The following is a 41,169-nucleotide window of genomic DNA, read 5'->3' on the forward strand; positions in this document are numbered from 1 at the left end:
ATGGTAGAATTCCCTTGTTGGCATTCCAACGATTCATCTCCAAGAATGGCTTGATTCCAACGATTAGCACCGTAAACAGTATCCAATCGGTACCCAATCAGTACCCGAACGGATAGTATACATATAGTATACATTCGCAAAAATCAGGAGGTCCGATGGGCAGGAGCTCGACAGGCGTATACCGTCCTCGCTCGTACACCACAGCATCAGGTGAGACCAGGTACCGGGCCATGGTCCCGATAGGCTACTACCCGTCCGGGGCACCAAAGCGCAAGACTGTCACCGCGGCCAGCTACCGCGCCTGCCTGCAGAAGCTCACCGACCTGCTCAAGGACATCCAGCAGCACGGAACTCCCAAGGAGCTCTCCTCGACTTTCGGCGGCTACGCCGAAACCTGGCTTGAAAACAAGAAGAAGGAAGTTCGCCCAAAGACCTACACGATGTACAAGACCATCGTGGACGTGCACCTGCATGAGTACGCCGGCTACCCCATAGCCAAGATCAAGCCCAGCATCATCCGCAGCCTCATCAACAACGCGCAATCCTACGATAAGCACGGTAATCCGAGCGGCCAGGCAGGGCTCAGCCTGCAGAAGCAGATCCACACCTGCCTCAACCAGATCATGCAAAGCGCGCTCGCGGACGGGCTGATAGACAGTAATCCCGTGCTCACCGTGCCAGTCCCCCACCGGGTCGGTGCCGAAAAGGAGCGGAAGGCTTTCAGCGTACCCGAGATGAAGGCCATGCTGCAGGCGGCCAGCGACCCCGAACTGATGGCCCCCGCAATCGGCGTCCGCATGTGGTTCCGCCTGCTCACCGGCATGCGACAGGGCGAAATACTCGGTGCCGAATGGGCCTCATACAATCCTCGGAAATCCACCTACACCGTCGACTGGAAACTCCAGGAAGTTCCCAAGGAGCACGGATGCGGCACCCCACACGACGGCATCTACCCATGCGGCAGGAAGAAAGCCGGCCTATGCCCGGAAGCCACATGGCGCATCCCCGCCAACTACGACCTGCGTCCACTCACCGGACTATGCGCTCTCACACGGCCGAAAAGCCAGTCAGGCCGCGTCATCCCCATCATCCCCCCGCTCAAAGCCCTCCTCGCCCGCTACCGCAAAGCCGCAGGCAAGCAGGCTGGCAACGACCTGATCTTCCGCCACGAGGACGGAAGCCCCATCAAAGGCAAGGAAGACACAAAGGACTTCGACCATCTCATGAGACTGGCCGGCATCAATCCAGCCGAACACACAGGCCACGAGACCAGACACAGCGTCGTCACCCTCCTAGCAGCCCAAGGAGTCGACTTCCAACTCATCCGCGAGATCGTCGGTCACTCCTCCGATGATATGGTCGAGCATTACCGTCACGCGGACGACAGCGAGCGCCTGCGGGCGATGGAGACCCTGGATGAGAGCCTTGGCCTGGAGCAGATCAGTTTCAATCAGTCCAAATCTTTACTCCCTAGCTGATCTCTTACACCATTTAATTGGGTCTGGAGAGCCATCACGTCAGCTATAAATCGTTCCATGCACTCTCTGGTAATAGGAGTCTGCTCGTTAGGGTGCGCATCTCCCTGGGTCGTTTTAGTTTCGAGTGCCTGTTCGTGGTTATATGTGACAGTGAACGCATGAACGATGCGATTCCGCCTTTTGCGCAGACCGTTAAAGTCGTCTTTGATATGAGTCCCCAATATGCCGTCGATAGACTTTTCTATCCTGCTGAGGAGCTGTATGGGCGATTTGTCGGTCAAGTCATACCAAGTTTCTTTCGATGTTTTGTCGTACAATATAATCTCGACGATAAAACCAGTCAGACCGTCAAAAACATATAGGCATGCTCCCAGCAAATACGTATAGTCGTCTTTGGGAAGGATGCTAGCGGCGTTGTCGTCGATATTAACTTCCGCATTTATACGTTTATACATATAAGTAAGATTAGTCGATCTACCTGCTCCGGTATCTGCGCTCGATCTCCCTGACGGTTCGCTCTGTGGCTCCGTACCTGATGGCGGTCAGGTCTGCTCTGATCTGCTGGTGTGTGGCTGTCAGGCGCTCGCGGTCTTGTCGGCTGAGGCCGGCTTGCTGCTCCTGGTCGATGACCTGGTCGAGTCGCTTGTGCAGGAGGATGGTCAGCCGCTCCCGCTCTGAGTCGGAGGCGGGTGTGTATGAGGGGTGGTTGTCGGGGATCTGGGAGACATCATCAGGGGTATAGGCCATAGCTGCATGCTAGGCCGTATTGGTCTGCGATATGAGTAAGGCCGGGAGGTTGCCCCCCGGCCTTACCGTGAATCAAGTCCATAGAAAAGTCATAGACCATTTCAATCCCACTCCCCTGACAGGGAGACATTGCCGACTGTTGCGCCGACATGGCCTACTGTACTACTCTCGCGGCCCTGGAGCGACACGCCTGGACTCATCCCTCTTGCATTACATCGCTAGCGCTGTAATATAGGTATCAGCAAGGGATACACAAACAGGGAGGACAAGATGGCACTCTACGGCATCACCTACAGGTGCGGACATGAGGACACAGTGCAGATCTGCGGCACCAACGTGCACGGTGAGCGCGAAAAGAAGGCTGCCTGGTACGGGACGATCGACTGCCCCGCATGCCGGACGGCGAAGGCCCGCCAGGGGCACGATGGCCTGCCTGCGTTGGAGGGCAGCGACAAGCAGGTCGCCTGGGCCGACGACATCCGCGAGGAGGTCCTGGACGAGGCCCGGGAGGACCGCGACGGCTGGGCCGGGCACGGGGCCGCCAAGGAACAGCTCGCCGCCGCAGACCGCATCATCGACTGGCTCAAAGAGCAGACATCGGCATCATGGTGGATCGACCACCAGTACGCCATCGACGCGGTCAAGGCCGCCCAGCAGGCGCTGGCAAAGCAGGAGGCCTGATATGACGATGATCCCCATCACACAGTATGCGGCCATGCACGGCAAGGCCGAGGTGACCGCCAGGCAGATGGCCCGCAGGGGCGGCCTGCGCACCGCCCGCAAGCAGGGGCGCGACTGGATGGTCGACTCCGAGGAGCCCTACCCGGACCGGCGTCGGCGCATGCGCGAGGCCCTCACCCGGGAGGGGATGGAGGGCCTGGACGCGCAGGAGCGCCGGCACGAGCTCAAGATCGCGCAGGCCAAGCAGTACAGCAGGGTCGGCGAATTCCACAGCACCTTCGCCGCCAACTGGGACCGCATCCCCGCTGAACTGGCCGACCAGCTCACTCCCGAGCAACTGGGATGGATAGTCGATCTGCTGGCCGACGCCTACACGGACGGGCAGCGACACCCCGACTACGAGTGGCTCCAGGCCGACGGCGACTGACGGCTCGCCCTTGGCGCGACACGCCCGGATACCCCACCTTGCATTACAGCTCTAGAGATGTATTATAGGTATTAGCAAGGGGCACAGGAGGACAAGATGGACGAGATGACCTACATGCAGATCAGCTGCTACGCGACCCCCAACGACACGGACCGCAAGCATGTGGACGAGATCGCCCAGTCCATCCTCCGGCACGGATGGGACGGGGCCCCCATTCTGGTCGACAGTGTCCAGGGCGTCTGCCTGACCGGCAGCCACCGGATGGCCGCCCTGCAGCATCTCGCCGACGACACCGACATGGACGTCGACGACATGACCGTGGCCCTCGACGTGCACGACATCCTCGAGGACTGGTATGACAGCCAGGATCCGGACACCGTCGACGAGCTCCCCCTCGACAACCTGCGCGCCATCTTCGCCGGCACCGAGGTCGAGGAGTACAAGGACCAGCTACCCGAGTGGTGACCGGCACGGCAGGTTGGAGAGGAGCACGATGAGCAGACGGCGCAACAAGCCGCGGCTGACCCCCGCATGGCTGCCCTGGATCCGCACCAGGCTGGCCGGCAGGCTGCGGGATCGGCTCTCCAGGACGTCCCGGCTCCTGCAGGCCACCCCCTATCAGCGGATGCTGGCCGAGGCGTGGAACGAGGCCGACAGCCTGGCGGCCGCGCCCCTGTGGTGGGTGAGCCGGGACATGACCACGCTGGCGGTGGACACCGCCCAGGCGGGAGGCCTGCCCGACACGGACCCGCCCTCACCGGCCGGGTTCATCTGCTTCGACGGCGGCCTGGGCCTGGAGCTGCCGGACGGGATGCCGCCCATCGCCGCCGTGCACTGGATCATCGACGGCAGCAGGCCCGGCCCCGAGGGGCGCTCATGGCTGATCCGCCCCCTCCTGTACACCGCCGACCATGACGCCTGCGCTAAGGAGGGAGACCTGCCCCTCGCCCCCATCGACGCAACCCCGACGGCAGGGCTGCCCGAGGCCCTGGGCGACATCCTCCTGGCCGTCTGGGCGCTCAGCCAGGAGCCGCGCATCTGCCAGGCCAAGCCGGCACAGCCGTCCCCCCAGGACCGGCTGCCCGCCAGCCAGGAGCCGGAAATCAGAAAAGTCAAGATGCTGGTCCTGCGCGAGAACCTCCACCGGCCGGGACGGCCGGCCGAACCCGGCGACGAGCAGCGGGCATGGACGCACCGGTGGATCGTCAGGGGGTTCTGGCGCAACCAAGCATACGGGCCCGACCATGCGCTGCGCCGCCGGCAATGGATCCCCCCATACGTCAAGGGCCCGGCCGACAAGCCGCTGATCGCCAAGGAGACGGTACGCATATGGCGCAGATGAACCTGGACCAGGTGATCGCCCAATACCTGGCCCCCCTGTCCCCGACCACCAGGGCCACCTACAAGAGCACCATCAACTCCTGGCTGCGCTGGTGCGACCTCAACCAGATCGACCCGCTCAAAGCCACCGCCAGCCACATCGAGGTGTACGGCCGGTACCTGCGCGCCCAGCTGGGCCGCTCCGTCCACTACCAGTCCACCAGCCTGTCCGTGATCAGCAACCTGTACAAGCAGGCCCACCACGCCGGGCTGGTCCCCGAGGACCCCGGACCGTACGTGCGCCGGCCCAAAGTGCCCAACCACTCCACCGGCACCATCCTGGAACGCGACCAGGCCCGCGATCTCCTGCACGCCGCCATCCAGGACCCGGACCCGCGCCTGAACGCCCTCACCAGGCTCCTCCTGCTCAACGGCTGCCGGCTCAGCGAGGCCCTCAACCTGGACATCCCCGACCACCATCCGGGCTGGCACCCCTGGATCCGGGTGCGCCGCAAAGGCGGATGGGAGCAGCGCATCGGCATCACCCAGGCCACCAGCCAGGCCATCACCCGCATCACCGGCAGACGGACACAGGGCCCCGTGTTCCTTCGCGGCAGCCAGCGCCTGCCCAGGGGGGCCGCGCGCCGCCTGATCGCCAAACTCGCCAAACGGATCGGACTGGACGGCATCACCCCCCACAGCCTGCGCCGCACCTTCGCCACCCTCAGCCGCGAGGCGGGCGTGCCCGACCACGACATCATCGCCGCCGCAGGATGGGTCGACGACACCATGCTCAACTACTACGACATGCACCACCACGCCATCCAAGGCAAGGCCACCAGCACGCTCAGCCGATACCTCGAATAAAACGCCGTGCCGTCCGCATTATTCGGGGGAGTCGGACGGCACGGCAAGGCCCAGCCTACACAGCATCGGCAGTGCAGGATGGCCTGACTGAAAAAATGTGGATAAGTCAGCTTATATAACATCCGGGCGTATATTTTTCCACCACAGCCCCAATGCCACTTTTATATCCACAGCACACCAAATTCCGGCTTTTGAATGCAAAAACCGCCCCCGCTCCGGTCATCCGAAGCGAGGGCGATTGTGTTATGGACGGGCCGCTACTTGCTGAGCAATGCTTTGGCCTGGCTGCCTGCGATGCATCCTGCGATGAGCACTCCCAGCGCGTAGATCGTAGTCACGATGGCGTCCGTATGGGGCAGACCCCAGACGGGGCCGACGCTGTGAACGAAGGCCCCCAGCAGAGGCAGGAACGCGAGCCCCACCCATTTGAGGATCTGGTAGAGCCAGTCGGGCAGCCAATAGGGCCTGCCCTCATCCTCGGGGATCGTATCGGTCATAAATATCACCTCCTTAGTAGTGGAGTGTTTCGCCGGCGTAGATCAGGCTGGGGTTGCCGGACCGGTAGCCGTGAATCTGGCTTTGCGCGATGCCGAGCCTGGCGGCGATCCCGGAGAGCGTGTCACCCCGCTGCACGGTCACGGTCCGGCCCCCGCCTCCCCCATGGTCGGTGGCGAGACGCTGGCCCGGGTAGATCACGTAGGGCGCTCTGATGCCGTTGAGCCGGGCTATCACAGGCCAGGAGCCGCCGAAGACCATGCTCAGGCAGTCGCCAGGACGCACCACATAGATGCCGCTCCCGTTACCCCCGCCCGAGTTGCCGCGGAGCCGCTCGTTGACCACAGCCATGACCTCGTCATATCTGCTGCCCAGGAGGGCGTGCCTTTGCGGGTCGTTGCCGTACTCGCCACGGATCACCGCTGTGGCGATGCTGGACGCATCACCGACGGGCGCGCCCTCCTTGGGAGTGGGTGACGGGGCGACCGGGTTAGGCTGCGTGCCGACCGGCGCGTTGGCATACTTGGCCCAGGTTACGGAGTCGCCGTAAAACCAGTTGACATCCACGGCCGTCCCTACGCCGGGCACATGCCCCGAGGAGGAGTACTGCCAGGCGGCAGCGAAATGCCAGGGTGCCACCGAGTAGGGCGGGGCCCCAGGATCACGCAGGCGCTCGCCGACATAGCCTCTCGGGTAGCCGGCCACCCAGAGCCCGTAGTCGGCCCCGGCCACGGCATTCCAGTCGCCTGCCTGGATGTTGGAGGCCTGCATGTAGATGATCGGCTTGGTCCCCCAGTAGGAGGCGACCCGGTCGAGCCACCGCTTGGCCCAGTCCGTATGCGAGTTGTATGGGGCTGGCGGCTCCCAGTCGAGGAAGGGGATCACGCCCGCATGCACGAGCCCGCGAGCGTTGGCCTGGGCGTTGAAGTGGTCGGCTTCGGCTTCGGGGCTGTTGCCGTAGTCCGGTCTGGCGTAGGCGTAGGCACCCAGCCGCAGGCCGGCAGCCCGGTTGGCGGCGAGCTGGCAGTCGGCGGCGGGATTGACGTAGCCGGTGCCCTCCGTGATCTTGGTGATGGAAAAGCTGGCTCCCGAGTCTCGGGCCGCCTGCGCGTTGTAGCACCCCTGATAGGATGCGTTGTCGAAGCCGGCGTCAGCGTAGGCGGCACCTGGGGTGAGCATGGCCAGGACGGCGAGCGCCCCCACCATGATCCGCGCGTATCTGGGTTTGGCGCGGGCGTGCCGCGCATGGGACCATCGCATGCATATCCTCCTTAAGGTAGGCATGAAAAAGCCGCCCGGATGGGCGGCGGGACAGGTGATGGAGGTCAGTCGACGGTGGGCAGGGCCTTCAGTTCCTCGTAGAGTTTCGTGCCCGTGCCGTTGCCACCCAAGGAGTGGTAGGCGCGGTAGACGCGGTCGGCCTCCTCCATGACCGCCACCGGGATATAGCCGAGTGGCACGTATTTGGCGTGGATCTCCAGGAGCTCGGCCCGCAGGAGGGTGCGCAGGCCCGTCTCCATGGCCTGGTCCCTGGCCTCCTCCTTGCGGTGGCTTTTCAGCAGCCACCCGCATAGGCCGCCCACGCCGGTCAGGAGCATGGGCACCACGCTCTCCAGGAGGAGCATCAGCAGGTCGGTCATGAGGCCGCCCAGCACATCTGGCCGCTGAAGAAGTTCGCGCTCGTGTCCCTGGTGCCGATGCTGATGGTGCCCTGCGGCTGGCTTTCATTAGGGCCGAAAACATGGAAGCGTCCGACCGCGTAGCTGGTGCCGTAGGCGAGCACGTCCAGGCTGTGGTCGGGCATGATCGATGAGGCCATGCGCACCACCGGGATCGTCTGATTGGCGGGGATAAGGCCTTGCCTGATCTGCACGTTCAGCTCAAGGAAGATGACGCCGCCCCGCTTGTACAGGCGGGTCGCGTGATTGTAGTCCGTCCAGTTGCTCCACCAGCCCAGGTAGTAGGCCGGGTCATAGTCCCGGTAGTCGGCAGGCAGGCCCTGCACCGTGATCCTCGGCCCTTCCACATCCAGGAGCCTGCCGGCTGACAGGCTCACATGCGAGGCCGACGCCAGAGCATGATTGCCCCGCGTGTCCACGCTCGCCTGGAATTCCGGCTGCTGCGGGCTGGTGCCCATCATCAGACGGCTGGACGATCCCGTATGGTCACCCCAGATCAGCCAGTACGGGTGCGTCGGATCATCACCGATGCCCTGCAGGCCGCCAGTATTGGATCCTTGGATCAGGGTCTGGCTCAGCTGGATGCGGTCGCCTTCCAGGGCGGTTTGGAAGCCGCCCACCGCCTGCACGCCGTCGCCGGAGGCGCGGAAAAGATACTTGCCGTCCTTGCCCTTGGCCCAGAAGCCCGACTGGTCGAAGCCGACCAGGCCGTCGGGAGTGGTGAACAGCTTGGACTTGACGATGGCGGCCGTCAGACTCCCCACGTCGATCTCGTCCGCCTTGATCTTGCGTACCAGGAGCTTTTCCAGCAGGGCCTCGGATGCGGTGACCTTGCTGGCGGTGATCGCCCCATCGGCTAGGCAGATGGTGCCCACGCTGCCCGCCACCAGCACCTGCTGCGCCAGCAGCACGTAATCCGTGAAAGCCTTGCCGTTCCACACCTGAATGCCCGTGACGTTGCTGTTCTTGTCCAGCTGCATCCACAGGTCGCCCAGGGCCAGCCCGTCATGTGCGGGCTCGGATGCTGAGGCGATGATCCGGTTCTTCCCGTCGGCCGTGGTCTGCGCCTGCCGGGCCTGGTCCTTGGCGTCCTGGCTGTCGGTCACATCCCGGACGGTCAGGCCGGTGATCCACCAGCCTTTCGCCTGGTCCCCGTACCCAGCGATGTTGAGCCACACGCTCAGACTGCGGTCAGTGTCGGTCCACTGGTCTGGCGTGTCCACGACGGCCTCCCGCCACACCCAGGATGACGCCTCCTCCTGCGTGACCGTGACCGCCTCATCCCAGTGAGTATTTGGGTTGACGTACCGCCAGCCGATGCGCAGATCCTCCCGGTTTTTCCCGTCGCAGATGGCCCAGAAGCCGAAACGATACTTGCGTCCACGATCCAACGGAAAGCGCCAGGAGCTGAAGTAGTCCCGCTGCGTCAAGGCTCCGTAGGTGGCGTAAGGCAGGGGCGGCTTGGCGGGGGCACCGCTCGTGCCCATGGCAAGGCCGAAGCCGTCCAGATCCCCCCAGGCCGGGTCGAAGGCCGGATTTCGGACGAGTTCCACGCCCCGCGACAGGGCCGCGTCGGCCTTGCTGCTAGCGGCCGCGCTCATGCTGACAGCCGTGCTTGCGCTGCTCGAGGCCTGCTTGGCTGTATCAGCTGCGCTGGTGGCCGTGTCCATGGCCTTGCCGACACTGCCGGACAGGCCGTCGGCGATGGTCTTGGCCTGGCTGGCCGTGTCAGTGGCACTGGCTGCGGCCTTGCCCGCGTCGGCGGCCGCCTGGCTGGCGCTGGCTGCGGTCTGCTTGACCCCGGCGATCTGGTTGATGGCCTGCTGGGCCTTGTCCTGCGCGTCTTTGATCTCGTCGGCACCGACGACGCTCTTGACCGTCACGCTCATAGGAGCAGTCGTCTCGGACCCGTTGGGGGCCGGGCTGCCGTCCTCAGCATGCGCATCATCCCACGCCCTGACGGTCACCTGGTGCACGCTGTCCGCCTCATACGGGCCCAGGGTCGCCGTGCCCCTGACACGCAGCTGACCAGCCTCCACGCCGTCCACCAGGATCTGCACGTGGTCGAAATCGGCGGGCACGCCGCCCTTAAGGGTGCCGTCCCATGCGACCAGGATCATGCCGGCAGCCGAGTCCACGCCGATGCCGGTGGGCATGCCAGGCGCAGTCGTGTCCCCCACCCAGGGGGCGATGCCGGAGGAGCCGGCATCGGGTCCGATAATAGTCTTGGTGCCATTGTCGTTATGCCAGGTGGCACTGCCGGACTTGCGGGTCTGCTGCTTTTTGGCCTTTGACAGTGCCAGCTGCGCGAGACCTGCAGCTGTATCCTCTCTGCTCCTGGGTGTGATGTCAGGGTGGAAAGCCATCAGTACTCCTTAGCTATCACTGGAACGGCGCATCAAGCACATCGAATTTGACGCTCGCTTTGCTGGTCTGGTCGCCGCTCATCTCCATGAGCCTCAGCTCGTAGCGGCCATCTGGGAGCGTGGGGAAGCCCGCCACATCCAGGTCGACACGCTCCCCCGGCCAGAACGACCCGCACGGATGGAGGGGAATGCCACGGGCATCAGTGTCGTTGAAGTCGATGCTGCCGGTGATCTGCATGAGCCTGCCGGCTGTAGCCACCCCTGCCAGATGCTCCTTGAGCAGGGGCAAGTTGTCGGTGTCCGTGTCCCCATAGACCGCCTCCCGGAGGATGGGCGGGTCCTGCATGTGGGTGATCTCATCCATCTGCTCCCAGTAGGCAGTGATGGTGCTCTCATCCTGACCGGCACCCGTCGCATACCAGCGCTGGTAGCCGTCCTGATAGTCGACGGTCAGCCCCTCCAGGCTGCCGGCCCCCGCGTAGGAGGAAAGGAGGATCGGCGGATGCTCCATGTCCAGGTACACGTCAGCATCGCTGCCGGCCAGAAAACGCACCCGCGCATGGCTGGGGTCGCCCCAATATGGCCGGAAGGCCACGTCGGGCCCGCCTTTGCTGTTGGCTATGTTGGTGATCAGCTGGGAGACGGCCAGGTTCTGCACGTTCCAGGCCTGATAGTTGGTGCGCTGGTGGATGCCCTTCTCGCCCAGGTAGGTCCAGTCGATCGGCAAGGCTCCGCCCTGCTTGGCATCGGTGGCGATCCGGCCGAGCTCGCTGCATATGCCTCTGAAGCTGAGAGCGTCGAAGCTGATCGTGTCGGTGCTGGTCCCGTCCTTGAAGGCCCCGTCCCTGACTGCGTATCGGGATTGGAGGATGGCCATGGGGCTCTCCAGACTAAAGGTGGTGTCCAGGAGCGTGTCCTCCCGGCTGCCGATCTTGCCCCACATGATGGGCGTGCCCATGTCCTCCGGGTCTTGCAAGTCTCGCACCCAGCAGGTGAGAATGCCACGCCGGCGAGAGTCCAGGAGGCTGTCACGGCCGGATGGCGTGTGAGCGTCCAGAGCAGACCAGGGGATGGTCAGGCTGCTCTCATCAGCCTTGCCGGTGCCTTTGTCGGTGGTCTGGAAGCCGAAATCTGAGATGCTCAAGTCCCAGGAAAAGGATGGGATATCGATGGGGGCGACCAGGTGGCCGTCCCGCACGTCGATGATCCAATGCCGCCAGCTCACCGGGCCACCCCCGCGTCCATGACCTCCAGGCTCCGCAGGCCTTGCCACTGCCAACGGGCCCGGTCGATGGCCGGCTTTGCATCAATCCGCACCTGATGCGCCTTGCCGCCCGACAGGACGATCCGCCAGCGGACCGCCTGCTTGGACCAGGGCTGGAAAACGGCGCACTCGTCCATCCCGTCGCTGACCCGCACATCATCCACATACAGGTCGCACCGGTAGGAGCCCACCCCCGGGGCCGTGGTGCTCGCCCGCCACGTCCACACCACGTCGGCCAGACGGTCCGTGGGCAGGTAGGAGGTCGTCAGACTCAGCTGCCGCTGCCACAAGCCACTGCCGTCAGTGCCACGCGACCAGTCCATGGGACCGGACACCAGGGACTGCACGTAGCCCAGACGGCCCAGGCTGGCCCCCACCGGGATCGCATAGTCCGTCGGCCCGCAGGACACGGCCGCAGCCGTGCTCGTCGCCCCAGCCGGCATGCGCATCAGGCCCAGCACCAGGCCCCCGGCCTCCACCTGCGGGGCCACAGGCGACGCGGACGGCGTGCCCTGCTTGACTTTCACATGCACAAGATTGTCAGGCGAGCCGGTGTGGCTGATGATGTAGACGGCATCGATCCTCGGATAGGTCGCATCGCCCGCATCCACGGCATTCTCCGTGCATGGGCTACCGGCACCGTCCCAGTATGCGATGCTCATACCGTCTGCCTCGCCCATGGAGCATACGGCTGCACCAGTGGACACCCCATAATGCAGATCCTGCCGTCCACTCACGTCCAGACCAGTGATGACCCCCGTGTTGGCCCACTGGCTGGCGATGATCCGACGATGTGTCAGCGCATCGCATCCTTGCCCCGACTGGTCTGGGGCCACTCCTAAAGCCGTGCTCATCATCGCTCCTTACATATATGTGTCATGGACGCTGATGGTCGCCCAGCCATCTCCGGGGGTCATCAGCTGCACCGACAGGGACCCGCCGGCAGGAACCAGCGGAAAGCCGCGCCGGGTGAGCAGGCGGCTCGCATCCACGCCACCCATTGATGCCGTCTGCGTCCGGCAGTCCAGGACCAGGGGAACCATGCCCACGCTGCCCGACCACTGCAAAGCCCTGCCATCCGAGCCCACCAGGAGCACCCCGTCAGGCATCGGACCAGTCACCGTGACCACCGGATACGCCATGGCGGAACCCTTGTTGCGCAGCAGGGCCACGCTCTGCGGCGAGCCCGCAGTCGCGCCATACGACAGCGGATATACAAGACCCAAGCCCTTGTCCCCGTAAAAGAGGCCTCCGGATGTGGAGGACACCGGGTACACCTGCAAGTCCGTAGACAGCCAGGAGAGCCGCTCGGGTCGGGGGCAGACTACGTTCATGGTGCCGACCATGCGGCCCTCATGCCACGCGGCATCACCGGACACGGTCACATAGCCGGTCGCATACGTGTCATCTGTCCCGTCCACCACGCGCAGGCGGACCAGATGGCCGGCGGCGGACAGAAGCAGGTTGAGGGAGGCGATCACCGCATCGTGCTGCTCGGCCAGCGCCACCCAGTGGATGGTTACGGTCCTGGCCGAGTAGAGGATATCCGAGGGTGCTATGTCGTGCGCCCCGTTGCCTGATGCACGCTCGGTGAGCGTGACCTTGGCCTCCGGGGTGCTGCGCCAGCCTTCCACACCCTCCGTGGTGATGCCGAGACCGTCAGGGCGCTCCTGCCGTTTGCTGCCGGCCAGCAGGACCGTCCTGTCCCCGTAGTGGATCTCCGCGTAAGCGGGCATGTAGCTCATGACTCTCCCATCGCCGACTGCATGAGCGCATGGGCGGCTGTCCTGCCGTCGATGGTGCCCTGCACGTAGGGGTCCTTGACCCCGTAGTTGTTGATGATCACCTGCATGGGCGGCATCTTCTCAGCCCGGGACTCCTTACGGTCTCCGTCCTTGGCGAAGAGGGCGCGCTGCTGGTCGCCGGTGAGCACCAGCTCAGGGTCTTGGGACTGGTTGCTGACGATGGTCACCCCGGGTGCCAGGTAGCCGCCCTTGTCGTACAGGCTGGGGACGATGCCGCCCTCCGCGTACCCGCCTGCCCGGTTCAAAGCCGCCAGGCTCCCGTACCGGTGCAGCGCATAGTTCAGGCCCGCATAAATGTTGGCCAGCGGGTCGGTGATGGGACGCCCGGCGAAAGGCCCAGCGTAGGCGGCGAAGGTCGGCGGGATCACCTGCATGAGCCCTTGGGAGGGGATGCCGGCTTTCGCATTGCTGTCCCAGTTGTTGATGGCGGCTGGGTTGCCGCCGCTCTCCTGGTTCATTCTGCGGAGCACCGTGTCGGTCCAGCTGTCAGGCTGGCCCAGCATGTGCAGGGCCTGGATCACCAGTCCACGCCAGCGTTGCACACCCGATCCGCCGGACCCTGCGCTGGACATGCTGGAGATCAGGCTCTTGGCCTTGTCGACCAGACCATGCATGACCTTGACCGGCAGCTGGGCGATCAGCCTCCCCCAGTCGCCAGCGCCGATGCCTGCCAAGAGCTTCTTGACCGGGTCCACGATCAGCCGGGTAATCGTCCCGCCAGGATCGCTGAGGAAATCGCCGATGCTCTTGGCCGCGTTGGACAGCCAGTGCTCCGCATTCTGGACGATGCCGCCTAGGTCGAAGCGAGGCACGACACCGCCCACAGAGAAGCCCATGTCAGCACGCACAGCCGCAGGGCCGGCCTGGCGGGCCAGGCGATTCCACCGGTAGACGTTTTCGGGGCCTACGGCACGCACCCATTCGGGCACCATCCAGGCTTCGCCAGGCGAGGTCATCGCCAGGATCGTATCCTGCCCAGGCGCATACCCCGGATTGATGCCGCCCTCCGCAAAGTGAGCGTCCGGCAGCTTCAGATCCAGGCCGACCGCACCTGCCACCTTGTTCCATATGGCCTTGATGCCGTTGGTGTACACGGTGTCGACCACCCAGCGGACGGGCCTGGCGGCAGCATCCCTGATCTGGTCCCAGGACCTGCCGATCCAGTCCTTGGTCGTTTCGAAAGCCTGACCGATGGCATGGATGCCGTCCCGGAAGGGCCCAAACACGGTACGGTCGATCCAGTTCCAGGATGCCTGCGACTTGGAGCTGATCCAGTCCCATACCGGGCGGATCGCACTGTCGTACAGCCAATGGAAAATGCTCGCCCATCCTCGAACCTCACGGTTCCAGGCATCCATGACATGGGATTTGATCCAGTTCCACGAATCGCGGAACTTGGCCACAATCCAGTCCCAGACGGGGCGGATATGCTGCTCATACAGGCCGTTCCATGCGTTGCCCAGCGCGTTGATCCCATTTTTGAATGGGGTGATCACATGCACGCTGATCCAGTTCCAAGCGTTGCCCATGGCCTGCCGGATGCCGTTGAAGGCGGGCTGGACGACCTTGTGCCACAGGTCCTCCACCGGCTTTTTGAGCAGATTGAAGGCGATCACCCACGGAGTGACGAAAGACGTGATCACAAAAGTGATCAGAAACTTGAACACCTGGACGATTCCTTGCCCGACCGTCTTAAGCACACTCCATGCGCCTTTGGCGACTGCGGTGACCTTGGACCAAGCGCCTTGGAAGAAGCTCACGAAGGGCCCCGCAAGCCAACGTCCCACGGTGGCCGCCGTGTTCTTGATTCCGTTCAAAACTCCATTCACAGCATTGCGGAAGGGCGTGATGTGCTTGTAGGCCTCAGTGAGGGCTGTCACCACTGCGCCGATGCCTAGTACGACCCATCCCCACGGACTGTCGATGAATGCCAGCTTGAGGAGCTTCATACCGTTGGTGAAGATGATGTTGGCTGCCGTTCCGGCTTTCGTGACGGCTATATAGGTTTTCACGCCGGCCACCAGGGCCAGCATGGATCCTCCGACACCAGCGAGCACACCGATCAAAGGCTTGTTACGAGACGTGAAATCGCCGATAGCGACTGCCCCGTTGACCAGCCACCGCAGCATTCCCGTCAGGGCAGGCAGGAATTTCGAGGCGAGAGTTATGCGGCTCGTGTCCAGAACCTGGTTGAAGCGGTCGGTCTGCACCCGGGCGGTGTTCTGGGTCTCCGCCCAGGTGGAGATGTCCCTGCCGTTCTGCTTGGCCACGTCGCTGATGCCCTTGACGTTCTTTGCGAAGGTCTGGGTGCTTCCACCGGATAACATGAGTGCAGTGTTCATGCCGGTGGCCCCGCCCATGATCTTCTTCAGGGCTTCCGTATAGGTCTGAGCCTGGGGTGATCCCTGTTTGAGCTGGTCGTTGAAGCCTTTGCTCTTGTTGTACATCTGGTCCCACTGACGCACCAATGCGGCCTGCTGATCCGGAAGTGCTTTAAGCCCCTGCCGGTAGTCGTTGAGGGTAACAGACCCGTCCATGACGCCCTTGGCGAGATCCTTGGCCTTGCCTGTGAGCTTCCCGAACATAGTGGCTGCGTCCTGGGCAGCGAATTTGCTCTGGTTGAAAGCGTTGAGCAGGATGGTGCCGGAGGGCCCCATGTGCTTGAGTATGGTCTCCGACAGGTAACTGATCGTGCCGGTCAGCCCGCGCTTGCCCAGATTCTGCGCCACGTCCACGCTGCTGATGCCGAACTGCTGCATCTCGTTGACGGCCACCGCATTCGGGGCTTGGAGAGCGCGGATCGTGTTGGCCAGCTCCTGCGTAGACTCCTGGGCGCTGGTGCCGTGCGAGGTCAGGGTCGCTTCAGCGCCGCCGACCTCCGCGAAGCTGATGCCTGCTGCGGATGCGACGGGCAGCACCGTGGACAGGGAGCCAGCGAACTCTTGCATGCTGGTCTTGGCTTCGCCGGATGCTCTCACCAGCTGGTTGGTGACGCTGGAGGCTTTGCTGGTGGGGATGTTGTAGGAGCGCATGATGGAGGTCAGGGCGTTGGTCATGACGCCCAGGTCGACCTGCTCGTCGGTGGCTCCCTGGGCTGCGGCCTTGAGGACTCTGAGCCCGTCGGCACCGCGCATCTGGGCTTTTTCCATCGTGTACATGCCTTCGGCCAGCTGGCTGGTGCTGATTCCGGTCTGCACGGCGATGCTCTTGATGCCTTCCTCCACGCCATGCAGGTTCTTCGTGGACTCGCCGCCGGCCGTGACGAGCAGATTCATTTGCTTTTGGAAGCCTTCGGCGGCGTCGGCGCTGGTTTTCATCCACTGCGCGATGCCGACGGCCCCCAAGCCCAGGCCCAGCAGGCTGAGGCTTTTGCGGGACTTGTCCCAGATGGTCTTCAGCTTGCTGGACTTGCCGCCGACTCCATCCAAAGACTGGCCGAAGCTGGCCCACTTGGAGGGCTGCTCGTCGGTCGCCTTGGCGAGGTCCTTGTTGGCTTTGGTCAGCTGATCGGTTGATGTTTTGCTGGCCTTCTTGGACGCTTCGAGGGCCTTTTCCGAAGAGCTGACCGCCTCATTGGCCTGCCTGGACTTGCCACGGGCGGCTGTAAGCTGCGCTTCAGCCTTCAAAGCCTGGGAGGAGCCCTCGCCATACTTTTTCAGCTGCTCTGAGAGGCGCTTTTCTGCAGCCTCCTCGTTCTTGGCGGCAACGGCTGCCCTGTCGCGAGCTTTGGCGATGTCACGGGTGGCGTCGTCGACGGCTCGCTTGGCCTTGGATTCGGCATCCTTGAGGGTATCGACCTGTGCTTTGAGCACATCGGTCTTGGAGGCGGCCGCCATGGACTGCGACCAGACTTTCCCGGAGGCTGCACCGGCCTGCTTGGCGGCATCCGTCGTCCCAGTCAGCAGGAGTTTGGCGAAATTCGCTAGATTGGGGAGAACGTCCATCCACACCGAGTTCACGCCGGCCATGCTCAGCCTCCTGGGATGATGCGGGACGCCAGGGCGTCCAGTTCGGTTTTCGTCTGCCCGTCGAGATCGTCTTCGGGACGATGATGCTTGTCCCGCTCCTTTTCATCCCGGGCGATGGCCAGGGAGAGCGGGTTGATGGGTTTGAGCCCGCGCACGAGGACGGCGAGGGCTCTCAGGGTGATTTCTCCGCGCCAGTACTCCGCGATCGGGTCACGGGGGCTGTACTGCTCACACAGGGCGGCTTCCAGCTCCTCCGGGTGGCCGTCAGCGTCGAGGAGGTCTAGCGCCGTGTAGGGACCCCGTCAGGGGTGGTGGCCTCCATCCGCTCGCCGATCTCATTCATGAGCAGCATTACGTCGGACACCTGCCCGCCGTCAGCAATAAAGTCGTCCCACTGGTCGCCGAGCACGGCCTTGGCCATGTCGATGTCGGTGGCGGCGGCTGTGACCGCCTCCTTGGTCTTGTTGGACTGGAGCAGCGGATGCTCTATGTGGTAGACGCGCGCATCCTTGCCGTCCTGGACAGTGAAGTCGATGGTGTCGGTGACCCCGGGATGGGTTTCCTTATACTTCTGACGAATAGCGTGGAGGGAATACTTAGTTGACATAAATGCTCCTTAGATGTGTTTTGGATGGGCTGGTGTTCAGGCGGCAGTCTTGACGCTGGAGATCTTGGTGTACTGCTTACCGGTCTTCTCATCGGTCAGAACATCGAAGGTGAAGCCGAGATCCTCGGTGTCGGGACGGTCCAGAGTGCGGTCGCCGAAGCCGCTGATGGACGCCTTGTAGGCGAACTCCACCCGGTAGACGGCGTCAGCACCCACTCCGTCCTGGGCGATCAGGTAGATGCGGTAGAGGGGCAGCTGGCTGAGCCCGCGCTCCGTGTAGGCCCAGGTCTTGGAGTTCTTGCTTTCGGGCCAGGAGGCGACCGGCAGGCCGGCCCGCAGAGCCTCCGTGAAGGCGTTTGCCTCGCCGAAGGTGACATCGATCTGGCGGGTGGAAGAGCTCAGGTCGGATCGGACGGGCTCCAGGTCCTGCATCATGGTCGTGTCGTCGGTCTTGACGCTGCGCTTTTCGACCACGCCCTTAGTGGTCACGTAGCCCATCTGCTTGTACCCGTCGGGCAGTTGGAAGGGCAGACCGTCGTCGCCGAAGAACTTCTCCGGCGCAGGGGTCGAATAGTCGGCGATGGCCAGAACCATGGTCGCGTGCTTGCGCACGCTGCCCGGATCGTTCTGCATGTACTGCTGCACGTCGGCAATGGTCGGCGTAGCCGTAGGGGTTGATGCCGTGTCGTCTCGGGTGGCCACTCCTGCAGGCATGGTCTGGATTGTGGGGTCGGTCATATGATGCTCCTTTTGCATATGCAAAAGGCCACCCCTGTCGGAGTGGCCTGAAAATGGGTTGTTTGGTTGGAGTTAGTGGCTTACGGGTCTCATGACGAGGCTGAATGTTGCGGTGCAGCGCAGGATGGCCGGGTCGCCGAAAGGCACGTCGGCAAAGGCACTTCCTGAGATGTCGTCCACGTACCCGTATTTGTTGCCGTTACCGGCCAGGGAGGCCATGCACGAGTCCATGGTCTGGATCAGCGGGCTCATGTCGGCCCAGGATCCGGCAAGCAGGTCGATGTCCACGCTCACTGAGCGTTCCACCGGGCCCATGGACCCGGACGGGCTAAGGCTCGTCTTGACCAATGGCAGCGATGCGATAAGCTGCTTGTCGTCGGGCAGGACCGTGTACGGGTGGTATTTGGTCCTGTCGGCGATCCATTGGTTGACCAGCCGCAGATGCTGCGGCCATCTGACAGGGTCCATGGTCGCCTCCTAGAGCTGCGATGCCGCTCGGCGGAAGAAATTATGCCGAGGGTAGCGTAGGGAGCCGTGCTCCTGCTCTGAGGCGTGCTCGCTGCCGGCGATCACCCGCGCGTAGGGGCGTTTGATGCCGGTGGGTGACTTGGTGCCCGGCCTGGTGCCCGTCTCGATGCGCAAGGAGTCGGCAAACTCGTCGCAGCCTTCCTGGTAGGCGAGCCTCTGGCAGATTGGCAGGAGCCTGGCGGCGATGTCGTTCAGGCCCTGGCGTACTGCCGGGCTTTCCAGGATGTTTTTCTCCAGCCATTTTTCGTCGACTGATGCTCCGCTGGTCATCGGTGGTCCTCCATCATGTACAGTTCGCTGTGCGAGCCCAGCCCGTCGGCAGGTGTGTACTCCTGCACGGCGCTGGCCAGCCGGTAATCATGCCCGTTCCATCCGATGGTGTCGTCCCCGTCGACCAGGTCGGAGAGGACGATGCCTTGCGGGCCGATGACCCGCCACCGGCCCAGGAGGATGTCCTGTTCGAAGAGCACGTCGCCCGCATTGGTGACAGGCTGCACGCTGCACCCAGTCACTGTTCGGGCGGTTGTGGTCTCCTGCGGCTGGCCGTCCACGTCGGGCGCGCCCATGGTGCGGTGCTTGATGGTGATCGTGTCCCCGTGCAGGCCGGTCATAGGATGCCTCCGATCCGGTATTTGGCTATGGCGGCGCTCCATGCGGCGCTGGTGCCCACGGACTGGGCGACGCTGTAGGTGCGGGACTCCTCCCCGGTAGTCCAGGAGGCAAGCCCGGGCATGACCTGGTAGATGGCCGCCGCCTGCTCCAGCACCGCATCCTCCACGTCACCAGGCACCGGGTCGTAGCCGTGCGTGTAGGTGACCTGGATGCTCCGCCACCCGTCCACCGGATGAGCGAAGCGGAGCATCCCGTCAGCCGACCACTCGGGATCGGCAGGCTGGCCGTTGAAAAGGACTTTGTCCACGTCCGTGACCGGCCGGACGGGCAGGCGCACGGTCCTGCCGCCCGTCCCGTCCAGGATCACCGCGTCCGTGCTCTGGATGATGGGGTTGCGGCTTTGGCCGGTGAAACGGTCGGAGGCAAGCCGCAGGCACAAGGCCAGCTTCGGGTCGTCGGGCTTGCAGTTGAGACGCTGCGCCAGATCATCCGGGGATGCCAGCGGCTTCGGCTGGTCCTGCTGTCCGCTCATGCCTGCCTCCTCACGGGTCACTTGCTGGCTGGCGCGCTGCCGGCGATGGAGGCCACGGCGATCCGCTTGGGCTCGCGGATCATGAGCATGTCCTCCTCCTCGGCCCTCACGTAGGTGAGGTTGTGGCGCGCGTCGTCCTCGTTCTGGTTGAACGCGGTGATACCCAGCGGGGTCTTGTTCAACAGCTGGACCGAATGGAAGTCGCCCACCAGGGCCTTGCCCTTGGGCACGATGCTGGAGGTGATCCTGGGCACGCCGAACAGCGTGAAGGGACCGGTGGCAAATGGGGCGTTGGACAGGTACCGGTCGTTCTTGTCCTGCATGAGGTTCAGGGCCTCGTTGTCGGCGGGGTTCAGGACGACCGCCTGGATGCTGATGCCGGGCACCAGCTGCTGCAGCTGGGTGATGGCATGGGAGACGGTGTGCACGATGTCCGTGTCGAAGGGAATGCTCACCGTGCCGGGAGTGTTCAGAATGCCGGTCGGCTGCTCCGATCCGCCGGCACCGTTCAGGACCATGTTCTCCTTGTAGGAGGCCAGGTTCCGGGTGAGCACCGTGTTGATCAGGCTGGCGATGATGCCGTCGTCGGCCAGTTCCTGGTTGGTGACTTTCACGCCGTCCGCCAAAGTGAAGGCATGGGCCTCCGCCACTTCGGTGGACAGGGTGCTCAGCGGCTTCAGATCACCTTCCTTGACCTTGGTGGCGTTGTTGGTGACTGCCGTCAGCTGACGGTACTGCACGTAGGAAGTGGACGTGGTGCCCATGCTGATCAGGGAGAGGAAGGTGTTGGGCTGCGGATAGGTCAGGTCAGTGTACCCGGGCAGCATCTGCGGCACGATGGCTCCGGGCAGAGCCGTGGACAGGGGTGCCGAGTCGGACTTGACATGCAGCTGACGGGCGACGATGTTCACATGGCCGCCGGAAAGCGGCAGATTGTCCTTGAACTCCTGATATGACTTGCTGCGGACGAAGGCTTCGCCGTAGGACTTCGCTGCGGGACGTTCCTCCGGCTCGACTGGAGAGGAGGCCTTATGCTCCTCGGTAGGGCCGGCGAGAGCCTTGAAGGCGGCCTGCGCCTCGTCGGCCTTCTTGATCCTTTCCCTGAGGTCGTCGGCCTTCTTCTTCAGGTCGAGGATCTGCGTGTTCTCCTCGTCGGTGAATTCGCGCTTCTCCTCTTGGGCCTTCACCGCCAGGGTCTTGGCCTGGGCGAGGATATCCTTCAGCTGGTCTTCGAGACTCATAGTGTTCCTTCCATGAGATTCAGTTCGGTTTCCGCCGCCCACGCGGTCAGTTCGGGCACAGTGCAGGCTTTCGCGGTCTTTTCCGCGTCCTCCTGCGGCTTCCCGTCCGCCTGAGCGGACTGGGAGGCGAGTTCTTCTTGGACGGTCTGCCTTACCAGGTCGCGTAGCCCGTCGTCAGGCTGCGTCGGGTCGGGCTGATCGTCCTTGTTTTCCGGGTTGGAGTCTTCGATTTCTTCCTTGTCGGGCTGTTCGGCTTCGGGCTGTTCGGCTTCGTCCTGGCTTTTGGTGCTTATGAGCACGGTGGCGGGGTTCGCCCCTTTCAGACATGGGCCGAGCTCGATCAGGTCGACTTTGCCGACCTGGATGATCGGCCCTTCCGGGCTGTCGACGACTTTGAAGTCGGACTCCTCGCCGGCGTAGGAGAATTCAGTGACGCGGCGATCCTTGAGGAGTTTGAAGACCTGCACAGCGGTGGGGTTGCTCATGTCCAGCTGGGCGGTGACCTCCAGGCCCTGGTCTGTCTCCTTGGCTTCGAGCACCTCGCCGATATGTGACATGGGGTCGGACCACTGGTGGGACCAGACCACGGGGATCGGGTCCCCTTTGACCTGCCATTGCGCCAGGGTGTCGGTGAAAGCCCCCGGCATGACCACTTCGCCCAGGCTGTCCACGTTGCCGAAAACGCTCACCAAGGCCGTGAACTGGCCTTTGCCCAGGCTTCCCTCATCGCCGACGCTTTTCAGCGTGGCTGCGGTGGAGCGTTTCAGAGTGTGCGGCTTCATTGGCTGCCTCCCAAATTCTGTGACCCGGAGTCGGTCGGGTCCGCTTCCGGCCCTCCCCCGCGCTTGGTATTCAACAGGTCGATGATCTGGTCGTATTCAGGCCCCATTGCGGGAAGATTCTGCTCTTTTCTGGCTTCGTTGATGCTCATGTATGGGCCTCCGACCGCCTTCTGCAAAATTTCTGCCTGCTCCGTGAAGCTGCCTCGGAGGGCTGCATTGAGGTCGAATTCGACGTATTCACGCGGATTATCAGCCACCAGGGGCACGATCTGCGCATTGAAAGCCTGCTCCAGCTGAGTGAAGATGGGACCCAAAGTCTCTTTATAGAGGGAGTCGCGGAACGCCTGCGTGCTTGAATAGTTGGCTTCCCTGGCTCCCACCATTTCGGGGGGCACATGGTAGGCGGACGCCACTTCGATGTCCGCCAGGGTGCGCCCCTCCACCTCTTGTGCGTCCTTGGGGCTGAAAGCCTCGACCTTCTCCCAGTGGATGCCCTGCAGGACCGGCGACCGGCCCTCCTTGCCGCCGTTTTCCAGGTAGTCACCAATGTCGGCTTCCAGTCGGCGCTGGGACTCGTCGTCCAGCTTTTCCATTTCAGGGTCCATGGCGAAGATGCCGGGGATGCGTGCCCCGTTCTTCCAAATCGCCTGCCGCCATTTGACCGACTCTGCGTACTCGCGCAGGGTCTGGCTGAGCGTCTGCATCGGGGAGACGCCGTTGGCGCTGCCGTATCCCTTATCCCAGAGGACACCATCCAGGCCTACGGTGTTGCTCTTGTTGTCGGCGGTGGTCAGCTGGATGGCGTGGACATCCTCGAAGCCGGTCCAGGTGAAGCGCCACGTGTAGGCGGGCATCCGGTACAGCTGCCATCCGCTGCGTGATGTGGCGGACGGCAGGAGCTTGGCGGCGAAACGGTCGTAGACCAGCATGTCGCAGATCAGGTCGAACCAGAACCGGTAGGCCCCGTGGTAGGCGGTCGGGTATTTGACCAGATCGTATAAAGGCCCGTCGGTGACCAGAGGCCGGTCGTTGTCCCCGTCACGCCGGTATACCTTCATGGGGATCCTGGCGGCGTTGCGGGCGATGAATTCCACGGTTTTGCGCACGCTGGGCTGGGTGGCGAACACGCTCATGGCCTCCGTGTTGGCGGACAGGGGCATGCCCGGGTCCACCACGTACCATCGGCCGCGCACCGTGCCCGTCTGGAAGTCCTGGACGGACTTTTCAGCATGTTTGCGGTGTTTGAAGGGCCAGATCATGCCGTCCTCCTTATGCGTACAGCCCGTGCGAGGCGTAGGGGTTGGGTTTCAGGGTCTTCCTGCGGGTCATGGCCTCGGACAGAGCGTCGCAGATGGCGGCCACGCCGTCGATCTTGTCCCTCGAGTCCCTTTTGTTGGGCTGCACGTTGCCGTTCTCATCGGTCTTGACCGCCAAGTTATCCACATTCCAACGCAGCACCGGGTTGCCGCCATGCTCGAAGAGCGGATGGTCGGCGGTGCCGGTCAGCAGGAGCCTCTGCAGCTCCTTGAGCACCGGTGAGAGGGTCTTGAACCCCTGCCGCACAGGAGTGAGGCGTTCATCGGACAGGCCGGACTCCTCCAGGTCGTTGACCACCTGGGTGGCATTCCACGGGTCGTAGCCGATGGTCTGGATGCTGTAGGCCTCAAGGTCGGCGCGGATCTGCTGCTCGATGTACGAGTAGTCCGTCACATCGCCAGGCGTGGGCACCAAAAACCCGTCACGCACCCACACGCTGGCATTCCCGGAGGTCCTCCGGTCCAGATCATCGACCGCAGCCTCCGGGCACCAGAATCGCATCCGACACTTGTACCCTTCGCCTTCCGGGAAGAGCAGGCACCAGGCGGTCAGGTCGGACACGGAGCCCAGATCCCAGCCTCCGTAGCATTTGCGGCCTTGGAGCCGTTGCTCATCCAGGGTGCCGGCGTTCCTATCCCAGGCTTTCAAAGTCAAAAACCTGGTCTCCTGCTTGGTGCGGATGCCCAGGTGGAGTCGAAGGTAGTTGGCCAGTTCGGCGGGCGAGTTCTTAGCCCTCCTTGCCGCCTCCTGCAGGTAGTCGGCGGACGGGGAAACACCGTAGCCGGGGTTGGCTTTCATCTGCGTCTCGACTGCGAAAGGATCGTCGTCCTCGTCAGCGCCCCAGACGACCCCGTACCAGGACTGGTCCTTGATGGTGCCGGCTGCCAGCTGCTCCACATAGTGGCGGGTCTCGTCGTAGATGGTGCCGGACTTGCCCGCATCAGGGGTGGTGATCCTCACGCCCAGCGGCTGTGTGCGGGAGCCTCGACCGGTCTCCAGGGTGCGCACCAGGTCAGGGGTCTTGTACACGTGCAGCTCATCGCAGATGAAACAGTGAAGGTTCATTCCGTGCGCCGCGTCGGCGGCCGAGCTGATGACCTCCATGTAGCTGCCCGAAGCCATATGCACGATGCGCTTCTGATGCGCCTTCATCACGCCTTTCAGCGCCGGGGTTTTCTCGACCAGCTGTTTCACCGGCTGGAAGACGAAGCCCGCCTGGTGCTCGGTGGAGGCGGCGCACACCACCTGCGCACCCTCCTCCCCGTCAGCGCCCAACATGTACACGGCAATCCCGCCCGACAGGGTCGATTTTCCATTCTTGCGAGGCACGTCCACATACAAGTCATGGATGATCCGCACGATCTGACCGTCCGAATTCCGATGCACCCAGCCGAACACCGGGGCCAGGATCCAGGCGATCTGCCAGGATGCCGGGTCCAGGTGCCGGCCGGCCCACTTGCCCTGCGTGTGCCTCAGCACGTGGAAGGACATGAGCACCCGGTCGACCCGCTCAGGGTCGAAGTAGGCTCCTTCCACATCACGCGGCTCGGCGGTCTTGATCTTCGGAGTCTGCCACTCCTCGGGGAGGCTGATCCCACGGGAGAGCATGTACCAGGCGACCTCCGGAGACAGCTTCAGACGGCCCAACTCCTCCTGGGAGGGCATCTCGAAGTCGTCGACCATCCGGTAAGGGCTAGGCAGGCATGGCGAACGGGTTTTCCTCCTGGTCGCCATCATCATCACCCATCCCTGAAATATCGCCTTCCGCCGCAGGGTTCAGCCCAAAGTCACGGGCAAACGTATGGATGTCAGAACGAGCGGCCTTCAGCGCGCTCACCGCCGGATGAGGCTTGGGGACACCACTGTCGGTGACCACCGACAGGCCGCCGTTCGCCTGCAGCTCCTTGACCGCCTCACGCATCTGCCAGACCGCCGTACAGTAGGCTTCAAGGCTGGGACCATCCACCTTCTTGAGGATGCCAAGCCGGTCCAGAGCCTCCACGACCTGCTTCCACGTGCTCTTAGCCGCACTCGGCATGTAGGAGGGCATCTTCGGACGCTCACGTTCGAAGTCCGGAGCCTTCTTGACCTTCCGACCGCCCGAATCACGGCCATCCCCACGACCATTGATCAGCCTGAGCTTCGGCGGAGTTGGTGATGGGCCTCTGCGTCCCATAATCCCTCCAATCAAGCCAAAACCGGCCAAAAACGAAAACGAAAACCTGAGACGCGAAAATGCGAGTTTCGGCGGCGCGGAAACCATGGACAATGTCCATGGTATCGACCCCCTACCCCTGTCATGTCAACGATCCAGCTGGTCGAAGATCCTGGCCGCCAAGCCGGACCCTCGTCCCTTGTGCCCGCGTCTGCGTCTGGCGGCGAGGGTCTTGGCCGCGTGGCAGTCATGACAGAGAGACAGGAGATTGGCAAGGTCGTACAGGCTGCCCCCGTCGGCGATCTCCCAGACGTGGTCCACCTCTTTAGCTGGCTTGCCGCATCGTACACACTTGTGCCGGTCTCGGTCGAGTGCTGCCTGCCTGGCTTTGCGCCAGGCTGCGGGGTCGAGCTGCCTGGTGTGGGCTGAGGGTCTGCTCCATGCCGGCCTCTGGTGTTGTGCGCATCTGCCATCCTTGACTGCCTTGGCTGTGCAGCCCTGGTAGGTGCATCTGCCTTTGGGTCTGGTGGGCATCATAGCAGCTCGATGCCCAGATCCTGCAGGGCGTGCAAATATTCGTCCTCGTACATGCGCAGTGGCCAGGCTTTGAGCGCGTCCTCGCGTGTGACTTGCATGCCTTGGCCTTGCATGGTGTCGGCTATGCGGGTGAGCTGGTGGGCGATGGCGTGCAGGTCGTCCGCCCGTCTGCCTGCTTCCGGCGGTTCAACCATGTGGGTATTCGGATTGTTTTGCTTCATTTTCCAAGGCTTTCTCGGCGTGTCGTACTTGAATACTTTAACGAGTTTGTTATTATAGTAATTGTAATCAGAAAGGAGGAAACCAATGGAAAACATCTGGGCGGCAATCAGCTCCATCGCTTCGGCGGTGTCGGCGATAGCCGCGGTCATCGCCATCATCGAAAACAGGAAGCGATGACATGACAGAGGGGTTCCGGTTGCCCATAGAAACCGGAACCCCCGTCTTCCAGACTAAACCAAAGGAAACAAATCATGAACAGGTTCAATACATTCGGATGGATCGCTCTAGCGCTAGGCGTCTGCAGCCTCGCCCTCGCCTTCTGGCAGCCGATCCCGGCAGGGGTCTTCGGAATGACCGCTGGCTCGTTCGGGCTTGCGGCGGGACGCAGGCAATGACCCGCAGGTACCTCAGTATGACGCAGGTGGCCGAACGCCTGGGCGTGACCCTTGGCGCGCTCTCCCACTACAGGCTGCCTGCGCCTGACGTGTACGTGGGGCGTACCCGCGGCTGGAGTGAAAGCACCATCGACGAGTGGAACGCCGCCAGGCCAGGCCGTGGGGTCGGCGGCGGCAGACCACGCAAGAAAAAATAGGGTCTTGCCTGGCTCGCGTCCAAGGTTGGGTTTGTGGCGTGGCCAGGCAAGGATGATGCCCGCAGGGAGAAGTCAAGGGGAAGACCTGCGGGCAAGTGCTGACAATGGGGCAAGTGACGCGGCTTATGCTGGTGTCATGTGTCAGTATGATCCGGAGTGTCCGGTGCATCGTCATCGTCCTGGGACGACGTGTCCTGTGGTGTATCGCAAACAGCGTGCTGCTATCCGGGCCGGCAGCAGTGGAAAGCGATGTGGTTCAGTATTTTCGTGAACGCAATCATCGTGGCGTTCGTTATCGTCTCCATTACCCACCCTGAATGGATCGACGCCATTGGCGACTGGCTGGCGTGGCTGCGGCCATCACTGTTTGGTCCGACTGCCGGTCAGTGACTTTGACGCTTTGAAGCTCTGGATATCCGACATTGCTAGGCTTATCCACAACCGTAGCCTGGTTATCCACAACCGTCCGATGCTGCCGTCAACATCTCTTATACTTGGCTGTATGACGCATCATCCTCATGAGGCATACGAAGACGCCGAAGTCTTGATCATGGCCAAGACGTATCCGACGCATTCACGCGAGTATAACGAGCTGGTCTGCACTGCGGGGCTGCGAATCGATAAAATCCCTTATACCTTTATCAGGCTGTATCCGATACCGTTCAGACAGCTCGAACGGGAATCCCAGTACAGCAAATGGGAAATAATCAACGTCAGAATCCGCAAAAGGGATAATGATCATCGTCCGGAAAGCTATGAGGTGGAGCCCCGTAGCATACACCCAACTGGTAACATAATTCGACCGAATGATGGCTGGCGCGATAGATGCTCATATTTGAAAGATTTCTTCGCGCAGACTGACTCCTGCACGCTACTCCGTAACGCGAAAGTGAACAAGACCGGAGCCCAGTCGCTGGCTCTCGTGAAGCCGCGCAAGATTGAGAAAGTGACTCTTGAGATCAATCCCGATTACCGGAAAGCACACGAGAAAGGCGTCGATGAAGAGGAGGTGCTCACGCTGTTCGGACCCGAATTCCATCGCGTGTATCCGTCCCCGGTCTCTCTCAAATACAAGTACTACTGCCAGGACGCTAATTGCCGTTCGCATACTCAGTCAGTAATCGACTGGGAGGTTCAAGCAGCAGCATATAAACGATGGGTAGGAGAAGACCCTCGAGAGGCCCTGGAATTCATCCAAGACCGATTCATCGAACATTTCAAAGACAGAGATCTGTGGTTTTTCGTCGGGAATGTGCATAAGCGTCCTGCCGACTTCATGATCCTCTCGTTCTTCTATCCTAAACGAGGAGTGATTAACTTGGAACAGTCTACGCTATTCGCCTGAGCAGTTCTTTTATCACGGAACGGTGGCATTGACCTTCGTTCTTTTCGAAGCACAAGAGCATTATGCGTTCCTGTGACGAAAGATCGGCCAGGTATTGCAACGCTTCCCTGGATTCGGCGTTGTCCATGGCCTTCTCGTAAAGCTGCTTGGCATTCATTTGTTCGGACAGCGAAGATGAGGTAAAGCCGGCCCTGTTGGACTTCGGGTTTCCCAGGGCCTTGAGATGAATGTAATTGATCCCCTCCATACCGAGCCATTGGCTGAGGTGGGCCTTGGTGAACCCGGGCTTATGCGACCATGGAGTGAGCCGCACGTCCACTACGGTGGTGATTCCCCAGTCCGTGCAATCCTTTACCAGATCCGGGAATTCCTTGCCTTCATAACCCCATCCCATGATCCGGTTCTTATGCCGGCTCAAGGTCTGTGGTCTACTTTCCATCATCGACGCGCCAGTTCCATTCATCATCATCACCATTGTAGCGAAATGCAACATCAATAACAAAGGGCCGGACGCTTTTGCCCGACCCTTACAATAAAACCAACTGTAACAGTTATACGGCAACAGGCCGGTTTTGTCAAGCTCTACAGCTCATGCGCATGCTATGAGCTCACTCGTATCGAACACCCACTTTCCGGGCTCCTCTGTTTTGACCGCCGAGGGCAGTTTTCCGCGCTGCAGCCACATGGTCACCTGCTTGCGATTTACTTTCCTCCCGGTCTGCCATTGCGTCCAGTCGGCTGCGTCCTTGGGCGTGCAGGTGATGGTCCGGCCTTTGAGCTCCTCCATCCTGGCTTGCCTGATGGCTGCCACGCTCCACACGCTGCCGCATGCGGGGCAGGCGGCCATCTGGTCGTCGGGAAGTCCCGTGATGTCGGCTCCGCACTCCGGGTTGAGGCAGTGCCCGTGGATGATCCGATCCTGTGGCGGCGTTGTGCGCAGTTTGACCCGGTGGAGCGCGTTGGTCAGGCACTTGTAGTCTCTGCCGCTGTTTGGCGCGTCGGCAAGCCTGCCCATCCGGGCTGCCAGTTTGGCGAGCAGCTGTGGGGCTTTGCTACCCCAGAGGCCGATGTCGCCGGCCACATCCTGGATGGTATCCTCCACCTGGTCGTACAGGTCGGCGGCGCTGATGTCGATGGGCGTGGGGGCAAAGGCCGGGTGCGAGGCTCCCCCGCCATGATCTGAGTAGCGGATCTCTCGCCGCTCCATGCTCTTGAGATCCTGCATGCCGAGCCTGAGCCGGTGGATGGTCTTGGCGAGCTCCTGCCGGTGGGTCTTGCACAATGGCCCTCTGGGCAGGCCCTCGCAGATCGGGCATCGTGGTGTGGTCAAAACTCCAGTCCCTCCATGTCGATATTGATGCTAGCGGCTTGCTGATGTAACTCACGCGAGACCGTCTCCCGCATGGCTTGGATCACGGCCGGCGAGTATCCGTATTTGCGTTTCAGCTCCTCGTCGTTTGCGCCGCTGCGGATGTCCTGCAGGGCCTTGGCCTGCTGGCTGGCGCGAGTCATGACTCCTCACTGAATGTGGTTGCTTTCATGTCTGGGCCCACGTCTGCTGGCTGTCCGACGATGGTGACGTAGCTGCTGGCGATGCTGTTGACGATGATCATGGCTATGTCAAAGGCGAAAATCAGACAGACTGACATTGCCGCCCAGTTGTGCGTACTGATGCTCTTCCCGATTTCGATCCCGTTCAGCAGCTCGCCAAGCGCACATAGGATTATCAGCCAGTATTTGGGCCTGTATTTGACGATTCTCATGCTTGCTCCTTTAAATTTTTGAATCTTCCAGGTCGGGTCCTGGGACTCGCTCGTCCAGGTCGTCGTCGGTGTGCCAGTGTTTCGGGCAGTAGTCGCGTCCGTCGTTCCGGTGCAGCCATTTGCCGTCGTTGTCCGGGTCGGCGAACATGATCACGGCGCTGTCGTAGCTCTCCCAGGCGCTGTACTCGCCATCATGGGCGGTCTGGTCGCATCCGGGCCAGTCGCAGGCCAGCGTGTGTGCGGGAAAGGTCATGTCGCTCATGGCTGCTCCTCGGGATCAGGCCCGGGCACACGGTGCGGCCATTTTTTGCCGTGCCAGTCGTAGTGCCAGTGATCCGCGCAGTAGTCCCGCCCTGTGGCCGGGTCGTGCATGAACTCCTTATCGAAGAAATCGTCGTACTCCTCGTCCGGCAGGTAGGCCCACATGCTGACGGCCTCCTCGTAGGTCGAGTTGCCGTCGTACAGGTCGTCCTGCGCGGTCTCCTCGCAGCCGGGCCAGTCGCAGGCCAGGCGATGATAGGTCAGCACACGGTCGCTCATGCCGCTCCACCCAACGTATCTGTGAGGCTTATGGCCCCGATCTGCGCCTGTCCCCTGCCGACGAAGCGGTGCCGCTTCGGGCGAGGCTTGGCGGGCTTGGGCGCTTCAATGGCCTGCCGGTGCGCGGCCTCCACAGCCAATTCGTGCGCCTCCTGGACAGGCACACCCTGTCCCGCCTCCCTGATGAGCCTTCTCCGGTACGCGAGTGCCTGGTCCGGTCTGATGCCGGCCTGGTCCATGAGTCGGCCGATCTGCGCCTGGTCGGGGATGCGTGCGGCTCTCATCCGTTTGGTGAGGATGTTCACGTCGCCCGAGCGCATCCAGTCGGTTCCGGGGTGGGAGCCGTAATACTGCTCCACGGCTGCGAGCGCGTCCTGTGGGTTGACCCGGTCGTCCAGCTCATGCCAGAATTGTTGGGCGTCCGTGTCGTCGAAGGGGGCGTTGCCGTGGTGGCTCATGATCTTGGCGTACACCAGGGCTGCCTCCGAGTATTTGATCCGCTTGCTCATGCGGTCGGCTCCTTTCTTGTCTGCTGTTGGCGTTCCTGTTCCTGGTCCAGGGCCAGGGCGCGTGCCACGACCTGACGGTTGTGGTCCAGGTTCTGCTGGCTTCGGCTGGTTGTCTGGCCTGGTTGGCGCGCTCGCGGTTTGGGTTTGTTCTTCCATCCGCCGGCTCTCAGCCAGTTGCCTAGGGTGGGAACGTATTGGGGGTCGCGGTTTTCGTTGGCGAGGATCTGCGCGCCGTTGAGGAGGGCGGCGAAGCTGGTGTGCGGGCTTTTCCGGTGCAGGACGCGCTTGAGCTCCCTCAACCCGTCGTCGGGGTTGTCGTGGTTCGGGTAGATGCTCATGATCTGCTCGTACTCGCGGGTGGGCTGCGAGGATGGCTGCCGGTATTCGGGTTCGTCGTCGCTCCCGCCCCCCGCTGGGGGGCTGTAGGGGGATTTATCGTTAGATAAATCTTCTTGTGTTCTTGTGTTCTTGTGTTTTGTCCGACTCAGGTCGGATTCATCCGTCTGAATGCCGTCTGAATCTGGGGCTGTGCTGTCTGAATGGTGGCTGTGCTTGCGTTTCCGGTAGTCTTCGGCGTTCTTCTCGCGCTTCTTCTCCACCTGGTCGCGCCGGCAGTTGTGCTCCGTGTAGTCGTGGATCACATATCCTTTGTCCCCGTCGGGCTCCAGCAGGTCGACCGCGCACATCGCCTCGATCTCCTCGTCCGTGACCCCCAGCACGTAGCGCAGGTCCCGACCGGGGATACGCCCGTCGGTCAGATTGTCCGAGCAGTAGGCGATCGCGAATACGAACGCGCCCACAGCCGACGGGCAGCAGGCCCGCAGTTCACGGATCTTGCCGTTCAGATAGAAGTCGTTCTTCAGCTTCGCGTATCCGCGTCTACCGGCCATGGCCGCTTCCTCCCTTCCTGCCTCGATGGAAGCCGCAGGACCAGGCGTGCCCGTTGTGCAGGTTGCTGCCGGAGTAGACTCCCGTCCGCCCGCAGTCGCACCGGCAGTACCAGCTGGTCCTTCCGCTTCGCTTGCCTGCATACCCGAGCACGGTCAGCCTCCCGTACCGGCCTCCGCTCAGATCGATGATGGGCCTCCGGCAGTCAGGCACGCGGATCATGGGCCTGCTCTTCCTTCGCCGGCCAAGCAGATCATTACTGGATGCGCGCACCTTGCGCCCGGAGGCGACCCAGTGCAGGCGACGCTCATACTCGCCCCGACTGAATGTGGGCTCGCGCAGCGTCCGGGCGATCATCAGGGTCTGCTCATTAAGCCATGTCATGGTGTCCTCCCATCCAGGCGAGCAGGACAGCCGCCGCCAGAAGGGCCAAGGTCTGCAGATCATCCGTGTTCATGGCCAGCCTTTGGATAGATCCTGGTCTCGACCCCAGCCGCCACAGCACGCCGGACCATGTCCCAAGTGCCCAGACTCGGGCCGTCCGCGAGCGCGTTGGGGAAAGCCAGGCACAAGTGCGCCCCATGGTCGACCATGGTCTGATTGCTGACCTCCACAGCGTCCTGGGGGTGTTGTTTGGAGTCACCAGGGTAGGTTTCGAAAGGCACGTCGTATTCCTTGGCGAATCTTCGGGCCAACGCGTCTATCCCATCGGGGCAGCCGCCCTGGATGATGACCAGACCCCACGAGCGGCTCCAGAAATCACCGATGTCAATCAGCATGTCGGACATTCTGTCGTAGTCATCCTGGGAGTCCCGCTTGCGTCCGCCAGTGATGATGATGCGCCTGTCACGCATGGCTGTCCTCCTCCTCTTCGATGCGGTGTCCGGTGATGATCACCTGCCAAGTCCTGGGTCGTCCGGTCGGCTCCCCGACCATGAAAATGTGCTGTTTGACGTACTGGTATGAGTCGTCGGCCAGGATGCCGGCCTGGACCAGCCCGTCCTCCAGGTGCTTGACGGTCGGGTACAGGTTGGGGGCGTCGGCTTTGGCGGTGCGCCTGGGGTATCTGATCACGGTGAGCATGTCGATGGGCTCGCTGACCGTGTTGGGCATGCGTAGGTTCCGGCCCTTGATGTAGCCGAGCCTTCTCAGGTCTCTGGCCCTGGCTGCGTTCGCATGCACCACTCCCTGGCTGCCGTTGCTTTTCAGCAGGAGCCCCTTGGGCACGTCGATGGCCACGCGGAATAGTTCCGTGCCGAGCCGGCTCATGCGATCACCCGCTCGCCTGGATGCGGGTCAGAACTCGGGCTCGTCATCGTCGGCTCCTCCCCATGGATCCTGCGGCGGCAGGGTCGAACCCTGCGCCTGCCGGCCACCGTTGCTGTTGGTGCTGGTGGGGTTCTTGGTCACCTGGGCGGTGTTCCGGGACAAGGCGGGCCCGATCTCGTCAAGGTGCAGCTCCATCACGCTCCGGTTGTTGCCGTCCCTGTCCTGGTAGGAGCGTTGCACCAGCCGGCCGTGGGCGACCACCCGCATCCCCTTGGTCAGGCTGGCCTGGATGTTCGAAGCCATGGGACTATAGGTGGAGTCCCAGGCCGAGCAGCGCATGAACAGCGCCTCACCGTCCTCCCACTGGCTTGTGTTCCTGTCGTACTGTCTGGGCGTGGACGCGATGGTCAGGTTCGCCACCGTGCCCCCGTTGGACGTGGTGCGCAGCACCGGGTCGGCCGTCAGATTGCCCACCACCGTCAGATACGTGTCTCCAGCCATTTCTCACTTCCTCCATCTGAAAGGCTTGAAATTTATCGGATCATCCGCGTGCTGATAGCGCCTGGTCGTGCGATGCAGCTCCTCCGCCTCCTGGTTGCACATATATCCGTGCCACTGTGCGCGAGCGCAGGAGGAGGAATGGCACCGGTCACACACGCCCGACGTGAGGTGCGCGCAGGCGGCGCACGGACAGTCGCCTCTTGCTGGCAGGCTCATGAGCGTTCACCTCTCTCCAGGCACCAGCCAAAGCACGCCAGGGCAGCCAGATCAACGAGGCCCAACTGCGGGTATACGATGGCCCACATGGTGCTGAAAAAGCCCAACGTGCCGCAGACGGCGGCAGCCAGCTGCCATCTCATCATCGGCCCACCATCCGTGAAACACCCTTGAGCGGCATATGTTCCTCCACATCTTCGTCGGCAACAAACTCAGACATCCAGGAGCGATCGATCGGGGTTGGATGCCACCGGGTCAGATGCAACCACTTATCCTTGCCGTCCTCGAAACGGATCCACAGGTCGCCGTCCGCATCCTCATAGATGCCCAAAGCATCAGGTATCCGTGTCATCACTCGTCACTCCCCTCAACCTTGTAAGGCTCCGGCAATCCAGCCTCGTCGGGATGGTTAGAGCTCCCCAGGGCCATCCGCATGGGGACGATCATGCCGGCTACCCGCTCGTCTTCGCTCATCACCCACCAAGCGCGCGCCGACGCGCTGTCTCCTCCTATGGATGGGGCCAGCATGATACGGATGGAGCCTTCCGGCATGACCGCAAGGATCACGCCCTCCAACAGCTCCGCATTGAAGGACACCTGCGCGTAGCCTGTCCGCGCCCGAGTGAAAAGATGGGCGACATCCGGATAATCCAGGTCGTCAGGCTCCCTCCACCGTTCCGCGTCCATCAGGTCCCATGAGGAGAGAGCGCCGACAGCCCTTGACCATTGGGCCATGTTGGTCAGAATGTCAGGCTTGGTGTTCTCGCTGTCGTTGTATGCCGGCTGCAGATCGATCCAGCTGTCGTCCGGCACATCAAGACCGGACACATCCCAGCGGATGGCGATAAAACGGTTCGTGTAGTAGGCGTACTTGCCCTGCTTGGAAATCCTGCACAAGGCTGGACGGTCATAGCCCGTGGCCTTGGCCCATGCGGCCAGCTGACGAGCCTGTTTGCGGGACACCAGCAGAGGCGTGCGATCCAAAATGCTGCTCATCAGGCGGCCCTCCCGTCAGAAGCGGGAGTCTTCGACATCAAATGCTGGACCAGACCCTCAAACGGACCCGTGCCATCGTGCTCCTCAGCCTCCCCGTCCACGAAATGCACGGGAGTCAAAGGCATCAGGATAGACATATACTTATCGTTCCTGGCGGGCTTATCGAGAGCATCCGGATCCACGTGCCGCCAAGGCCCACCGTCTGCCGACTTCGCGGACCTGGCCCAAAGCCTTCCCAACGTATCCTTGTAAAAACCCGGCTTCGCGGGCACCTTTACCTTGCGTCGCAACGCGAAGGACACCAGGCTCAAGTCGACGAGCATGCGTCCGGGAGCATCCGTGACGACCTGCGGATGGTAATCGCCCGGCCAAGCCTTTTCCACGGTACAGAGCCGGCCATTGACCACCACAGCGTCGCCATGACGCACGTCCTTGACCTCGATCCGGTCCCAGTCACGCTCATCCCACACCAGGCCCAGGTGCTTGATGCCCTCGAGAAGATGCCATCGCTCATCCTCGCCACACACGAACACCTCGATGCATCCGCCCGAGTAGATAACGCCGTCAGGCCTTTTCAAAGTCAGATCGGGCGAGCCCATCCGCACATAGCCGGACGATTGGTCGTAAGCAAGACGACCATCCACCACCGTTCCGTCATCAAACACGACGCGCACATGCTTACTGGCAAACGCATCGTGTTCCAAGTCGCTATACCATTCACTCATTTGTCTTCCTTTTACGATTTATTGATTTGATTGCCTTCCGCCGTCTCTTCAGCGAGCGCCGGCGGTGATAATGATTGCTACTGATTGCGTGCTGTCGGCTGCCGACGATCAGCGCCCACAGGCTCACCCGCTCCAGACTGTCCGCCGCATCATCCAGCAGATCGTCCACCTCGTCAGCGTCATAACCCTGATGCAGCCAGCCGCGCGTAGTCAACAGCCTGGTTCGGATCTCATGGGGTGTGATCAGAGCCATCAGACCCACCCCCCAGCCCATAGAGGGCACGAGTCGCAGGATCAAGACGCTCCAAATCAAGCAAAGCAAGCTCAGTCGGGGTCACGATTCCTGCTCTCGCTCTTTGCGAACCGCGCGGAAAGGCCAGGACTCCACCTCAGCCTGCAGGTCAGTAGCCAGGAAACCGCCGTTCGCGCCCGGCTTGGGCTCCCGGTACAAGCGTCCGAAGCGCTTCTCGAAAGCGTCCTTGCTGTACGGGGTACGGGCCATGGCCTGCTCCTTGTTCAACAGCTCGAAAATCACCGGCGTACCCTGCGCTGCACTCCTGCTCATGCGGCCACCCCCATCTCTGCGAGCGCATAACGTGCGCACCGGTGCCCTGCACGGCTAACCCCGTTCCGGTCTGTCACAACCACCACACCCTTGCCGGCCAAAGCCTTGACAGTCTCCGCCTGCATGCGGGTCACATTCACTGTTTCCGCCGCCTCATAGGACGTGTCAGGGTCTCCTCTGCGCGTCGGAGCGGCTGGTACACTTGATGTTGACATTGGATGTTTACTCACTTTCTGTGTCGTTGCCGCAGCTGCAACTGCGGCTTTCTTCTTTTGTGGGAAAATGCTGTTATGCATTGGATGGAAAGCTTCACGGGGACCACGGCAGCATGGGTGGCCGCATTCATTTCCTTCATCAGCGTGGTAATCAACCTCTGGATACCAAGCAGGCATCGGCCGCAGGCATCGTTCACACTGATCGAGCACCCAATCCCCGGAGCGGCTATGTACCAGCTCCACAACGACGGAGGGACCGGGGTCTACCGCATCTACGTGGGGTCCCACAGGGCCTTTCATCTTCGCAACCTTGGGGATGGTGCCGGCTACAACCTGTCCATAACCTTCGTGGACTGCCGCGGGAGATCGGCCATCAGGACGGGATTGGACTCCTTGGACATCGCCACAAACGGCGTCTTCTCCACAAACGACAACCTGTGGGTATTTGTGGAAAATGACAGTCTTTGCGAATCCAGCGCCTTGGAAGTGCATTGGGTCACACCTCCGACCCGGCTGAACCATTGCCGCTACCAGCGCATTTCAATCCCTGCGACCCCTCACAAATGGGGCATCGCCGGCAGGATCTCCGAAACGGGTAGACAGTGGTTCCTGCATCGGAGCTGGCACCATCGTAACCGGACAAACCAGCTGCGCTACCAGTAGAGCTATCAAGCAAGTGGCACACGCACGCCGTAAGGTCACTCAAGGTTCTCCGGCAGTCGTCGAGCATCCAGCCGTCAAAATTCTCAGCACGCCGCAAACGTGAAACACTCACCGCATTGCACACCGTCGAGATGGCAAGACAAACAATCGCCGCATCCTGTAGCAGTTCGGACCAATCCATGTCACGCCGCCAACCCGTTGTAAGACAGATCTTGCCTATGCATGGAGGCGTCGAATTCCGCTGATTTAATCAAATCGTCAAAGGTGATACCAAGCCATTCAGCCACCTGATTCAGATCCTCGGTTGAAAATGGCCTCTGAAACCTGAACCGCTCGTATACATATTTCGGGTCCCTGCCCAATGCTTTTGCTACGTCCTTGCCGCTGTACCCGCAACGGGCCGCTTCCGCCCTCACTGCCCGGATGACCCGGGTGGAGGATTGTTTAAGTCTCATTTCTGGCACACCTTGATAGTGCCATATTTGGGACTATCTGTCAACTCAAAACGGGACATATTGTAAAAAGTGCCAAATTTGGTTACTATGAGGACTATGAAAAAGCTAGACACGTTCACTGACCAAGTAATCAAAACGATTGAGTCCACCAGGCAGGAGGTGGGCATGACGACCCAGGAGCTCATCCGACGCTCCGGCATCAGACGATCCACGTTCTTCCGAAAGATGCGCGGGGATACCAGCTTCACCACCGAAGACATCGATGCACTGGCCAAGGCTATGGGCGTCGATCCATTCCTTATCCTCAGCAACGCGGCCGAAAGAGCCGATGCTGCGAAAAGGACTGACATGGACCTCTCCCAGCTTCCCGAGGATGAGAAGGTGGCCTACGTACTGGACAAGATCAAGGCCGGCGACCAGACGCTGGCAGCCATGAACGACCCGAACAAGGAGAAGGAGGCAGAAGGCGGCGATGGCAGATAAGGGCCCAAGGCTCCTGGACGGCCTGACCTCGACAATGACCTACGGGCAGATGCGCCACTACGCCAACACCCTGAACGTCACCATCAGCAGCGCACTCCTGCCGGCAGGCATGCCAGGCTTCTACGATGAAACCACCAGGACCATCCTCATCGACAGACAGCTCATCTACTGCCAGAAACGCTGCACCCTCGTCCACGAGCTCATCCACTGGAAGCACGCCGACGCCACCAGGGCCGGCGTATACGGCGCACGCCTGGAACGCAGGACACGACGAGAAACCGCACTGAAGCTCATCAACCCACTCGAATACCAGACGGCCGAAGCCATGTACGAAGGCGACCCCTACCAGATCGCCTGCGAACTCGACGTCACCCTCCAAATCATCCAGGACTACCAGCACATACTCGATTCAAGCCAGACGCACTGCAAAGTTCAGAACTAATCCTAACAAGCATGATCACCGTACAGAACAGCAGGTAGTCTGCTGATAGTCATAGAAGACTGAAGGAAGGACCGAAGTTGAAGAGAAAAGGCATGGTGGCAGCCTCTACCGCATTGCTGCTCGCACTCGCTGGATGCGGAAGCCAGGGGTCGGATGCCTCGGAGCATAAGCCTGATGATGGAGGAGCGAAGACTGCGCAGACAGCGCCGTCGAAAGGGGGGCCCACAATCAACTCCAGAGGCAACATCGTCAAGCACGTCAACGAGAAGGCCGGGGCCTTCTCCGCTGACGGCAAGACCGAGGTGGCTAACTGGACTGTTACAGGCATCAACAAGGACTTCAAGTGCACGAAGCCCGACCCGCAGGCATCGATACAGGGTCATTTTGTCGCTCTGGATGCCACAGTGAACACAACTTCAGCCCTCAAGGGCAACTTTGGGTTTGGGAACGGGAGCACTTGGCAGTACATAAAAAAGGACGGAAGCGTGTGGAACGAGGACCCGGAGTCGATCCCCAGCGCCAACTGCGTCCCCGACGCGGACCATCTGCCTGCCAACATGGGGCCAGGTCTTAAAGCCACAGGAAAGGTCATCTTCGACCTTCCGGACACCGATGGCTATCTGGTGTTCCCCTATACGGGCGAAGACGGTCTGCGCACGACATGGGAGTATCCGCTCCAATGAAGTTCGGTATGCGCAAGCCCAGCCCCCGACGCTCCCTCAAGGCGCGAACCACAGGCAAGTGGAAGCGGCAGGCGAAGAAGGCCCTCATACCCGGATACGGAAAGAAGGGCATGGGGTGGATACGGAACCCCAAGAAAGCCGCCTACAACAAGGTCTACCGGAAGACAACGTTCAGCATCTGGGACCTGTTCAAGTAAGACAAAATATGAGCCCCGCTTCGGCGGGGTTTTTCTATGCTCGCGTTACATTTGTTTAGCAGCTGTGTCCTGCGAAACATCCTCTTCTTGACTGGTTTTGGCTCCGGGAATCTGAAACATCCTCCCAGCCTGGGTCATGTACTCAGCCTCCTCGTCTGCATATTGATTCTTCTTAGGGAAAATGCTTCTGGTAATGACCAATACGATGCCGATAACTTCCACAACGCAGGAGCTGAGCCAGGCCAACATGACTGTATCAGTGTGCGCGTTATTCCACATAAAGCAAGCCAGGAATATGTCGCTGGCAATAAGCTGCACGCCCACCATCAAGAGCAAGGCGTTCCCCAGCTTGTTCCTCAGTTTGTTCTCATCTTTGACGCGCTCGTTGAGCGCCTCCCTGCGGTCACCTTCCAAGCGCTCAAATCTTTTCTGGATTGGCTCCACAGCAAGGTTCGTGCCCTCATCATCCGAACCAGAGATATTGCCGTTATACTTCTCTAAAGGGAGAGAACCGTCAGAAGGCGACCCACTTTCTGACGGGAACGGAGTGCTGTCTTCATCAGACACAGACCCTTTTGCCGAGTAGTCCTGATAGATGCGGATTGCCTCGTCATCCTCGCCACAGTGTGAATTATCTCCGCTGCCCTCGGAACCCACGGTGCGCTACCTCAGGAGTCCTAAAGTTGAAAGCCGGTTCGTCATGGCTTCGCCTGACACATCAAAGAGCGCCGACATAGCGGGAACGCTCATGCCCTGGGCCCAGTAATTCCGGACAATCGACGCTGGCATCAGCAGGGCCGCCGCGAACTTATTCGCCCAGATCTCATCTGGGTCAGTGCCCGAAGAGGCGAGTTCGTCTCGCTTTTCGACCTTCCCGGCTTTCTCGCTATCGGGCAAGTCCTGGTATGAATGAATATAATGGCCGAGTTCATGAGCGTAGGTGAACCTTTTGCGGTGTGGATGATTCTCAATATTTGAGACAGCCTTGAATGGCTCATTGGCTTTATCCTTCACCAGCAGACCCGACGTATCAGACTTAAGGGGCATGGTCTGCACTTTTATTCCAAATTTTTCCAGCACTTGCTTGGCATCGATAGGAAGAGACACACAACCATTCCTGTCGGCGATGGTTTTCTTGAGAGCTTCGGTTGCTGCTGCGGCAGGCGTCTGCAGGTTCCTTACTTTGATTTTCTCTCCCATCGCACGCCTCCCATCTCTGTTTGCTCAAGCTACGGGACTTACCAGCCTCTTGCTCCATTAATTCGCTGCGTTTACGTGATTCTATCATGGAGTTGCGAGATTTTGATTGCAAGCGAAAAGTGCACATTGATGCGACAGCGCATTCAAACCCACGCGAAGCGCGTGCTTTCGACAAACTGAACTGCTGCATTCGCCACGAATCATATCCAGAATGCGTGCCTGCTCGCATCAAAACTTAGATGGCCAACAACATGTCTTTGCTTGCATCCCTTTCAGACCGACTGCACGATAATCTGACGGTCAAGATTCGTCGCAGTGACCTAACAGGCCGGCATTAGCTCGCGGACACCATTGATGACTATGATCCACCTGCACAGCCCGGCAAACCCCATAGGGGCATGGATAGATCTACTCTCTAGGTTTCAGCCGTGCCTCTGGATGCTCCGGGAGTGTCGGAATAATCCGATGCAATTTAGTATACATTTAGTATACATTTTGGGGCTTGCCACCTCTGGTTTAGATAAAGGAAAAGCCCCGCAGCCTTTGCGGCTGTA

General features: G+C 61.5%; 57 protein-coding genes and 1 pseudogene. 14 read left to right on the forward strand and 44 right to left on the reverse strand.

Translation table 11 applies throughout. The features are described 5' to 3' along the window. The first annotated feature begins 155 nt into the window (after positions 1-155). Positions 156-1,478, forward strand: coding sequence for a site-specific integrase (locus P273_RS0108330; RefSeq protein ID WP_024627994.1), 1,323 nt, complete (start codon positions 156-158; stop codon positions 1,476-1,478). Here the strand turns inward: P273_RS0108330 and P273_RS09635 are convergent. Beyond that, the gene (locus tag P273_RS09635; RefSeq protein WP_024627995.1) at positions 1,451-1,933 is read right to left on the reverse strand and encodes a hypothetical protein; all 483 of its coding nucleotides are present in this window, start codon (positions 1,931-1,933) and stop codon (positions 1,451-1,453) included. The genes P273_RS0108330 and P273_RS09635 overlap by 28 nt on opposite strands. 19 nt (positions 1,934-1,952) lie before the next feature. Then, on the reverse strand, positions 1,953-2,225 hold the full coding sequence (locus P273_RS0108340) for a hypothetical protein (protein ID WP_024627996.1): 273 nt from the start codon (positions 2,223-2,225) through the stop codon (positions 1,953-1,955). 270 nt (positions 2,226-2,495) lie between these two features. On the opposite strand from P273_RS0108340, the gene P273_RS0108345 reads away from it, so the two are divergent. The 5 genes from P273_RS0108345 to P273_RS09640 all read left to right on the forward strand — a co-directional run bounded on the left by P273_RS0108345 (position 2,496) and on the right by P273_RS09640 (position 5,520). After that, on the forward strand, positions 2,496-2,906 hold the full coding sequence (locus P273_RS0108345; protein WP_024627997.1) for a hypothetical protein: 411 nt from the start codon (positions 2,496-2,498) through the stop codon (positions 2,904-2,906). Between the two features lies 1 nt (position 2,907). Further along, entirely contained in the window at positions 2,908-3,333 is a 426-nt protein-coding gene (locus tag P273_RS0108350; RefSeq protein ID WP_024627998.1) for a hypothetical protein, read from the forward strand. Between the two features lie 96 nt (positions 3,334-3,429). Beyond that, positions 3,430-3,798 (forward strand): ParB N-terminal domain-containing protein, encoded by a 369-nt coding sequence (locus P273_RS0108355; RefSeq protein ID WP_024627999.1) that lies wholly within the window; start codon positions 3,430-3,432, stop codon positions 3,796-3,798. Positions 3,799-3,826: 28 nt separating this feature from the next. Further along, entirely contained in the window at positions 3,827-4,675 is an 849-nt protein-coding gene (locus tag P273_RS10080; RefSeq protein WP_024628000.1) for a hypothetical protein, read from the forward strand. Beyond that, positions 4,663-5,520, forward strand: coding sequence for a tyrosine-type recombinase/integrase (locus tag P273_RS09640; protein WP_024628001.1), 858 nt, complete (start codon positions 4,663-4,665; stop codon positions 5,518-5,520). Before P273_RS10080 ends, P273_RS09640 begins: the two co-directional genes overlap by 13 nt. A 257-nt stretch (positions 5,521-5,777) precedes the next feature. On the opposite strand, the gene P273_RS0108370 is transcribed toward P273_RS09640, so the two are convergent. From P273_RS0108370 to P273_RS0108475, 22 genes are all read right to left on the reverse strand, one after another. Next, complete coding sequence (locus P273_RS0108370; protein ID WP_024628002.1) at positions 5,778-6,017, reverse strand: phage holin; 240 nt, start codon at positions 6,015-6,017, stop codon at positions 5,778-5,780. Between the two features lie 13 nt (positions 6,018-6,030). Next, positions 6,031-7,275 carry a GH25 family lysozyme gene (locus P273_RS0108375; protein WP_024628003.1) on the reverse strand — a complete coding sequence of 415 codons (1,245 nt, stop codon included), beginning with the start codon at positions 7,273-7,275 and terminating at the stop codon, positions 6,031-6,033. A 65-nt stretch (positions 7,276-7,340) separates the two neighbouring features. Beyond that, positions 7,341-7,655, reverse strand: a complete 315-nt coding sequence (locus tag P273_RS10085) for a hypothetical protein (protein WP_029676342.1) — start codon at positions 7,653-7,655, stop codon at positions 7,341-7,343. Beyond that, complete coding sequence (locus P273_RS0108385) at positions 7,652-10,060, reverse strand: hypothetical protein (protein ID WP_024628005.1); 2,409 nt, start codon at positions 10,058-10,060, stop codon at positions 7,652-7,654. The genes P273_RS10085 and P273_RS0108385 overlap by 4 nt, the downstream gene beginning before the upstream one ends. A 16-nt stretch (positions 10,061-10,076) precedes the next feature. Next, positions 10,077-11,285 (reverse strand): hypothetical protein, encoded by a 1,209-nt coding sequence (locus P273_RS0108390; RefSeq protein ID WP_024628006.1) that lies wholly within the window; start codon positions 11,283-11,285, stop codon positions 10,077-10,079. Then, positions 11,282-12,181, reverse strand: coding sequence for a hypothetical protein (locus P273_RS0108395; protein WP_172637265.1), 900 nt, complete (start codon positions 12,179-12,181; stop codon positions 11,282-11,284). The genes P273_RS0108390 and P273_RS0108395 overlap by 4 nt, the downstream gene beginning before the upstream one ends. A 6-nt stretch (positions 12,182-12,187) precedes the next feature. Next, positions 12,188-13,069 (reverse strand): hypothetical protein, encoded by an 882-nt coding sequence (locus P273_RS0108400; protein WP_024628008.1) that lies wholly within the window; start codon positions 13,067-13,069, stop codon positions 12,188-12,190. After that, positions 13,066-17,097: a phage tail tape measure protein gene (locus P273_RS09645; RefSeq protein ID WP_024628009.1), complete on the reverse strand. Its 4,032-nt coding sequence runs from the start codon at positions 17,095-17,097 to the stop codon at positions 13,066-13,068. The genes P273_RS0108400 and P273_RS09645 overlap by 4 nt, the downstream gene beginning before the upstream one ends. 2 nt (positions 17,098-17,099) lie before the next feature. Continuing rightward, positions 17,100-17,252, reverse strand: a complete 153-nt coding sequence (locus tag P273_RS10010; protein WP_155804746.1) for a hypothetical protein — start codon at positions 17,250-17,252, stop codon at positions 17,100-17,102. Between the two features lie 125 nt (positions 17,253-17,377). Further along, positions 17,378-17,704: a hypothetical protein gene (locus tag P273_RS0108415; protein WP_024628011.1), complete on the reverse strand. Its 327-nt coding sequence runs from the start codon at positions 17,702-17,704 to the stop codon at positions 17,378-17,380. 36 nt (positions 17,705-17,740) lie between these two features. Further along, a complete protein-coding gene (locus P273_RS0108420; protein ID WP_024628012.1) occupies positions 17,741-18,442 on the reverse strand; it encodes a hypothetical protein in 702 nt (233 codons plus the stop codon). Between the two features lie 72 nt (positions 18,443-18,514). Beyond that, positions 18,515-18,910 carry a hypothetical protein gene (locus tag P273_RS0108425; RefSeq protein WP_024628013.1) on the reverse strand — a complete coding sequence of 132 codons (396 nt, stop codon included), beginning with the start codon at positions 18,908-18,910 and terminating at the stop codon, positions 18,515-18,517. A 9-nt stretch (positions 18,911-18,919) separates the two neighbouring features. Continuing rightward, complete coding sequence (locus P273_RS0108430; RefSeq protein WP_024628014.1) at positions 18,920-19,240, reverse strand: hypothetical protein; 321 nt, start codon at positions 19,238-19,240, stop codon at positions 18,920-18,922. Then, on the reverse strand, positions 19,237-19,581 hold the full coding sequence (locus P273_RS0108435) for a hypothetical protein (RefSeq protein WP_024628015.1): 345 nt from the start codon (positions 19,579-19,581) through the stop codon (positions 19,237-19,239). Before P273_RS0108435 ends, P273_RS0108430 begins: the two co-directional genes overlap by 4 nt. Continuing rightward, on the reverse strand, positions 19,578-20,114 hold the full coding sequence (locus tag P273_RS09650) for a hypothetical protein (protein ID WP_024628016.1): 537 nt from the start codon (positions 20,112-20,114) through the stop codon (positions 19,578-19,580). The genes P273_RS0108435 and P273_RS09650 overlap by 4 nt, the downstream gene beginning before the upstream one ends. A 17-nt stretch (positions 20,115-20,131) precedes the next feature. Next, positions 20,132-21,355, reverse strand: coding sequence for a phage major capsid protein (locus tag P273_RS0108445; protein ID WP_024628017.1), 1,224 nt, complete (start codon positions 21,353-21,355; stop codon positions 20,132-20,134). After that, positions 21,352-22,137, reverse strand: coding sequence for an HK97 family phage prohead protease (locus P273_RS09655; protein ID WP_024628018.1), 786 nt, complete (start codon positions 22,135-22,137; stop codon positions 21,352-21,354). The genes P273_RS0108445 and P273_RS09655 overlap by 4 nt, the downstream gene beginning before the upstream one ends. After that, entirely contained in the window at positions 22,134-23,396 is a 1,263-nt protein-coding gene (locus P273_RS0108455; protein WP_024628019.1) for a phage portal protein, read from the reverse strand. Before P273_RS0108455 ends, P273_RS09655 begins: the two co-directional genes overlap by 4 nt. A gap of 10 nt (positions 23,397-23,406) precedes the next feature. After that, positions 23,407-25,194, reverse strand: coding sequence for a terminase large subunit (locus tag P273_RS0108460; protein WP_216476363.1), 1,788 nt, complete (start codon positions 25,192-25,194; stop codon positions 23,407-23,409). Next, a complete protein-coding gene (locus P273_RS0108465) occupies positions 25,148-25,630 on the reverse strand; it encodes a phage terminase small subunit P27 family (protein ID WP_024628021.1) in 483 nt (160 codons plus the stop codon). The genes P273_RS0108460 and P273_RS0108465 overlap by 47 nt, the downstream gene beginning before the upstream one ends. Before the next feature lie 126 nt (positions 25,631-25,756). After that, on the reverse strand, positions 25,757-26,146 hold the full coding sequence (locus tag P273_RS0108470) for an HNH endonuclease (protein ID WP_051354181.1): 390 nt from the start codon (positions 26,144-26,146) through the stop codon (positions 25,757-25,759). Further along, a complete protein-coding gene (locus P273_RS0108475) occupies positions 26,143-26,517 on the reverse strand; it encodes a hypothetical protein (RefSeq protein ID WP_172637266.1) in 375 nt (124 codons plus the stop codon). The genes P273_RS0108470 and P273_RS0108475 overlap by 4 nt, the downstream gene beginning before the upstream one ends. Before the next feature lie 242 nt (positions 26,518-26,759). On the opposite strand from P273_RS0108475, the gene P273_RS0108480 reads away from it, so the two are divergent. From P273_RS0108480 to P273_RS0108490, 3 genes are all read left to right on the forward strand, one after another. Next, a complete protein-coding gene (locus P273_RS0108480) occupies positions 26,760-26,960 on the forward strand; it encodes an AlpA family transcriptional regulator (protein WP_024628024.1) in 201 nt (66 codons plus the stop codon). A 249-nt stretch (positions 26,961-27,209) separates the two neighbouring features. Next, positions 27,210-27,350 carry a hypothetical protein gene (locus P273_RS10090; protein ID WP_172637267.1) on the forward strand — a complete coding sequence of 47 codons (141 nt, stop codon included), beginning with the start codon at positions 27,210-27,212 and terminating at the stop codon, positions 27,348-27,350. Positions 27,351-27,510: 160 nt separating this feature from the next. Beyond that, positions 27,511-28,305 carry a hypothetical protein gene (locus P273_RS0108490; RefSeq protein ID WP_024628025.1) on the forward strand — a complete coding sequence of 265 codons (795 nt, stop codon included), beginning with the start codon at positions 27,511-27,513 and terminating at the stop codon, positions 28,303-28,305. Here the strand turns inward: P273_RS0108490 and P273_RS0108495 are convergent. From P273_RS0108495 to P273_RS0108585, 17 genes and pseudogenes are all read right to left on the reverse strand, one after another. Then, positions 28,289-28,780: a DUF488 family protein gene (locus P273_RS0108495; protein ID WP_172637268.1), complete on the reverse strand. Its 492-nt coding sequence runs from the start codon at positions 28,778-28,780 to the stop codon at positions 28,289-28,291. The two genes, P273_RS0108490 and P273_RS0108495, sit on opposite strands and share 17 nt — an antisense overlap. Before the next feature lie 114 nt (positions 28,781-28,894). Then, entirely contained in the window at positions 28,895-29,635 is a 741-nt protein-coding gene (locus tag P273_RS0108500) for a hypothetical protein (RefSeq protein ID WP_155804750.1), read from the reverse strand. Next, positions 29,632-29,817, reverse strand: a complete 186-nt coding sequence (locus tag P273_RS0108505; RefSeq protein WP_024628027.1) for a hypothetical protein — start codon at positions 29,815-29,817, stop codon at positions 29,632-29,634. Before P273_RS0108505 ends, P273_RS0108500 begins: the two co-directional genes overlap by 4 nt. Continuing rightward, positions 29,814-30,068 (reverse strand): hypothetical protein, encoded by a 255-nt coding sequence (locus P273_RS0108510; protein WP_024628028.1) that lies wholly within the window; start codon positions 30,066-30,068, stop codon positions 29,814-29,816. The genes P273_RS0108505 and P273_RS0108510 overlap by 4 nt, the downstream gene beginning before the upstream one ends. 10 nt (positions 30,069-30,078) lie before the next feature. After that, complete coding sequence (locus P273_RS0108515) at positions 30,079-30,330, reverse strand: hypothetical protein (protein ID WP_024628029.1); 252 nt, start codon at positions 30,328-30,330, stop codon at positions 30,079-30,081. Further along, positions 30,327-30,608 carry a hypothetical protein gene (locus tag P273_RS0108520; protein WP_024628030.1) on the reverse strand — a complete coding sequence of 94 codons (282 nt, stop codon included), beginning with the start codon at positions 30,606-30,608 and terminating at the stop codon, positions 30,327-30,329. The genes P273_RS0108515 and P273_RS0108520 overlap by 4 nt, the downstream gene beginning before the upstream one ends. After that, positions 30,605-31,117: a hypothetical protein gene (locus P273_RS0108525; protein ID WP_024628031.1), complete on the reverse strand. Its 513-nt coding sequence runs from the start codon at positions 31,115-31,117 to the stop codon at positions 30,605-30,607. The genes P273_RS0108520 and P273_RS0108525 overlap by 4 nt, the downstream gene beginning before the upstream one ends. Further along, entirely contained in the window at positions 31,114-32,007 is an 894-nt protein-coding gene (locus tag P273_RS0108530; protein WP_024628032.1) for a hypothetical protein, read from the reverse strand. Before P273_RS0108530 ends, P273_RS0108525 begins: the two co-directional genes overlap by 4 nt. Continuing rightward, positions 31,997-32,389 carry a hypothetical protein gene (locus P273_RS09660; protein WP_155804751.1) on the reverse strand — a complete coding sequence of 131 codons (393 nt, stop codon included), beginning with the start codon at positions 32,387-32,389 and terminating at the stop codon, positions 31,997-31,999. Before P273_RS09660 ends, P273_RS0108530 begins: the two co-directional genes overlap by 11 nt. A gap of 59 nt (positions 32,390-32,448) precedes the next feature. After that, positions 32,449-32,859, reverse strand: coding sequence for an SLOG family protein (locus tag P273_RS09665; protein ID WP_024628034.1), 411 nt, complete (start codon positions 32,857-32,859; stop codon positions 32,449-32,451). Then, positions 32,852-33,274 (reverse strand): hypothetical protein, encoded by a 423-nt coding sequence (locus tag P273_RS09395; protein WP_155804752.1) that lies wholly within the window; start codon positions 33,272-33,274, stop codon positions 32,852-32,854. The genes P273_RS09665 and P273_RS09395 overlap by 8 nt, the downstream gene beginning before the upstream one ends. 102 nt (positions 33,275-33,376) lie before the next feature. Then, positions 33,377-33,775 (reverse strand): annotated as a pseudogene (gene ssb, locus P273_RS0108555) (single-stranded DNA-binding protein); the annotation flags it as partial. Positions 33,776-34,133: 358 nt separating this feature from the next. Continuing rightward, complete coding sequence (locus P273_RS0108565; protein ID WP_024628037.1) at positions 34,134-34,343, reverse strand: hypothetical protein; 210 nt, start codon at positions 34,341-34,343, stop codon at positions 34,134-34,136. Beyond that, positions 34,343-34,987, reverse strand: a complete 645-nt coding sequence (locus P273_RS0108570) for a hypothetical protein (protein WP_024628038.1) — start codon at positions 34,985-34,987, stop codon at positions 34,343-34,345. The genes P273_RS0108565 and P273_RS0108570 overlap by 1 nt, the downstream gene beginning before the upstream one ends. Continuing rightward, a complete protein-coding gene (locus P273_RS0108575) occupies positions 34,987-35,712 on the reverse strand; it encodes a hypothetical protein (RefSeq protein WP_024628039.1) in 726 nt (241 codons plus the stop codon). The genes P273_RS0108570 and P273_RS0108575 overlap by 1 nt, the downstream gene beginning before the upstream one ends. Beyond that, positions 35,705-35,965 carry a DivIVA domain-containing protein gene (locus P273_RS0108580; protein WP_216476364.1) on the reverse strand — a complete coding sequence of 87 codons (261 nt, stop codon included), beginning with the start codon at positions 35,963-35,965 and terminating at the stop codon, positions 35,705-35,707. Before P273_RS0108580 ends, P273_RS0108575 begins: the two co-directional genes overlap by 8 nt. 81 nt (positions 35,966-36,046) lie before the next feature. Continuing rightward, positions 36,047-36,277 (reverse strand): hypothetical protein, encoded by a 231-nt coding sequence (locus tag P273_RS0108585; protein ID WP_024628041.1) that lies wholly within the window; start codon positions 36,275-36,277, stop codon positions 36,047-36,049. Between the two features lie 290 nt (positions 36,278-36,567). On the opposite strand from P273_RS0108585, the gene P273_RS0108590 reads away from it, so the two are divergent. Next, positions 36,568-37,155: a hypothetical protein gene (locus P273_RS0108590; RefSeq protein ID WP_024628042.1), complete on the forward strand. Its 588-nt coding sequence runs from the start codon at positions 36,568-36,570 to the stop codon at positions 37,153-37,155. Between the two features lie 182 nt (positions 37,156-37,337). Here the strand turns inward: P273_RS0108590 and P273_RS0108595 are convergent, their stop codons facing one another. After that, a complete protein-coding gene (locus tag P273_RS0108595) occupies positions 37,338-37,610 on the reverse strand; it encodes a helix-turn-helix transcriptional regulator (protein WP_024628043.1) in 273 nt (90 codons plus the stop codon). 96 nt (positions 37,611-37,706) lie between these two features. Between P273_RS0108595 and P273_RS09400 the strand changes: the two genes are divergently transcribed. The 4 genes from P273_RS09400 (at position 37,707) to P273_RS0108615 (ending at position 39,415) form a co-directional block, all read left to right on the forward strand. Next, the gene (locus tag P273_RS09400) at positions 37,707-38,093 is read left to right on the forward strand and encodes a helix-turn-helix domain-containing protein (RefSeq protein WP_253269599.1); all 387 of its coding nucleotides are present in this window, start codon (positions 37,707-37,709) and stop codon (positions 38,091-38,093) included. Next, a complete protein-coding gene (locus P273_RS0108605) occupies positions 38,083-38,535 on the forward strand; it encodes a hypothetical protein (protein ID WP_253269600.1) in 453 nt (150 codons plus the stop codon). Before P273_RS09400 ends, P273_RS0108605 begins: the two co-directional genes overlap by 11 nt. Positions 38,536-38,627: 92 nt before the next feature. After that, on the forward strand, positions 38,628-39,218 hold the full coding sequence (locus P273_RS0108610; protein ID WP_024628046.1) for a hypothetical protein: 591 nt from the start codon (positions 38,628-38,630) through the stop codon (positions 39,216-39,218). Continuing rightward, complete coding sequence (locus tag P273_RS0108615; protein WP_024628047.1) at positions 39,215-39,415, forward strand: hypothetical protein; 201 nt, start codon at positions 39,215-39,217, stop codon at positions 39,413-39,415. Before P273_RS0108610 ends, P273_RS0108615 begins: the two co-directional genes overlap by 4 nt. Positions 39,416-39,460: 45 nt before the next feature. Here P273_RS0108615 and P273_RS0108620 read toward each other — a convergent pair whose 3' ends face one another. Further along, positions 39,461-40,072 carry a hypothetical protein gene (locus P273_RS0108620; protein ID WP_024628048.1) on the reverse strand — a complete coding sequence of 204 codons (612 nt, stop codon included), beginning with the start codon at positions 40,070-40,072 and terminating at the stop codon, positions 39,461-39,463. A gap of 6 nt (positions 40,073-40,078) precedes the next feature. Continuing rightward, entirely contained in the window at positions 40,079-40,615 is a 537-nt protein-coding gene (locus P273_RS0108625; RefSeq protein ID WP_024628049.1) for an ImmA/IrrE family metallo-endopeptidase, read from the reverse strand. Between the last annotated feature and the right edge of the window lie 554 nt (positions 40,616-41,169).

This window comes from Bifidobacterium sp. A11 (genome assembly GCF_000499185.1).
GTDB classification, from domain to species: Bacteria; Actinomycetota; Actinomycetes; order Actinomycetales; family Bifidobacteriaceae; genus Bombiscardovia; species Bombiscardovia mizhiensis.

What these genes read in the sequence shown, in the direction of transcription:
- P273_RS0108330 (WP_024627994.1), top strand. Translation starts at nt 156, where the DNA reads ATGGGCAGGAGCTCGACAGGCGTATACCGTCCTCGCTCGTACACCACA.
- P273_RS09635 (WP_024627995.1), bottom strand. Translation starts at nt 1,933, where the DNA reads ATGTATAAACGTATAAATGCGGAAGTTAATATCGACGACAACGCCGCT.
- P273_RS0108340 (WP_024627996.1), bottom strand. Translation starts at nt 2,225, where the DNA reads ATGGCCTATACCCCTGATGATGTCTCCCAGATCCCCGACAACCACCCC.
- P273_RS0108345 (WP_024627997.1), top strand. Translation starts at nt 2,496, where the DNA reads ATGGCACTCTACGGCATCACCTACAGGTGCGGACATGAGGACACAGTG.
- P273_RS0108350 (WP_024627998.1), top strand. Translation starts at nt 2,908, where the DNA reads ATGACGATGATCCCCATCACACAGTATGCGGCCATGCACGGCAAGGCC.
- P273_RS0108355 (WP_024627999.1), top strand. Translation starts at nt 3,430, where the DNA reads ATGGACGAGATGACCTACATGCAGATCAGCTGCTACGCGACCCCCAAC.
- P273_RS10080 (WP_024628000.1), top strand. Translation starts at nt 3,827, where the DNA reads ATGAGCAGACGGCGCAACAAGCCGCGGCTGACCCCCGCATGGCTGCCC.
- P273_RS09640 (WP_024628001.1), top strand. Translation starts at nt 4,663, where the DNA reads ATGGCGCAGATGAACCTGGACCAGGTGATCGCCCAATACCTGGCCCCC.
- P273_RS0108370 (WP_024628002.1), bottom strand. Translation starts at nt 6,017, where the DNA reads ATGACCGATACGATCCCCGAGGATGAGGGCAGGCCCTATTGGCTGCCC.
- P273_RS0108375 (WP_024628003.1), bottom strand. Translation starts at nt 7,275, where the DNA reads ATGCGATGGTCCCATGCGCGGCACGCCCGCGCCAAACCCAGATACGCG.
- P273_RS10085 (WP_029676342.1), bottom strand. Translation starts at nt 7,655, where the DNA reads ATGACCGACCTGCTGATGCTCCTCCTGGAGAGCGTGGTGCCCATGCTC.
- P273_RS0108385 (WP_024628005.1), bottom strand. Translation starts at nt 10,060, where the DNA reads ATGGCTTTCCACCCTGACATCACACCCAGGAGCAGAGAGGATACAGCT.
- P273_RS0108395 (WP_172637265.1), bottom strand. Translation starts at nt 12,181, where the DNA reads ATGATGAGCACGGCTTTAGGAGTGGCCCCAGACCAGTCGGGGCAAGGA.
- P273_RS0108400 (WP_024628008.1), bottom strand. Translation starts at nt 13,069, where the DNA reads ATGAGCTACATGCCCGCTTACGCGGAGATCCACTACGGGGACAGGACG.
- P273_RS09645 (WP_024628009.1), bottom strand. Translation starts at nt 17,097, where the DNA reads ATGGCCGGCGTGAACTCGGTGTGGATGGACGTTCTCCCCAATCTAGCG.
- P273_RS0108415 (WP_024628011.1), bottom strand. Translation starts at nt 17,704, where the DNA reads ATGTCAACTAAGTATTCCCTCCACGCTATTCGTCAGAAGTATAAGGAA.
- P273_RS0108420 (WP_024628012.1), bottom strand. Translation starts at nt 18,442, where the DNA reads ATGACCGACCCCACAATCCAGACCATGCCTGCAGGAGTGGCCACCCGA.
- P273_RS0108425 (WP_024628013.1), bottom strand. Translation starts at nt 18,910, where the DNA reads ATGGACCCTGTCAGATGGCCGCAGCATCTGCGGCTGGTCAACCAATGG.
- P273_RS0108430 (WP_024628014.1), bottom strand. Translation starts at nt 19,240, where the DNA reads ATGACCAGCGGAGCATCAGTCGACGAAAAATGGCTGGAGAAAAACATC.
- P273_RS0108435 (WP_024628015.1), bottom strand. Translation starts at nt 19,581, where the DNA reads ATGACCGGCCTGCACGGGGACACGATCACCATCAAGCACCGCACCATG.
- P273_RS09650 (WP_024628016.1), bottom strand. Translation starts at nt 20,114, where the DNA reads ATGAGCGGACAGCAGGACCAGCCGAAGCCGCTGGCATCCCCGGATGAT.
- P273_RS0108445 (WP_024628017.1), bottom strand. Translation starts at nt 21,355, where the DNA reads ATGAGTCTCGAAGACCAGCTGAAGGATATCCTCGCCCAGGCCAAGACC.
- P273_RS09655 (WP_024628018.1), bottom strand. Translation starts at nt 22,137, where the DNA reads ATGAAGCCGCACACTCTGAAACGCTCCACCGCAGCCACGCTGAAAAGC.
- P273_RS0108455 (WP_024628019.1), bottom strand. Translation starts at nt 23,396, where the DNA reads ATGATCTGGCCCTTCAAACACCGCAAACATGCTGAAAAGTCCGTCCAG.
- P273_RS0108460 (WP_216476363.1), bottom strand. Translation starts at nt 25,194, where the DNA reads ATGATGATGGCGACCAGGAGGAAAACCCGTTCGCCATGCCTGCCTAGC.
- P273_RS0108465 (WP_024628021.1), bottom strand. Translation starts at nt 25,630, where the DNA reads ATGGGACGCAGAGGCCCATCACCAACTCCGCCGAAGCTCAGGCTGATC.
- P273_RS0108470 (WP_051354181.1), bottom strand. Translation starts at nt 26,146, where the DNA reads ATGATGCCCACCAGACCCAAAGGCAGATGCACCTACCAGGGCTGCACA.
- P273_RS0108475 (WP_172637266.1), bottom strand. Translation starts at nt 26,517, where the DNA reads ATGACCGCGGCTATCGCCGACACCGCCGAAGCGATGGAGCTGATTGCC.
- P273_RS0108480 (WP_024628024.1), top strand. Translation starts at nt 26,760, where the DNA reads ATGACCCGCAGGTACCTCAGTATGACGCAGGTGGCCGAACGCCTGGGC.
- P273_RS10090 (WP_172637267.1), top strand. Translation starts at nt 27,210, where the DNA reads ATGTGGTTCAGTATTTTCGTGAACGCAATCATCGTGGCGTTCGTTATC.
- P273_RS0108490 (WP_024628025.1), top strand. Translation starts at nt 27,511, where the DNA reads ATGGCCAAGACGTATCCGACGCATTCACGCGAGTATAACGAGCTGGTC.
- P273_RS0108495 (WP_172637268.1), bottom strand. Translation starts at nt 28,780, where the DNA reads ATGGTGATGATGATGAATGGAACTGGCGCGTCGATGATGGAAAGTAGA.
- P273_RS0108505 (WP_024628027.1), bottom strand. Translation starts at nt 29,817, where the DNA reads ATGACTCGCGCCAGCCAGCAGGCCAAGGCCCTGCAGGACATCCGCAGC.
- P273_RS0108510 (WP_024628028.1), bottom strand. Translation starts at nt 30,068, where the DNA reads ATGAGAATCGTCAAATACAGGCCCAAATACTGGCTGATAATCCTATGT.
- P273_RS0108515 (WP_024628029.1), bottom strand. Translation starts at nt 30,330, where the DNA reads ATGAGCGACATGACCTTTCCCGCACACACGCTGGCCTGCGACTGGCCC.
- P273_RS0108520 (WP_024628030.1), bottom strand. Translation starts at nt 30,608, where the DNA reads ATGAGCGACCGTGTGCTGACCTATCATCGCCTGGCCTGCGACTGGCCC.
- P273_RS0108525 (WP_024628031.1), bottom strand. Translation starts at nt 31,117, where the DNA reads ATGAGCAAGCGGATCAAATACTCGGAGGCAGCCCTGGTGTACGCCAAG.
- P273_RS0108530 (WP_024628032.1), bottom strand. Translation starts at nt 32,007, where the DNA reads ATGGCCGGTAGACGCGGATACGCGAAGCTGAAGAACGACTTCTATCTG.
- P273_RS09660 (WP_155804751.1), bottom strand. Translation starts at nt 32,389, where the DNA reads ATGACATGGCTTAATGAGCAGACCCTGATGATCGCCCGGACGCTGCGC.
- P273_RS09665 (WP_024628034.1), bottom strand. Translation starts at nt 32,859, where the DNA reads ATGCGTGACAGGCGCATCATCATCACTGGCGGACGCAAGCGGGACTCC.
- P273_RS09395 (WP_155804752.1), bottom strand. Translation starts at nt 33,274, where the DNA reads ATGAGCCGGCTCGGCACGGAACTATTCCGCGTGGCCATCGACGTGCCC.
- P273_RS0108565 (WP_024628037.1), bottom strand. Translation starts at nt 34,343, where the DNA reads ATGACACGGATACCTGATGCTTTGGGCATCTATGAGGATGCGGACGGC.
- P273_RS0108570 (WP_024628038.1), bottom strand. Translation starts at nt 34,987, where the DNA reads ATGAGCAGCATTTTGGATCGCACGCCTCTGCTGGTGTCCCGCAAACAG.
- P273_RS0108575 (WP_024628039.1), bottom strand. Translation starts at nt 35,712, where the DNA reads ATGAGTGAATGGTATAGCGACTTGGAACACGATGCGTTTGCCAGTAAG.
- P273_RS0108580 (WP_216476364.1), bottom strand. Translation starts at nt 35,965, where the DNA reads ATGGCTCTGATCACACCCCATGAGATCCGAACCAGGCTGTTGACTACG.
- P273_RS0108585 (WP_024628041.1), bottom strand. Translation starts at nt 36,277, where the DNA reads ATGAGCAGGAGTGCAGCGCAGGGTACGCCGGTGATTTTCGAGCTGTTG.
- P273_RS0108590 (WP_024628042.1), top strand. Translation starts at nt 36,568, where the DNA reads ATGCATTGGATGGAAAGCTTCACGGGGACCACGGCAGCATGGGTGGCC.
- P273_RS0108595 (WP_024628043.1), bottom strand. Translation starts at nt 37,610, where the DNA reads ATGAGACTTAAACAATCCTCCACCCGGGTCATCCGGGCAGTGAGGGCG.
- P273_RS09400 (WP_253269599.1), top strand. Translation starts at nt 37,707, where the DNA reads ATGAAAAAGCTAGACACGTTCACTGACCAAGTAATCAAAACGATTGAG.
- P273_RS0108605 (WP_253269600.1), top strand. Translation starts at nt 38,083, where the DNA reads ATGGCAGATAAGGGCCCAAGGCTCCTGGACGGCCTGACCTCGACAATG.
- P273_RS0108610 (WP_024628046.1), top strand. Translation starts at nt 38,628, where the DNA reads ATGGTGGCAGCCTCTACCGCATTGCTGCTCGCACTCGCTGGATGCGGA.
- P273_RS0108615 (WP_024628047.1), top strand. Translation starts at nt 39,215, where the DNA reads ATGAAGTTCGGTATGCGCAAGCCCAGCCCCCGACGCTCCCTCAAGGCG.
- P273_RS0108625 (WP_024628049.1), bottom strand. Translation starts at nt 40,615, where the DNA reads ATGGGAGAGAAAATCAAAGTAAGGAACCTGCAGACGCCTGCCGCAGCA.